Genomic DNA, 57,671 nt, shown 5'->3' with positions numbered 1-57,671 from the left:
GGAACGCCTATAGAAAAGCTGAAACAGATGTTCGGCAATGAAATGTGGGAGTATTGCCAGAGAATGGCTGCGCCTTATCTGAAAAATGGGAAACTGGAAGAACACGATGGAGCCTTACGCTTGACTCGTGAAGGTATTTTCATCTCCGACAGTATAATGAGTGATTTACTTTGGGTAGATTAACAAAACAAACAGCAAGCCGATGACCGAATCAGAAGTAAGAAAGTTATTGCGGCAAATGAAAGAACTGGATTCGCAAACTGCTTTCCGGGACTTTTACAACATGACTTACGATCGCCTCTTCCGCATAGCCTACTACTACGTGAAGCAGGAAGAATGGTCGCAGGAAATCGTTCTCGACGTATTTCTGAAACTATGGAAACAACGTAGCAATTTACTTGATGTGAGAAACATTGAAGATTATTGTTTCATTCTCGTCAAGAATGCTTCGCTCAATTATCTGGAAAAAGAATCAAAACACACTTACATTCATCCTGATTCTCTGCCTGAGCCACAGGAACAGAACTATTCACCGGAAGAATCACTCATTAGTGAAGAATTATTTGCTCTTTACGTAAAGGCACTCGACCGGCTTCCGGAACGTTGCAGAGAAGTATTCATTCGCATCCGCGAAGAAAAACAAAGTTATGCACAAGTAGCGGAAGAATTAGGTATCAGCATGAATACAGTGGATGCACAACTTCAGAAAGCAATCACACGACTCAAAGAAATGATTAGCCGGGCAGAAATAGATTAACAATTATTTAGAAAAAGAGCGTAGGGAGTTTCTGTCACCCTCCGGTCTTTATCAACAAATAAATCAATCACTAAAAAAGACAGAAAAATGAAAAAGCTAAATGACGCAAACATTGGAATCCTTGTTCTTCTATCAACTTGCCTGTGCCTGTTCTCATGCAACAATGACAACGACAATTTGCCCAAAGACTATGCAGGATTCGAACATTCGAAGGAAACAGTAGAATGTGAAGGAAACAAATCAGAGTGTGAATTGGAAATTAAAATTGTGGCGATGGAGAAAGCGAAAGAAGACCGGACGGTAGTACTTGCCGCACCTCCTCCGGTAACAGGGCAAGCAGCAGTCATACAACTGACGGAAAAGAAAGTAATCATCAAAGCGGGTAAGAAGTCGGCTACGACTATCATTAAAATCTATCCCAAACAGATGGTATTGAATAAACAGAATGTCACTTTATCCTGCACTCCCCAATGGAAAGAAGGAGGAATCAGCAAACTGACCATTCTGTTGAAACGAAAATAATGGATCAAGAGTAATACAGAAAAAATATGAAACACACCGATACGGAATTAGAAGAAATACTGAATCAGCTCATTGCTTCCACGCGTTCACCGCGAGGGCGTTTTTCAGCAGCAGCCAGTTACCCGGAACTAGAAAAAAGACTGAAGTCGCATACCCGGCATCTGACTTTGATACGCACCTTCTCGGCAGCAGCGGCAGTAGCTCTACTTTGCCTATCGGTATGGACAGCTTATTTATATATGCAACCTGCTGCAATACAAACGATTTCCACTCTGGCAGAGACACGTACTGTCCGCCTCCCTGATGGTAGTTCCGTCATGCTCAACCATTATTCTTCGCTTTCTTATCCGGAAAAGTTCCAATCGGACAAACGGGAAGTGGAGCTAAATGGAGAAGCCTATTTTGAAGTAAGCAAGGACCCAAAACATCCGTTTATCGTGCAGACTGAAACGATTGACGTTCAGGTGCTGGGAACCCATTTCAATGTAGATGCATATCATGACAATCTGGATGTAAAGACAACGTTATTGTCCGGCTCGGTAGCAGTCAGCAATAAAAGTAAATCTGTTCGTATGGTTTTGAAGCCTAACGAGATTGCTATATATAATAAGGTAGAAGAAAAACTCACCCGCAAGGTTTTAGAGAATGCAGAAGATGAAATTTCCTGGCGACAAGGAGAGTTTATATTCGACGACCTGCCTTTACAGGAGATTGCCCGCGAACTGTCCAACTCATTCGGAGCGACGATCCAAATAGCCGATACAACTTTGCAAAATTACCGGATCACAGCACGATTCCGCGATGGAGAAGATCTGGCAACTATTTTATCTGTATTACATAATGCCGGTTATTTCAACTACTCACAAAACAATAAACAGATTATTATCACTGCTAAACCAGACTAAGATGAATATAATATTCCAAGGTCGCTTCCCTGTCAGAACCATTGTTCTGATAGGGGTGGCACTCCTTATCACTACTCAAATATATGCACAAAATGCGGAAGCCCGGCTTTCGCTGACACTACGAAACGCCACACTAAAAGAATTCGTCAAGCGGATTGAAAACTCAACCGGATATTCTTTTATCTATGGCGAGGAAATTATCATCAAACATAAAATCAATTTGCAGGTAAAGAATAAGCCATTGCGTGAAATACTTGACCTCGTATTCAAGAATGAGCAGATCAGTTATCAGTTCACCGGCCGCCATATTCTACTGCAAAAGAAAAAAGAATCAAAAACCGTAGGCCGTAAGTTCACTATCAGCGGATATGTCACGGATGGAACGTCTTCCGAGACGTTGATTGGAACCAATATCATTGAGAGTCATCAGAATCAAGGAACAACCACCAATCCTTACGGTTTTTACAGCATCACTTTGCCCGAAGGAGAAACCGAACTGCGTTTCTCCTATCTGGGTTATGCCACAGAAGCGCATCATTTTACGCTCTCACAAGATACATTGCTGAATATCCGTATGCAGGGAAACACGCAGTTGCAAGAGGTAGTGATCGTTTCCGATAAAACTGAAACGGGCACCGTAGCTACCCAGATGGGCTCTATCGAAATTCCGATGACACAGATTAAAAATACGCCGAGCATACTGGGAGAAGCAGATGTCATGAAAGCCATCCAGCTGATGCCTGGCGTACAGGCAGGAGTAGACGGTTCAGCCGGACTGTATATACGCGGCGGCAGTCCGGACCAGAATCTTATTCTACTGGATGGAACTCCTGTATACAACGTAGACCACATGTTCGGATTCTTTTCGGTTTTTACTCCGGAGGCCGTCAAAAAGGTAACACTATTCAAAAGCTCCTTTCCGGCACGTTTCGGCGGACGTCTTTCTTCCGTCATTGATGTCCGCACCAATGACGGAGACATGCAGAAATACCACGGTACGCTTAGTATCGGATTACTAACCAGCAAAATCAATCTGGAAGGCCCGATTGTGAAAGGAAAAACCTCTTTCAACATTTCCGCCAGACGTTCGTATGTCGATCTCATCGCCAAGCCATTTATGCCGAATGATGAAGAATATGGTTATTACTTTTATGACATCAATGCCAAAATCAATCATAAATTCTCCGACCGGAGCCGTATCTATCTAAGCGTTTACAATGGAAAAGATCATTTTGCCGCCAATTATGATGGAGATACCGACTCCAAGGATGGAAGCACAATGAATTGGGGAAATACCATTGTTTCCGCCAGATGGAACTATATATTCAACAACCGTCTGTTCAGCAACACAACCGTCTCTTACAACAACTATTTATTCGACGTCAACTCATACAACAACAATAAATATGCCAACAGCATGGGAGCTTCGATAATCAACCGATATTCAGCCGATTATCGTTCGGGAATCAATGACTGGAGCTATCAGATCGATTTCGATTATAACCCGTCTCCCGCACACCACATTAAATTTGGTACAGGATATATCTATCATCGGTTCCGTCCGGAGGTCATGACATCCAAAATCTCCGAAAAAACAGGAGACAAAGTAGATCGCGACACCACTTACCACAGCATCGCCAACAGCCGGATTTACGGACATGAGCTATCGGCTTACCTGGAAGACAACATCAAGGTGAATGACCGTCTACGTCTGAATCTCGGATTACACTTCTCCTTGTTTCAGGTACAGAAGCAGAGTTATTCTTCTTTGCAGCCACGAGTTTCCGCCCGTTATCAACTAGGGAAAGACGTAACTCTGAAAGCCTCTTATACACAAATGAGCCAATACGTACATCTGTTATCATCCATGCCAATCGCAATGCCTACGGACTTATGGGTTCCCGTGACTAAAAAAATCAAACCGATGCGCTCTCACCAATATTCATTAGGCGGATACTATACGGGAATCGAGGGATGGGAATTCTCGGTAGAAGGCTATTATAAAGATATGTATAATGTATTGGAGTATAAGGAAGGAGTCAGCTTCTTCGGTTCTTCTGCCGGTTGGGAAAATAAAGTGGAAATGGGCAAGGGACGTTCGGCAGGTATTGAGTTTATGGCACAGAAGACACTTGGAAGAACGACGGGATGGCTGTCCTACACTTTGTCCAAAAGTGATCGTCAGTTTGCCAAAGGCGGTATCAACAACGGTGAACGGTTTCCATATAAATATGACCGAAGACACAATATCAACCTGACAATCAACCATAAGTTCAGCGAACGTATCGACATCGGTGCTTCCTGGGTGTTTTATACAGGTGGAACAAGTACAATCCCTGAAGAGAAAACCGCTGTCATCCGTCCTAGCGATGGCACAAACAACGGATTTGGAGGAGGATATGGATATGGAGATTATTTTGATTCAGGCATAACTTCACCCACCATCGGAGAAGCTTCGTATGTGGAGCATCGTAATAATTACCGGTTACCAGCCAGTCACCGGTTGAATGTGGGAGTCAATTTCAACAAAAAGACCAAACATGGTATGCGTACCTGGAATATCAGTCTGTATAATGCATATAATGCGATGAATCCTACCTTCGTATATCGCAGCACCAGCAAAAACGATCCCTACAAACCGATTATCAAGAAGTATACTATACTTCCATTAATTCCATCATTCACTTACACTTATAAATTCTAAACCCATTATGAGAACTCGTATATATTATCCATTTATCCTGTTAATAGCATTACTGACAACAGTATCTTGCGAAAACGAACTCCCGTTTAGTGTAAAGGACAATCCCCCCAAACTAGTGATGAACGCACTAATCAACGCAGATAGTCTGACCAATGTTCTTTACCTCAATTTCACGGGAAGAGGATATGCCACTCATGCAGAAAAAGCCACCGTGGAAGTACGTGTTAACGGACAGTTGTCAGAAAGTTTACGTCCGCTCCCACCCCAGGCGGAAGGAGATATGCAATGCCGCTTCAACATTTCCGGCAAGTTCTCTCCCGGAGATGTAGTACGTATCGACGCTCTCACTGACGACGGGCAGTATCACGCATGGGCTGAAGTTACCGTTCCACAGCGTCCCAACGAAATAACTGATATCGATACGGTCACTGTTCCACTGACACAGTATTATTATACACAGAATTATCTCCGATATAAAATCAACATCAAAGATCGCCCCAACGAAAATAACTTCTATCGACTTATCATGGATAAGCAAATGACAGTGAAAGACTATAATAATGAAATAGGCGAATATGTCACTCAAACCACACACCGTTATCATTTTATATCTCGCGAAGATGTTGTGTTGACGGACGGACAGCCTACCAACAGCGATGACGAAGATAATGGCATGTTCGACACTGTAAAGAATATATATGGGGTGTTTGACGACTCACGATTCAAAAATACATCTTATACCATGACAGTTTACAACCAGACAAATGTTGAGGGGCTTTCCAAATATGGAACGAATGTAAAGATGGATATTATTGTGCGTCTGTTAAGCATTACAGAAACCGAATATTACTATCTGAAAGCACTCAACCTGGCAGATTCCGACGCTTATGATGAGACAATAAACGAACCAATCAAATATCCCGGCAATGTGCACGGAGGGGTCGGGATTGTCGGGATCAGTACGGAGACAAGCAAAATCATTCATATAGAAAAGCCATGGATATGAAAACTCATCACCTACTATTTATACTCATCGCATTACCGCTGTTCTGTTCCTGCCGAAGCAGCCGGAGTATGCTAAGGGAGATACAAGCCTTAAAATCCAGCTTGTATTACGAGCTCACTTCTCCTATCTATCAGGAGAAAGCAGATCAAACCGTATATCTGGACTTCATCGACTACTCCAACATGGATTATTACACCAGTGTGAAACGAAAAAAGTCTGCATATATTCCGCTACTGCTATATAACTATGAGGGTGAGCTTTTCCATCTTCGGTTAGGAGAGTCTTCTCTCACCCAACTCTATCGGGAATTTCTGACGGAGGCACTGCTTACCGAATGTAACAGTAGCACCTGCTGTCATCTGATAGATAATCAGAAAGGAAAAATGATTCCCGATTCCGCCTATCGGCTGGAAGTAAAAATCAGAAAGAATGAGACGTGTGCCAGAATCAAACTCAACCAGTCAAGTATCCCTTGGTTTGAGGGAGAAATGTTGGAGGTTGTCAATAACAAAATTCGCCCGGCAGCTTCCAGTCTTGCCATTTCTATCCGCCTCACTCAAAAGGAAGATTGCCTGCTTGATAAAACCTACTCTACAGAATATCAGCAAACTACCAAAGCGCAAAGATTCGAAGATTCACCGTCCGCCAATGCCGCTTGCCTGGATGATATGACCGAATGTTTGTCAATGGCTACGAAAGAAATCGTGGAGGAGATTAGTCGGGATATACATTTAATACTATCTTTGCAGCCAAAAAGCAGACACTAACTATGTTTATCATTATTGGAATTATGCTGACAGGCATGCTTCTTGGCTACTTGTTACGCAGTAAAAGACTATCATGGATACACAAGATAATAACTCTTCTTATATGGATTCTCCTCTTTCTTCTCGGAATAGATGTAGGAGGTAACGAATCTATTATCAAAGGTTTGCATACTCTCGGACTGGAAGCTATTATCATCACTGTAGCTGCCGTTGCAGGAAGTACGTTATGTGCCTGGGGATTATGGTACCTATTATATAGATGGAATAGAGGAAAGGAGACAAAAGCATGAAAGGTAGTTTGATTATCGTCTCTTTCTTCATTATCGGTACTCTTTGTGGAGTTTATCATCTTATTCCATACGACTTCACCGACAGCAAGCTCAGTTACTATGCCCTCTGCGGACTCATGTTCTGCGTAGGCATCAGTATCGGCAACGATCCGAATACTTTGAAGAGTTTTCGCTCCCTGAATCCGCGGCTTGTATTCCTCCCCATCATGACGATCATTGGCACATTAGCAGGCTGCGCCGTAGCAGGAGCCTTTATGAGCCAACGAGGTCCTTTAGACTGTATGGCAGTCGGAGCCGGATTTGGCTATTATTCACTTTCCAGCATTTTCATTACCGAATACAAAGGTCCCGAATTGGGAACTATTGCGTTACTTTCCAATATCATGCGTGAAATCATTGCTTTGCTGTGTGCGCCATTATTAGTGAAGTATTTCGGAAAGCTAGCCCCTATTTCTGTTGGTGGAGCCACTACAATGGATACCACTCTTCCTATTATTACCCGATATTCGGGAAAAGAATTTGTAATCATTTCCATTTTCCATGGTTTTGTTGTTGATTTCAGTGTTCCTTTCCTAGTCACGTTCCTTTGCTCAATATCATTTTAACAGGAATAAATCCTAAAAAGCAGATTATTTTCACCATCGTTTTCGCACACATATTACAAATATGTTTCATAAAGAACCGTTTTTGTATCAAAAAGCACATCATCTCTTGACTTACATCAAGAAATGAGGCTAAATAGAATCTTTTCCTTTTCTTTATTTTTATGCTATAAAACATATTCTTATATTTGCATAGGTAAAAAGAAAAAACTAAGCGCTTAGACTAATTTTCAATAGGTATTAGATTTGTTTTTAGGAATAGTTTTTAGGTATAACAATTAAAAAAGTAGGTATTATGAAACGTTTAGGATTAACATTAGTGGCAGCGCTCTGCCTTGCTGCTACAACATTTGCAGCCGGAAATCAACCTACAACTGCAAAATGGGAAGGTAACATCAATGTTAGTAAATTAGGTAAATATTTGAACTTGAATTCAGTTCAGAGTGAAGAGGTTGCAAACATCTGCGATTATTTCTCCGAACAGATGTCAAGAGCCACAACAGCAAAGAAAGATAAAGAAGCTAAATTGCGTAACGCTGTTTATGGTAACTTGAAGCTGATGAGAAAGACTCTTAGTGCTGAACAGTATGCCAAGTATGCCGCATTGATGAACATCACTTTACAGAATAAAGGTATTGAACTGAATAAGTAAAATGAGTAATATGCAAAAGAGAGAGAGGGTGGAAGCCAGTTTGGGCTTCCACTTTTTTTATCCCATTATTTAATAGTCACCATCGTAGCTCCAAATCCATATTCCTGGAAAGAAGCATCCTGATAACGGCAATTACTATATTTCCGTTTCAATTCATCAACGATAGCTTTCCGAAGCACACCATCTCCTTTGCCGTGAATAAAGACAATCTTCTGCTCACGTTTGTTCTTATAGACTTCCATCACTTCGCGAAACTTATCCAATTGATAGTTCAGTATTTCAGCATTACCCATTCCTTGAGTATCATCCAGTAGAGAGTCGATATGAAGATCTATTTCAACAATCTCACTCTTTCCACCATGAGCATGATTCGGTTTCACAATAGGTTGTGATCTGGGCTTATCTACAGATTTCTTCTGCAGCAAAGCCTCTTGAAGTTCTTCTGCCGAAACATATACTTGCTTGGTAGGCATATCATCTTTCACAATGTCATAAATCAACGCCGGTTCTTCGAAGAAATCAGAATCGCTAAAGGTATGAAGTTTATAGAACTTCACGGTATCAATCCGTATTTCCACACTGACAGCCGGTTTGATAGCCGCAGGCTTACCATCTTTGAAAGCAATCAACTGAACGGCCACCCGCTCCATATCATTCAGTACATCTTTTGTAAACTCCTCTAACAGCAATTTCGTATTAGGTTCCACCAACCCGTGCGAACGGTTCTTCCAGGCTTTTCCTTCTGCACTCAAATAAGTGTAATACAAATAATAATTGCTATCATTTACCAAATAAGTCTCGAAAGGAGTAGTCATCATAGCCTTTGCATCTTCAGGCACATAAGCCAGAAATACATTCAGCGTATCTCCCCCCTTCACTTCCGGCTGGCGTTGAATGACGGGCATCTCCGGTTTTACCGGTTTAGCAGGTCCCTCTTGTTTCGGAGCAGAAGAAGTCGGTTTACGCTTCAAATTATAGTCATCCGTTTCAATCACTACACACTCACGTATCGGCATCGGAATATCAAATCCATCTGCATCTTCTACCAACACAAAATCCTTTCCCTGGAATCCAGTTACGATTCCACCGCCTACCTCACTAAGAAAGCGTACTTTATCTCCTATTTTCATTATTGTATATCCAATTAAAATTCAAACTCAAAAAAACGAGTAACAAAGATAGAGATTTCTATGAAATTAAATGGAGATTCGGTTCTAAAAACAAACCGTCTGCCTTTATTCCTCTTTTTATTGTAACTTTGCATACGAAATACCAAACAGATGATCTAAAATTCACCATTAACGACGAAAACCAATGAAAGAACTTATTAAAATCATTGCTTTTGATGCAGACGATACCTTGTGGAGCAATGAACCTTTTTTCCAGGAAATAGAGAAACAATATACAGACCTATTAAAGCCTTATGGCACTTCTGAAGATATTTCAGCCGCTTTATTTCAAACAGAAATGAATAATCTGAAATATCTCGGCTATGGAGCCAAAGCCTTCACCATTTCTATGGTAGAGACAGCTTTGCATGTGAGTGGACAAAAGATTTCAGGTACAGACATCCAACATATTATTGAATTAGGCAAATCATTACTGAAAATGCCAATTGAACTATTGCCGGGAGTAAAAGAAACGCTTAAAGTATTGAAAGAGAAAGGTAAATACAAATTAGTAGTTGCCACTAAAGGAGACTTACTCGATCAGGAGAATAAGCTGGAACGTTCCGGATTAGCCTCTTATTTCGATCACATTGAAGTGATGTCCGATAAAACAGAGAAAGAATATCAACGAATGTTGAATATCTTACAGATTGCTCCTTCCGAATTTGTCATGATTGGCAATTCTCTGAAATCGGACATTCAACCTGTTCTATCGCTGGGAGGATATGGTATACATATTCCTTTTGAAGTGATATGGAAACACGAAGTAGTAGACACATTCACACATGACCATCTGAAACAGGTGAAAAGATTTGATGAGTTGCTGCTTTTGTTTTAAATAAGTTCTGTTCTTTCTTCAGATAAGCTTTAAATCTGAAGAAAGAAATCAGTGAACAATGCCATCTTATTGGATTACAAATCCAACAGTTTCATCAATTCAGCAGCCCGACACGCTTCTATCGAATTACCGACAGAGAGTTTCTCCAAAATATTCTGCCGGTGTCGATTGACTGTATTCACACTAATATAAAGGGCAGCTGCAATTTCTTTACTAGATAGTCCTTTACGTATACAGCGAAGTATTTCTTTTTCGCGCTCGGATAAGATATTGCGATGTTCTTCCGAAAAAAAGAGCGTTTCGACCTCTCCACGTTCCATATGGGTAATAGTGGGATATATCCCCTGCTCCGTTCGTTGATCTGCAGACAAGGTATAAAGACAAAAAATCAACCATACACTTCCGGAAGGAGTATTTTCCATAATCTGCACTAAATTATCAATATACTGATAGACTCCTTTCTCATTCATCATACGTATTCTGCATCTTCCCCGGTACTTCAACCGTTCTTCGGAAGACATCGAAAAGGTCTTCTGAAAAAACTGATACTCCAATAACCGCTTTTCTACCAAGTCTTCAGGATGAATACGCCGATAAATACAATCTTCATCCATAGAATCAATCACACTCAAAGCAGCTTCTTCGGGAGTTAAGCCTAGAAAATGCGCCCAAGGATGAACGGCAATGTAACTTTTCCTATTCGAAAGATCTGAAATAACAGCACATCCACCATTAATCTCCGTCAATGAATGAATAAAGCGTTGATGTTGCTCTACAACTCCATTGTCCAATATTTCATCGGCTATCAGTTGTGTCGCATAAACTTCATCTATTTCCTTTTGTAATACATCCATCTTATAAAATGGTTATTATTCAGTATTGTTGCACACGGAGGTATGAGCTATCTTTGCACCACAAAGATAATCAAATAAGAAATGATCATGAAACATTTAAAAATCAAAATCATGTCAATAGCCTTTATGGCAGTAGCAACTTCTTCTATGGCACAAAGTTTGAATAAGATGAACTGGCTGAACGAGCCTCAACAGTGGGAAATAAAAGATGGCAAAACCTTAGTGATGGATGTTCCTGCAAAAACAGACTTTTGGAGGATTTCTCATTATGGATTCACAGTGGACGACGGACCTTTCTATTATGCGACTTATGGTGGAGAATTTGAAGCCAAAGTAAAGATAACCGGCAACTATGTCACCACCTTTGACCAAATGGGATTAATGCTGCGCATCGACCATGAGAACTGGATAAAAGCAGGTGTGGAATACGTTGATGGCAAACAGAATGTAAGTGCCGTGGTTACGCATCGGACTAGTGACTGGAGTGTAGTACAATTGCCGGATGCTCCCCGCTCTATATGGATAAAAGCAGTCCGTCGCCTGGATGCAGTAGAAATATTTTTCTCACGTGATGATAAAGAATATATTATGATGCGCACTTGTTGGTTACAAGATAATTGTCCTGTCATGGTAGGATTAATGGGAGCTTGTCCGGACGGGAAAGGGTTCACCGCTACATTCGAAGAATTTAAAGTGACTCCATTAGCCGATCAACGAAGACTGGAATGGGCAAAAAGGCAAATAAACAAATAAAAATCAGTCCTGATGCTATTTATTTAAATAGAGAGAAAGCTCTTTATAATATAAATATGGTAGTATATCTTACTTTAAATGTTCTATTTTTAATATGATGAGTATAAATAGCATCACACGGATTTCCTCTTCCAGCAGTTCTGTTGTATAAAATAATGCAAGAATATACAGTTTCAGAGGAGTTTTTTACATAAAAACAGTCAAAAGATACACTATAAATAAACTTATTGACAATCGTTTCTTTAAAAGGAATAACCAGTTCCTTTTAAAGGAACGACTCATTGATCGGTGAGAAACACTTTATTCCTTTAAAAGGAGCATATAAAACTTTATTTTAAGTGCTATCCCAGAGCTAACCTACACCTGAAACAGCCAACACTCCACATATCAATTTGAGACAAAACAAAGGTAAGTTCTATACATCTATTCCATAAAAGACACAGACTAAAACAAATTATTCCAAAACGCAATCGATTTATTTCTTTTCTAAATTCGAAAACAGCAAATCCTTCTCATTTTCAACTCATACCTAAATATATCCTGCATATATGGAATTATGCAACGATAAAATATATGTTTTCTCATATTATCGCCAAAACCGTATATACTTATCTTTCTCACGATCCAACGCACCTTCATCGACACAATCATCCAACCGGAACCATGAATGTTCTATCAATGAGCCTCTCTTTTTAACAGACTTATCCCAGTTTCCTATCACTTGTCCTTCATGAAGAACAATCGGATAAAACAGACCATTATTGGTAAATGCTTTCGAGTAATGCTCTTTAGGCAAAACGTCTGTCCGGTCTTTATAACCAAGCAAATATTCATCATAAGAAGGAAGAAGATGTAAACTGCCGGTAACTTTTCCACGAGTCCGGCAATCTTCATGAATATACCATGTTTGTCCATTCCATTCTTCTGCCGTTAATTCCGAATCAATCAAATAAATAGCTTGACGTGCATCTGTAATAGGCAGCCCCGACCACCAGACAAAATCTTGCAAAACAGCAGGAGCATGACTACGAAAATAGCTTCTAGCCAAACGAGCCAAAGATTCATCTTTGGTCAATTCCGGCATCGGCGGAACACTTTCTTCCAAAAGCGCATACGTACATTTACTTTCTTTATCTTCCCCACTACATACAATCCCCACCTGCTCCGCACGAGCCATAAAGCGGGTCATACGATGATTATCCGCTACAATCCCCGAACGGTTAAAATGCTCGGCAATCTCCTGCCTCGTCAAGCTTTTCTTCCCACAAAGAATTTTCTCCAACAGATTATGACTTTTCGTATAGAGTTCTTCAGAAATTTCCAAGTCATGCCCTTTCGCATAAGACTCATTAGCAGATATAATACGCCCGGCGGAAAGTTTCAACATCCACCGGATATCTTCTGCTGCTACGAGATGCCATGTCGGACGCATTACATGAGTCCGCAGGATTTCACCATCACGCAGTGCTTTTTCCACAGTTTGAATCGTTGCTGACTTCAAACGCATTCCTACTGCCCATTTCACCATGGAATAATTCTGTGCCTGCATAGCTCCCATCCAGGACACAAGTTCCTTGGGTTGAGAGAAAAGAGGACTTAATAACTGTTGGTTGAGTAAACGTATATTCGGTATTTTCATTTTAATTTATTGCCATTTTTATCAATATAAAACCAATCATCACTTTGCCAGGTCCAATGCTCCCCATAATCATCCAATGCCTTTTTTTCCCCAGTATAGGTCACTTCGGCCTTACCATCCTTGAAAGGGCAAACGAAAGCAAACTGTGGTTTGATGACAACATTCCCCAGTGTATCGGCAAACCCCATCAGCATCTCATCATTTATGATACGAAAAAGCCCTTCCTCTACATAATCCGGTCCATTATCAAAACTAAAGGCATAAAAAAGTTTTTCTCCTTTGTTATTAATAGTTGTCCATCCGGGTTTATGAGGTTCCATTACAAAACCGATATGCCGTATTGTATCACTTCCTCCATAATGATATTTACCAAAGGGAACAATCGTATCACCTTGCTCATTCAAATAACAGACAGAAGATCCTAATTCCGGATATTCAGTTGACATATAAGCAATAAGGATTGAATGATCCGACTGTTTTTGACCGTCCAAACAACCAGTCATAAAAATGCAAAACAATAAGGCATACAAAGATTTTAGTTTCATGAGCTTATTATTAGTATATTGCAAATATAAAATTTCTTTCCATACAAATCATTGTTAATGATAAAAAGAATAAATAAGAAGATACAGATATTGCCTCAACTCCTTAGCCAAGAGTCAAAACCAGTTGGAAGTCTCCGAATAAATCTCTACTTTTGTACTCCATAACAAAGAATAGATCAAGAAATGATGCTCTATAAACTCATCCCTCCTTCAGTAGTAACAGCAACTATCCAGTTGCCGGCTTCTAAAAGTATCAGTAATCGTGCATTAATCATCAATGCGCTGGGCAAAGGTATTTATCCTCCTGAAAACCTGTCCGATTGCGACGATACACAGGTGATGATAAAAGCTCTCACCGAAGGGAAAGAGACGATTGACATTATGGCTGCGGGCACTGCTATGCGTTTCCTTACCGCCTATTTAAGTGTGACTCCGGGGGAACGGACAATCACAGGAACAGCCCGTATGCAGCAACGCCCGATACAGATATTAGTCAATGCGCTCCGGGAATTAGGAGCTGAAATAGAGTATGTCCACCATGAAGGATATCCTCCCTTATGTATCAAAGGGGCAGAGTTGAAAGGAAATGAAATAACCTTGAAAGGAAATGTAAGTTCCCAATATATATCTGCTCTATTGATGATAGGTCCGGCACTCAAAGACGGTTTGACTTTGCATTTAAGCGGAGAGATTATTTCCCGCCCTTATATCAATCTTACATTGCAACTGATGCAGGACTTTGGAGCCAAAGCCGCATGGACTTCTCCCAATAGCATATCCGTTGCTCCACAACTTTATCAGAGCATTCCTTTCAAAGTGGAAAGTGACTGGAGCGCAGCTTCCTATTGGTATCAGATTGCTGCCTTATCTCCCAAAGCAGAAATTGAATTATTGGGGTTGTTTCATAACAGTTATCAGGGAGATAGCCGGGGAGCAGAAGTTTTCTCACGCTTAGGTATAACTACCGAATTTACATCGCAAGGTGTGAAACTGAAAAAAACAGGCAAAGCGCCGGAAAGGCTGGAAGAGGACTTTGTCGATATTCCGGACTTGGCACAGACGTTTGTCGTTACTTGTGCCTTGCTGAATATCCCTTTCCGTTTCACCGGATTACAAAGCCTGAAAATAAAAGAGACTGACCGTATTGCCGCTCTGCGAGCCGAGCTTAAAAAGCTGGGATATGTGATCGAGGAAGAAAATGACAGTATATTAATGTGGAATGGCGAACGATGTGAACCGGAAGAAACTCCGGTGATTGAAACCTATGAAGACCATCGGATGGCAATGGCATTTGCACCGGCAATTATCCGCCATCCCAATTTACTTATTGCCGATCCGCAAGTCGTTACCAAATCATATCCCGGATATTGGGAAGATTTGAAACAGGCCGGATTTCAGGTTATAAACGAAGGCTAATTTTCATACGCTGTGGAAGATTTCAACAAATATACTTCCCACATCAACTACTCCCCTATTGTAGATTTTGTATTGCAACAGGGGAAGCAGACCTATTATAAGAAAGGAGACTACTTTTCCCGCCAAGGAGAAGTATGCAAAACAATGGGATTCGTCAGTTCCGGTTCTTTCCGGTACTGTTGCACCAACAGTGTAGGCGAGAGCAGCATTGTAGGCTATACTTTCGATCATTCTTTTGTTGGCAACTATCCGGCTTTTCAGTTACAGGATAAATCAAATGTAGATATACAAGCCTTGTGTGACTGCTCGGTATACGTAATCAATTATCAGCAAATGGCAGACTTCTACGATACCAACGACGCTCACCAAAAGTTAGGACGTCGCATCGCAGAAACGTTATTGTGGGAAGTCTACGACCGGATGATTTCAATGTACAGCCTGACACCGGAAGAACGCTATCTTGAAATTATCAACCGTTGTCCCGACTTACTGAAACTGATAACTTTAAAAGAACTGGCTTCCTATCTTCTGATTCGTCCCGAAACATTAAGTCGTATCCGAAGAAAAGTCGTACAAAAATAAATTCTTGATTTCAATCAAGAGTTTATTTATTCTCTACCCTTACTTTTGCGGGCAAACAAAGTATATTGTATTTCATGAAAAAAATTATAATTATAGGTGCAACTTCCGGCATCGGTCGCGGATTGGCAGAAGTCTATTCTCAAGAAGATTATCTTATCGGCATTACCGGTCGCAGGGAAAATCTATTAGAAGAGGTATGCGCCCGGGACAAAGACAAACTATTCTATCAAGTGTGCGACATCACCGATACACAAGCTACCATTTCATCCCTCGAAACTCTCACTCAAAAAATGGGTGGAATGGATATATTGATTATCTGTGCCGGGACCGGAGAACTAAACCCCGAACTCTCCTACCAATTGGAAGAACCTACCTTACTAACGAACGTGATAGGATTCACCAACATCGCAGACTGGGGTTTCCGATATTTCGAACAGCAAAAAAGCGGGCATCTGGTTACTATTTCCTCTGTTGGAGGTACACGCGGCAGTGGCATCGCTCCCGCCTACAATGCGTCGAAAGCCTATCAAATCAACTATATGGAAGGATTACGACAAAAAGCAACTAAATCTCCTTATTCTATTTACACTACCGATATTCGTCCCGGATTTGTAGACACCGCTATGGCAAAAGGAGAAGGATTGTTTTGGGTTACTCCCGTTGATAAAGCTGTGAAACAAATTAAAAAGGCTATTTCTAAAAAGAAAAAAGTAGCTTTCATTTCCCAAAGATGGAGATATGTAACTATCCTGTTTCGTCTGTTGCCATCTGCTATTTATTGCCGGATGTAATGATAGATACTCCATAGCCAACACATATTTGTCTAAGTAAATCTAATAAAAAAACACCTGCCCCAACTGTTTATACAGATATTGGTATCTACCAAATTCTAGTTATGTATATAAGTCTGTACGGGAATCATATTAATGATAATAGCTAACTCACAAATAAACAGCTCTCTTACAATTGGAGGACACTTTTAGGGTTCAGTAATCAATGATGAAAAAATAAGTTCTTTCAGAACTAGGATGGTTTATAAAATTAGAATTAACGGCACAAATATATAATATATTTTAATACATAGCATGTATTTTCAAAAATAATATCAAATTCTCATTCATTTTTTCTTTTTAAGAATACCCAAAGCCGTATTTTATCTTCATATTGAAATGAAACGACTTGTTTATTTCATCATCCTTGTTATTTCATCTAACACAAACAGGTACGAAATAGATATAAAATGGGTATAAAACAAGTAGAAAAGATCGCTTAAAAGATGACTCTTTTTTTGAATTTAAGGCTTTGAATCCAACGTTTTACGCACGGAATAAGTTCTGAAAGAACTTATTAAAAGTAATTCCGGATTCTAGGAAAAACTCTAAATTCAATGCTATGTTAAAACAACTAAAGTCAGTTAGTATGTTGTTGTTCCTACTGACAATGTCAGTAGAAGCAGCTTATCCGGAAATAGGTGAAAGCACTCTAAAAGTTTCCGTTGTACAACAGGGTACTACTTGTAAGGGTGTAGTAAAAGATGCAGCAGGTGAAACCATCATCGGTGCATCCGTCGTAGCCAAAGGTACGACGAACGGTACAATCACCGGAATCAACGGTGACTTCTCTTTAAACAATGTAAAAACCGGAGATATTATTGTAGTCTCTTTTGTTGGTTATCAGACTCAAGAAATCAAATTCACAGGACAATCATTGAATATCATCCTTAAAGACAATACACAAACATTGGATGAAGTTGTTGTGGTTGCTTTTGGTACACAAAAGAAAGTGAATGTAACAGGATCTGTATCTACGGTAGGAGCAAAAGAAATTTCGGCACGTCCCGTTAACTCTACCATAGAAGCTTTGCAAGGTATGGTTCCGGGGATGAATATCTCTACTGGTGATGGTGGTGGCTCCTTAGGTTCAGACAAAAAATTCAATATTCGTGGTGTTGGAACAATTGGAGCTGGTTCAAAGGTAGAACCATTGGTGCTCATTGACGGTATGGAGGGAGACATGAACGCTATCAATCCACAGGACATTGAGAATATTTCTGTACTGAAAGATGCAGCCGCTTCCTCCATTTATGGCTCGCGGGCACCAGGTGGAGTCATCCTGATTACAACAAAGAAAGGTAAGTCGGGAAAAACGGTAGTTAACTATAATAACAACTTCCGTTTTGTATCTCCCTTGAATATGCCTGAAATGGCAGATTCATACAATTTTGCTCTGGCAGTCAATGACCAGTTAACTAATGGTGGACAGACTCCCATGTATAGCGCCACCAAACTTCAACAAATTCTGGATTTTCAAGCAGGAAAAAGCACACAATATATGTGGCCGACCGATGCGGGAAGATGGAATTCATTCGATGATCCCCAACGGCAAGACGTGATGCCTACCGGCAATACCGACTGGTTAAAAACGTTATTTGGTAATAGCTTTACCCACGAGCATTCATTGAGCGTAAATGGTGGAACGGATAAAATACAATATTATCTTTCTGCGAATTATCTGGACCAAGGAGGTCTCTTGAAGTTTGGAGATGATAACAAACAACGCTACTCCTTTACTGCAAAAATCAATGCGGACTTAACCAAATGGTTGAAAATAAGTTATAGTATGCGTTTTAACCGGACGGATTATGAAGCTCCTTCATTTGCCGGAGGCGATATCAAAAGTAATGTATTCTATTTCGATGTATGTCGCTACTGGCCTGTCATTCCGGTAGTAGACCCAAACGGATTCTATACTGTCGAATCCAAGATTTACCAATTAACAGAAGGAGGCCGATATAAATCACAAAAAGACGTGATGGCACACCAGCTTGCTTTCATCGTGGAACCCATCAAAGACTGGAAAATTAACGTAGAATTGAACTACCGTTCCAACTATAATTTCGACCATACCGATTATCAAACCGTTTATGGTTATGATGTGAGTAAAAATCCCTACATTATTGCCAATCAAACTTCCAGCGTTACAGAATATGCTTATAAGAGTAATTTCTTCAATCCGAACATCTTTACCGAATACGGCAAATCATTAGAAAGCGGGCACAACTTTAAAGTGATGCTGGGTTTTCAGAGCGAACTATTCAAACAACGTGATATTACCGCTTCCCAAGACGGTATCATGTCGGAAGTGGCTACCTTGAACACCACGCAGACAAATGCACAAAACAGAGGAGGGTACTCCGAATGGGCTACAGCCGGCTTCTTCGGACGTGTTAATTACGACTACAAAGGACGTTATCTGGCTGAAGTAAATATGAGATATGACGGCACTTCACGTTTCCTTCGAGATAACCGCTGGAATCTATTCCCATCATTCTCCTTAGGATGGAACATGGCCCGTGAAGCATTTTTTGAAGATCTGACCGATTTAATCAGCACATTCAAGATACGTGGTTCATGGGGTGAATTGGGCAACCAAAACACAGATAACTGGTATCCATTCTATCGAACTATTGATATTAACAAAGACCAATGGGGCAATTACGCACTAGGCAGTTGGCTGGTAAATGGCGTAAAACCAAATATTTCCAAAGAATCTGCGCTGGTATCTTCCTTACTGACATGGGAAAAGACGCAAACACTGGATTTAGGTTTCGACTTATCTATGCTCAACAATCGTTTGAATGTAACATTCGACTATTTCCAGCGTAAATCTAAAAACATGGTAGGCCCCGCCCCCGAACTACCCAACCTCTTAGGCATTGCCGTTCCCAAAGTAAACAACCTCGATATGACTTCCAAAGGTTGGGAAATACAGGTGAACTGGCGCGACCAGATACGCGACTTTAAGTATGGAGTTACCTTATCTTTGTCAGACAATCAAGTGGTTATTGATAAATACCCCAATCCGTCAAACACAATTTTAGATAAAGACAATAATAATACGTATTATGCAGGTGCTCACGTAGGTGATATATGGGGATTCCAAACAATCGGCATCGCAAAGACCGATCAAGAGATGAAAGATCATTTGGCCGGTATGCCCAATGGCGCACAGGATGTACTCGGTTCCGGCTGGGGAGCAGGTGACATCATGTATGCGGATTTGAACGGTGACGGCCAGATCAGCAGAGGTAACAAAACACTGGCTGATCATGGTGATTTGAAGAAAATAGGCAACAGTACACCACGCTACAACTTTGGTTTGAATCTGGATGCCGCCTGGAAAGGGTTCGACCTTAAATTATTTTTCCAAGGAACGATGAAACGTGATTATATGCCGGGGAGTGGTTCTACAATGTTCTGGGGAGCAGTAGGCTACTGGCAAACCAACTTTTTCAAACCTCATCTGGACTATTTCCGCGGAGAAGATACGACTAATCCGCTAGGAGCTAACCTGGGTGGTTATTATCCGCGTCCTCTCGAGAATGATAGAAACCGTAATCCACAGACCCGATATTTGCAAAATGCGGCTTACTGCCGTCTGAAAAACGTTACTTTAGGTTATACATTACCTAAATCTTTGACAGAGAAATTCTGCGTAAACAATCTGCGATTCTTTGTTTCAGCAGAGAATTTATTTACTATTACCAGTCTGGCCGATACGTTTGACCCCGAAACTGTTGGCATCGGCAACTGGGACGGATGTACCTATCCGCTATCCAAGACTGTATCATTCGGTTTAAGTGCAACATTTTAAATGATAAACGATTATGAAAAAACATATTAAACTTTTGACAATAGGAACATTGCTATTGGGCGGACTGACCGGTTGCAATGATTTTCTCGACAGGGAACCACTGGATAAAGTAATTCCCGAAAAATATTTTGCATCCGAAAGTGATCTGGCTGCATACACAATCAATGCTTACCCATTTGAAACAGTGACCGATGCGTATGGCATCAATTTCTTCGGCAAAGATAATGATACTGATAACCAAGCCAGTGGTGACTCACCGGCCTTCTGGATACCCGGGCAAAAGAAGGTGCCGTCAGGTGAAGGCGAATGGGACTGGAGTAAAATACGAACCTGCAACTATTTCTTTGATAATACTTTACCGAAATTCGAAGCCGGCACTATTACCGGCAATCAGGATAATGTGAAGCATTATATCGGAGAAATGTACGTGATCCGGGCATACAATTATTATAAATTACTGGTTTCTTTAGGAGATCTGCCTATTATCACTACTGCATTGCCCGACATAGAAGAGACCTTGGTGGAATCCAGCAAGCGCCAGCCGCGTAATAAGGTGGCACGCTTCATTCTGGACGATTTGCAAAAAGCAACAGAATTGTTGCTTGATAAAAGTCCCGGTGGCAAGAATCGCATCAGCAAAAACGTAGCTCACTTGCTACGTGCACGCGTTGCCCTCTTCGAAGCAACTTGGGAAAAGTATCACAAAGGAACAGCTTTTGTACCCGGTGGAAAAGGATGGCCGGGTAATCCCGCAGATGTAAGCGGTTTTAATAGTGATGCAGAAGTGGCTTATTTTCTTGATGAAGCAATGAAGTCATCAAAAGTGGTAGGCGACTATATCGTCGGAAAACTGGCAGACAATACCGATACCCCCGAAGGTATGAACGCCAGTCTGGTTTCCATCAATCCTTACTACACCATGTTCTGCGATGAAAACATGGAAGGATATGATGAAATACTGATGTGGAAACAGTTCAAGGAAGGATTGGTAACCAGCAACTTGCAAATGGAGTTGGCACGCAATGGCGGTGGTTCCGGATGGACTCGTGGCATGGTCAATTCATTCCTGATGCGCAATGGGCTTCCCATCTATGCAGCCGGTTCCGATTATAATCCCGATTGGGAGAAAGAAGGAGTAAATTCCACTTTACAGAATCGTGATTCACGCATTGTTATCTTTACCAAAAAGCCGGGTGATGCCAACACTGAAAATAAAGGTGATGTGAATTATTACGGTGATGACGGAACTCCCAGTTATTGCTCAATCCGTTTCATTTATGGCGATAAAGGAAGTTTGGCAACAACCGGATTCATCATCAAAAAAGGCAAACACTACTCCAGTCACATGGCAAATGACCATAGTGCGGGAACATCAGGTGGTATTGTTTTCCGTGCGGCAGAAGCCATGTTGATTTACATGGAAGCTTCGTATGAAAAAAATGGTAGAATCGACGGAACAGCCGACGGATATTGGAAAGCTTTACGCCGACGCGCCAAAGTGGACGAAGACTATAATAAGACAATCGCTGCAACACAGATGAGCGAAGAGGCTAAAGGCGATTTCGGTGCTTATTCTCATGGCCAATTGATAGACGCGACGTTATATAATATCCGCCGTGAACGCCGTAACGAACTTTGTGCAGAAGCTTTGCGCTGGGAAGACTTGAAACGCTGGCGTGCATGCGACCAGTTGATATCCAAACCTTACCGTGTAGAAGGTATGCTATACTGGGGAAGCAACTATGAAACGCAACTGGCAGATTTATGTAAAGTAGATCCGGCAGAAGGTAATATGTCCTCACCTGATTTAAGTAAATATATTCTTCCATACGAAAAAATCACGAAGAATAATCTGATTGCCGGGCAGAAGGGATTCCTCTTTACACCTGCTCATTATCTGAATCCGATAGGTATGGCTGTATTTCGTCAGACAGCCTCGGATAAGAATGATTTTACAAGTTCAGTCGTTTATCAGAACCCGGGATGGAAGATTGAAGGCGACACCGGCGCACAACCTGTAGAATAATAAAAAGATAAAAGAACAACTCTTTGAGCTTACAAATATATCGACCTTAATATTATATATCTGTTATCTTTTTATTTTTATAAACTTCATTGTCTCGCTTCAGATTAGGTAGAACTGCGGTCAATCTAATCCTAAGTTAGGCAATGAAGTTTTACATTCGCATGAGTTCTCGTTCAACATCCTCTGCAGATGTATAAAAAGTCTTTGTGATTTCCATAGTCACCCAACAGAGATTATCCGCAAAATTCACTACATTTGTATTTGCTTATCTGTCAACCGGGCTAATCAAGTATTACAATTACTACACTATCCGATTGATAATATCTAACTTGAAACAAAGGTGTATATGAATACTGACTTTACAAACTTAACAACAGAAAATCTTTCTAATGAGCATTTATGCTGCATTATCCGCAGCAAAAAGTCTCATCCTGGTATTGAAGCAAAACGGCAATGGCTTTCCGACCGGCTGAATGAAGGCCATGTCTTTAGAAAGTTAAACGCCAAAGCTACTGTTTTTATTGAATATGCCCCTCTTGAAACAGCTTGGGTTCCCGTCATCGGCGACAACTATTATTATCTGTATTGTTTATGGGTGCTAGGTAGCCCCCGAGGAAACGGATATGGGAAAGCATTAATAGAGTACTGTATAGCTGATGCCAAAGAAAAAGGTAGATCCGGCATTTGTATGCTTGGGGCAAAAAAACAGAAGAGCTGGCTTTCCGACCAATCATTTGCAAAGAAATTTGGTTTTGAGGTGGTTGACACTACTGATAACGGATATGAATTGCTTGCTCTTTCTTTCGACGGAACAGTACCGCAATTTGCGCCAAATGCCAAAAATCTGAAAATAGAAAGTGAGGAACTGACGATTTATTATGATATGCAATGCCCCTACATCTATAAATACATTGAAATGATCAAACAATATTGTGAAACAAATGATGTCCCTGTTTCTTTTATTCAAGTAGATACGCTACAGAAAGCAAAAGAGTTACCGTGTGTTTTTAATAATTTTGCAGTATTTTATAAAGGAAGTTTTGAGACTGTGAATTTGCCACCTATCGACTATTTAAAAAGAATACTCAAAAAATAAGAAATACAATCCTGACTTTTCCCATTAATTATCAGGATTGTATTTTATCTGCTTCATTAAAAAGACTTCTCATTTGCCATCTTCCACATATTGAGAAAAGAGGCTTTAGTGATTTCTACGACCTTATCCCAATTCAATCGGTCAGCATGATCGGAAGGCTGGTGATAATCAGGATGCCCGTCCGTATGATACCAGATGATCGGAATACCTACTTTGGCAAACGAACCATTATCACTTCCTCCTATCGGATTTTCCCAGGCGCGGTAATCCGGTTCCAATTGCAAACCGTATTTTCTGATATCCTCTTTCAACCAATCCTCAAAGACCGGATGGGCGGCTGTATAAAAATAAACGACCTGTTTAGGCTGTTGAGGTTTGTTATTACGGCCAATCATGTCAAAGTTCAGATAGCCTTTGATTTGAGATAGGAAAGGACAAGTTTGTACAAAATATTTAGAGCCAAGCAGTCCTTTTTCTTCTCCATCCCAAAAAGCAAAGATTACATTTCTTTCGGGTTGCTGTCCACTGGCTAAAAAGGCTCTTGCTATTTGCAGCACTGCCGATACACCGGAAGCATTATCGTCAGCACCATTGTATATTTGGTCGCCATCGAGTGCAGGATCAATACCTAAATGGTCGAAATGCGCCCCCACAATCACATATTCTTTGGTATTTTTACCAGGAATCATTCCCAATACATTCCTCATGGAAAGCTTCTGATGAACTTCCTGTTTCAGTTTAACTATGGAATCAGGATGCACTTCCAGACGTCCTTTTTTCTGACGTTCTTTACGGTAAGCATCAAAAGGCTGGAAATAGCAGTCAGCCAAAGGTGATACTCCCATCCATTGAAGTAAGGAAACAATATACTCCGAGGTCACACGTGAACCATGAAAACCTGCCTCACGCCCTTGCAATTCATCACTAGCCAAAAAGTTGATAGTAGCTTCGGCAGAGGAACGGTTGATACTCTGCAACCCTTTTTCTACGTTAGTTTGGGCAGATAACAACAATGAAAAATTACACAAAAAAGAGAGAAGCAGAATGTTTTTCTTCATGATGTATATAAGATTTAAGAAACAATCGTCCATACTTTACTTATTTTCAACTATCCAGTTTTTATCATTCAAGATATTTCTATTACAATCATCTGCTCCCGGATTATCATTAAAAGAAATCCGATATTGCCGGGGAGGAGTCGGATAATAAATAGCAGGTTCCAGCACTTGCCCCAAGGAATCAAACAGTGTATTCAAGGCATCCTCATCCAATTGATTCGAGTGACAATAAAGATGTTCTAACAGACTTCCTTGCGGTACCATTAAACGAGTTAGCTGATTATGTTCACAACGCAATTCACTAATATTAGAGTTATCGGACAGATCAAGTTCGGTCAATTTGTTGTATGAGCAACTTAATTCCCTTAAAGAAGGGCAACATTTCAATATATCAGTAATTGATTGGAAAGCACATCCTTGTATCAATATCGCAGAAATTGAAGTCTTCTCGTTCAATTCCAGATGTGACAATACTTCATTAGAACTCAAATCAATATCGCGCAATGCCGGCAAGCTTTTAAGGGAAAGGGAAGAAAAACCATTATAAGAACAATATAAACTTTCCGCTTCCGGATGACTACCAAACTCTATTGAAGTCAATTTGGGATTAGAATAAACTTGTATAGATCGCAATCGGAAACAATCCTCAATCTCCAAATGCTCCAAATCAGCGAAACTACCGATATTAATACTTTCCACATTAGGACAGAAGGTATTCAAGTCCAATTCGCGAGTATCAGAAATGCTATTCAAAGCCAGTGATTTCATTCGCGGCATATTTCCCAAATAAAGATGACTCAAAGGAAGAAGCAAACCACTTATATCGATAAGCTGCAGCTCTTCAGCCCAAATCCTCACTTCATATAATCCTTTATTTCCATATCTATATACCACTCCGCCACTCATTGAAGAAGGATCTTCTATTTTCTGTATACGACCGTTTCCCCAATCTATCACCATTCGTCCCCCACTTGCTACAATGTCCAACTGCCGCCAGTCTCCTACAACATTCACTGTAAAGCGAATCGTGTTTTCATCTGTCAATGCCGGAAATTCAAAATCATCTCCAAACACTCTGTTATCCGTATCTTTACAGGCAGCAAGGGTAGTGAATAAGATAACCACCCACATACTCCGAACGAATAATATACTCTGTCTTTTCATCTTATATTTGAGTTAGTAACATACAAAAGTACGAAAGAAATAGATAGCATACACGATAGAATACAAATTTATAAGTAACTTTGCACAAATTTGATTCGTAACTGTTATATTGTCATGTGGATACTTATTATAAGTCTGGTGTTGCTGGGTGTCATTGCGCTGATAGCCGGAATTATCCGCAACAAAAGACTGCAAAAGAAAATAGAAAAGGGCGAACTGGACCGTATGCCGGAAGTGAAGGAAGTAGATGTGGAATGCTGCGGACAACACGAAGTATGCGAACGGGATAGCCTGCTGGCAGCTGTCAGCAAAAAGATAGAATATTACGATGACGAAGAACTGGACCAGTTCATTGGCAAGGCAGGAGATGCGTATACAGAAGAAGAAACAGAAATGTTTCGGGATGTATTGTATACGACACTGGATGTAGAAGTGGCCGGATGGGTACGTAGCCTTCAGCTCCGTGGCATTGAACTACCGGATGATCTCAAAGACGAAGTTTTTCTGATTATCGGAGAAAGAAGAAACATAGAAGTAAAAAAGGCAGATGACAGGTGATGTGATGGATTTACTACAATATACATTCTTTCAACACGCCCTATTGGGAAGTCTGCTGGCAAGCATTGCCTGTGGGATTATCGGTACATATATTGTAACCCGCCGCCTGGTATTTATCAGCGGAGGAATCACTCATGCTTCTTTCGGAGGGATCGGGTTAGGATTGTTTGCCGGAATTTCTCCGATACTCTCGGCAGCCGTATTCTCGGTATTATCTGCTTTTGGCGTCGAATGGCTTAGCAGACGGAAAGATATGCGCGAAGATTCTGCCATTGCAGTATTCTGGACGTTAGGGATGGCACTCGGAATTATGTTCAGCTTCCTGTCACCGGGATTTGCGCCCGACCTGTCGGCTTACCTCTTCGGCAATATACTGACCATCAACCAAATCGACTTATGGATGCTCGGCATATTGGCACTCATACTGACCGGATTCTTTTATCTGTTTATCCGCCCTATCGTATATATTGCCTTTGACCGTGAGTTTGCACGTTCGCAAAAGATTCCGGTAGAGATTTTTGAATATGTACTGATGATGTTCATCGCACTGACCATTGTAGCCTGCCTGCGAATGGTAGGCATCGTATTGGCCATTTCTCTTCTCACCATTCCACAGATGACAGCCAACTTGTTCACCTATAGTTTCAAGAAGATTATCTGGTTATCAATTGGCATCGGTTTCTTGGGCTGCCTGGGTGGATTATTTATTTCTTATCACTGGAAAGTCCCTTCGGGAGCTTCCATCATATTCTTCTCTATCTTGATTTACGCCGTTTGTAAAATCGGAAAGAGTTGTTGCAGGAAAAAGTCATAATAATAGATAGTATATGGAAATCAAAATTCAATCACTGGAAAGTATCCATGAAGCAGCCCGTGAATTTATCGCTGCTATGGGCGACAACACTGTATTTGCTTTATACGGAAAGATGGGTGCCGGCAAAACGACATTCGTCAAAGCACTTTGCGAAGCATTGGGCGTAACGGATGTTATCACTTCTCCTACTTTTGCTATTGTCAACGAATACCGTTCGGACGAAACCGGAGAGTTAATCTATCACTTTGATTTTTACCGCATCAAGAAGCTAAGCGAAGTGTACGACATGGGTTACGAAGACTATTTCTACAGTGGCGCTCTCTGCTTTATCGAATGGCCGGAACTGGTAGAAGAACTACTTCCGGGAAATGCCGTAAAAGTAACGATTGAAGAACTGGAAAACGGAAATAGAGTAATCAGACTATGACCGGACAATATATCGTACAAGGAATCTTTGCGCTGGCAGGAATCGTCTCCCTGCTGGCGTCATTGCTGAACTGGGACTGGTTCTTTACAACGCGCAACGCACAAACCATTGTCCGGAATGTAGGACGCAACCGGGCAAGGCTCTTCTATGGAATACTGGGAATTATCATCATTGGAATGGCTGTATTCTTCTTTGTGGAAACACGGAAAGCCATAGGAGGATAATATGTTTTTAAGAGAATCCTTTTGTTTTCTTCCCATTTTTTACTATTTTTGTATGAAAGGAGGATAGAAAAGTGAAAACAACCAATGAATATCTTACAAAAATTCGCCAATTCAAACAACAGTTTGCCGAGAAATATGGAATTATTTCTATTGGTATTTTTGGTTCTGTTGCCCGTGGAGAGCAACATGAAGAGAGTGATTTGGATGTTTTTGTTGAACTAAAGGATCCGGACCCTTTTATTATGTTTGATATTAAAGAAGAACTGGAACGTATATGTAACTGCAAAATAGACCTCCTTCGTTTGCGTAAAAACCTCCGTTCACTTATTTCCCAAAGAATAGCAAGAGATGGAATATACGCTTAAAGAAGAAATCCAAGACAAGTTTCTCCAAATATCAGAATCAATATCTATCATTGAAGAAAGGTGTAAGAACATTCAGAACGTAGATGATTTTTTGTTATCACCTTGGGGAATGACCATCTTAGACGCATGCATCATGCGAATCCAAGTAATAGGAGAAACGATTAAGGCTGTTGACGACAAAACACAAAAGAACTTTCTTAAAGATTATCCCCAAATTCCATGGGCAAAGGTTATTGGATTAAGAAATATCATTTCTCATGAATATGCTAACATTGACTACGAGATTATCTGGGTAGTCATACAAAAACATCTTCCTCCTTTAAAAGAGACAGTTGAACAAATTATAAAAGACTTATCATAGTAGTTGTCGTGACTTCATCTCCAGATACTTATTAATCACATCAATTGAAAGATTCTCCGGTGTAGTTAATAAAGAATAGATGCCATGTTGTTTCAAAGTAGATACAATCAGCCGCTTCTCGTAAGCGAACTTTTCTGCAATCACGTGCCGATAATACCCTTCCGTATCTTTTGCCGGTTGGGCGATATATTCCTTCAAATCGACATCTTCAAAAAAGACTACGAGCAAACGGTGCTGGCGGTTTAGTTGTTTCAGGTAAGATAATTGACGGTTCATTCCTCCTATGCTCGAGAAGTTAGTATATAGTACCAGCAGGCTACGTTTACTGACATGTTTGTTCAAATGAACGCAAAGAGCCGAGAAGTCTGTCTCCCCAAAAGTGGTCTGCTGGCTATAAAGACTTTCCAGCAATGTCTGCATATATCCCGATTGCTTGGAAGCAGGCACAAAAGTATCGAAGTGTTCATCGAAAGTCACTAATCCGGCTTTATCTTCTTTCCGCATGGCAACATACGAAAGCACCAGCGAAGCATTAATTGCATAATCCAGCAAGGTCATTCCACAGAAAGCTTGCTGCATCACTCTACCTTTATCGATCACATTATAAATCTGCTGTGAGCGTTCGTCCTGATACACATTCACCATAAGTTCATGCCGACGGGCACTTGCTTTCCAGTTAATCGTACGGTAATCATCCCCCTTTACATACTCTTTAATCTGCTCAAACTCCGTATGATGCCCAACCCGGCGAATACGTTTTATTCCCAGTTCTGTCAGATTATCACTTATTGCCAACAATTCATATTGATGGAGCATCAGATATGACGGGTACACTTTGATATCCAAAGGTTCTGCACAAGTATAGCGCCGGGATATAAAGCCGATTTTTCCGGTCACAAAAACTCTAATATGACCGAAAGAGTAAACACCACGATGAGTAGGTCGAAGACGATAGGTAACTGTTTTTCCCTCGTTTGCTCCAAGCTTCACCTGAAAGTCGACATCACGTTTCTGAAAGATAAAAGGGATCTCATCTATGATTTCTAAAGATACAGGATGCGGATAACTACTTTCTACCCGAATACTTACTTCATTTTCGTCGCCATTAGAGAAACGGTCGGCACACTGGCGGAAAGCATGGATTCCACGAATACGATAAAGAGAATATACGTCTGCCAGTACCACCAAAAGCAAGACAAAGAGTGCCCACTGCCCGATAACAAAGAACGGAGCAAAAACATATCCGCTACCCAACAACAGGATAACTACGACAAGGGCAATATGGAAACGACGAGTTAGAAACAAATGATTTATGATTTATGATTTATAATTTCTTGGGTTTACGATTTCTTCAACTTACAATTTACGTACAGTTTATAATTTACGATTTATGATTTCTTCGATTTATGTTATGAATAGAGTCAGACATCCAACGCGCAGCCCAAATCATAAATCAGAATTCATAAATCATAAATCTTTTCATTTTGGTACTTCCACTTTATCAATTAAGCGTTGCGTCACTTTCACTGGAGAATAGCCTTCCATTTCAGCTTCGGCAGTCAGGATCAGACGGTGCTGAAGTACATAAGGAGCTACAAACTTGATATCTTCCGGTGTCACAAAATCACGTCCCTGCAAAAGAGCATACGCTTTCGACGATTGCAGCATGGCTACAGATGCACGTGGAGAAGCTCCCAAATATACAGCTTTGCTGGTACGGGTCTGCTGTACAATCAATGCGATATATTGAAGTAACGTGCGGTCTACAAATACCTGATTCATAAAAGCACGAAGCGACAGCAGTTCTTCTTTGGTAATAGCGGGAACGATGTCGTCCAACTTCACCAATGCGGCATTGGTATGATGACGTTCCAAGATATTCACTTCCTCTTCCAATGAAGGATAATCCATCGTTATCTTCATCAGAAAACGGTCGAGCTGTGCTTCGGGAAGTTTGTATGTTCCCTCCTGCTCTACCGGATTCTGGGTAGCCAAAATCGTATAAAGATCTCCCATCCGGTGAGTCGTTCCATCAATACTGATCTGGCGCTCTTCCATTACCTCAAACAAGGCAGCCTGTGTCTTGGCAGGAGCACGGTTGATTTCATCGACCAATACAATATCTGCAAAAATCGGTCCCTGATGAAAATCAAAACCATTGGTTTTCATATTAAACACAGTCGTACCTAATACGTCACTCGGCATTAAGTCCGGAGTGAACTGGACACGACTGAAGTCTGCATCAATCAGACGAGCTGTCAAACGGGCCAACAGTGTCTTCGCAACTCCCGGAACACCTTCTATCAATACGTGTCCATTAGCCAAAATCGCTGTCAGTACCAAATCGACTGTCTGCTCCTGCCCAACTATGACGGAAGCAATCCGGTCTTTCAACTCTTGTATCTTCTCGGAAAAGAGAGTTAAATCTACTCGCTGTTCTGTATTCTCTTCCATAAATTTCTTCTTTAGATATGATTGATTATTTCATTCATTTTATCGATATATACCTTCATCTGCTCCGCATCAATAACACGTCCTCCGTAAATCACGGGTCTGACTTCGCGGATAAATTTAGCAATCTCTCCGGCATCCATTCCGGTTTTCCGGGCAATCCGGTGAAAAGAGCGTTCATCGTCGGCCACTTCTTCAATATCCACCTGAATCTCTCTCCGAAGTTCTTCGGCCAAATAGGAAAACTTCTTGCGAACTAAATCCGCATGGTCTTTCTTCTGAAAGTAAAGCGTGCCTATCAGTTCGGTAAATTCAAGAGATTTATTCGCCGGCTCGTGAATAACAGGGATCACCCGTTGCCGCCTCTTCGCTGTGAATATCATAAAGAGTATGATGGTAATCATCGTCAGATACAAAGCCCAACGAAGCGGCTGATGTGCCAACAGATAACGGAAAGGTGATTGCTGCACCTGTGCAGTTTCTTTCATGTACCCCTCCGTGCGAACGATGGGAAGCTTCCCCATCTGCGACAACAAACGGAAGATATAGGTTGCATTTTTGCCGTCCAACATTCCGTAATTGGTAAAAATCAAAGGAGTGGAAACTAAAATAACTTCTCCTTTCCCCCACCGACGGGACATCGCTACAGGCATATAAACAAGACTATCCGTTGTCAACGAGTCCGCCTCGGTTTCATACCGGAACTCATTCGACTCAAAAACTCTTTGTGCCAACACCCTTTCCGGAAGTGAATCTCCCCAAAAATAAGAGGAGCACAACTGGGGATAAAAATAGAAAGTCTGACGGGGATAAACCGTCGAATCTCCTATCCAATGCAAGCTATCCTTTTTCATAAATGAAGTTGCATATTTCTTCAAAGCCATCGGACTGAAGTAAGAATAGTAAGACCTGCACTGCAAGGTATCTTCCAAATATCTGCCGAACAAGGTACTCACCAACATAATCTTATCTCCGCGTTCCGCCATTTTCAACAGAGCGTTTACATCAACGTCCGACAATCGCAAATTATCAGAGATAACCAATATACCTCTGCGTTGCGTCGTATCTTCCTGCTCCAATTGATAAAGACTTTTCCTCGAAAAAGTGTAGCCCTGTGGCAAAGAAGAAGACAATACGCTATCGAATACTGCACATCCGAAAGGTTGCTCGTCATGATGTCCGAAAGTGGGCTTCCACACAAAATTCTTCGGCAAATGATATTCTATTGCAAACATGATGAATAGAAAAGCGACAATAAAGACAATGAACCAGCGACTTCCTTTCATGAGACGCCTCCTTTCCCTATTTCTTCCTGCAAGGTCTGCATTGTGCGGAAGAGTTCTTCCGTCGCCTCAAAGTTGCCATAACGTACCCGCAGGAAATGATTGGTCAGTTGCCTGAAAGCCGGTAGCCGGACTTCATTGATATACTGGGTAGGCGTTTTATAAAGTTGCCAGTCAATACGTTCAGCGTCACTAAGTTGTTTCAAAGTTTGCAGATAGAGCAAACGTACTGCTTCCCGGTAATTCTGACGGGAAAGCGCTTCCGCAATCCCTCCCGGAAAATCTACTCCGTAAATGGTGTCTTCTTCAACTGTATAAGGCAACGCATTTTTATGCGAGACCATAAACAATTCCGGGCGTTTCCGATAGACAAACCAAACAATCAGCAACAAAAGAAGAATGGCAATACATACCAGGATAAGCCCTGAATACTCTTCAGCAAAATGACTGCCGAATATTTTACGCAACAACTCCCCAAACTGCCGACTGATCCACTCAAAGACATTCATTTCCGGAGTAATCAGTTCACGGTTATAGTTGTATGCCGGTTCAGACTGCCAGAGGGCAATCTGCGCCGTATCACAGACTAGTGTATCAGCCGGGGAAGTGAGATTCATCTAGTGGAGGTTTGGTTTAGAGTTTATCAAAATTGTCAATATCACTTTCTACCGTTATGCTGTCCACCACTTCCGATGCATGACCATACTGATAAACCAGACCGACGATACCGAATATAGCCGATAAGTAAGAACCATACAACATCAGGATAGAGAACAAATATTGCGCAAAGTTCAGTCCGACTGATGAAGAGGTTGCACCTCCGTCACTCATCGTAAAGATCATTTTTACAATATAGATCACATACCAGGGTATAGAAACGATACCTTGTAACACACTGGCAATAATCCCCATCACAATTAAAATTAGAAAGACGCCTCCCCAGGTAGCAAATCCCAACCGGAATGTTTTTGCAAATGCCTCACCCAACGAAATGTCTTCAAATAAGTAGATGGGAGCCATTAATGCCAAAGGAACCATAAAGGCGAATAAAAGCGGGATGGTCAGAATGAGTGTGAAAGGTGTCAATACAGCCAATAAGACAATAAAGACCACCGCAAAGATGAATAAAAAGCTGCAGGCGATCCCCATCAAAAACAGTCTTTTAATATTACGGAGCAACAACGATTTTATATCGCCGAATACAATCCCGTTCAGGCGTTCTTCCCGTTCATTATACAATCGTACCATCGCATAAATCAAGGAAGTCATCAACAAAGCCCCCAAACATGAAAAAAAGATAACTCCTGCATAATTCAGTGCAAATGAAGGTCCCAGAGCAGCTAAAGGATTATCACTTATTCCTCCGGACGCCTGCATAGCAGTAATATCTGTCATACTTCCCATTAAACCGCTAAAGTTTGCAGCTTGAATTAAGCATATAGGGAGTATCAGATAAGTTGAATACTTAAACAATTGTTTCCAATTCTCTTTTATAAAATCAAAAGAAGCGTTCAACTTCTCACCGAAAGGACGTTTCACATACATCGCAATCTTAGGTTTCTGTGATTCCATGTTTTTTTCTATTTGGTAAATAAATATAGTAGAATATAATAAATGCCAGAGAAGTGAATATCACGCCAAGCCTCAACACATCAGGAAGCTCTGTGTGCCGGGTAAGAAAACCTTCTATAAAGCCTGCCATAATGAACACCGGAACAGTGCCGATCACTATTTTCAAGCCTCGCTTCGCTCCTCTCCTAAAAGATTCCAGTCGGGAATAAGTGCCGGGAAACAGCCAGCCGTTGCCCAAAGCCAATCCGGCGGCGCCGGCTACGATAATCGCCCAGATTTCAAGCGTTCCGTGCAACCAGATGGCAAGACTGGATTCCCACAACAAATCGTGTTGATAAAAGAATGTTTGAAAAGCTCCTACCATGATACCATTGGAGAGAAGCATATACCCTGTTCCAAAACTAGTCAGCAATCCCATTGCAAAGCAGTTGAAAGAGACCATCACGTTATTAAGTGTAATGCCCAAGAACATCGGTACTTCGGAAGAACCATTATATACGGCCATCGGCTCCCCATTGGCAATATTGTCGAGTGTCATATCCACATAACCGTTTCCCAATATCAGCCGGACAAAATCTGGGTCATTCGCTGCTGATAATACACCGATTAATGCGCTGGCAACAAAAATCAAAAAGGAGGTCAGTAATTCGCGCCGTGCATCGTGCATGGTTCGTGGCACTTCCTGTGTCCAGAAGGTAATAATCCGTGTCCACTTCTCGCGTTTATTGCGGTAGATTTCGTTGTGCAACGCTGAAGCCAGATTATTCAGATAAATAGTAATACGGGAAGTTGGGAAATGTGTTTGGGCAAATGCCAAGTCAGCTGTCAAGTCCGTATACGCATCGGCTAGTTGGTCGGGGGACAGACTTGCCGCCCGCTCCACAACTTTCTCTGTCTCCTTCCATTTTTCAATGTTCCGACGAATAAACGTTACTTCTTTCATGCTTTTCAATAGATTTCGGATAAGTTTTGTCCGAAACCGGAAGCAAAAATAAGAGAATTATGATATATTTGCAACGGAATCCTAAAAATGTTTAACCTGAAATGGCAGAATCTACGATAATAACCGGACAATTCGTTCGTATCAGTCAAACGCCCGCCAGTATCGGCGAACGATTGATGGCTTTAATCATTGATTATTTTCTGATCGGGCTTTACATTTTGTCCACTATTACGCTCTTGTCCAAATTAAATTTACCGTCAGGATTCAGTTTGTTCTTTTTTCTATGCGTCGTTTATTTACCGATTCTCGGTTATTCTTTTCTTTGCGAGATGTTCAATCACGGACAGAGCTTTGGCAAAAAACTCATCAATATCCGTGTCGTAAAAGTAGACGGTTCTACTCCAAGCATCGGCTCTTATCTGTTACGATGGCTTCTTTTCCCAATTGATGGTCCCATCACAAGTGGCCTTGGACTTCTGGTCGTTTTATTGAATAAGAACAATCAACGATTAGGGGATCTAGCTGCCGGTACTATGGTGATTAAAGAGAAAAACTATCGTAAGATACATGTCAGCCTGGATGAATTCGACTATCTGACCCAAAATTATCATCCGGTATATCCCCAGTCGGCTGATTTATCTCTCGAACAAGTGAATGTAATTACCCGGACTTTGGAATCCAGCGAAAAAGACCGGGCAAGACGTATCACGGCACTTGCCAAAAAAGTACAGGAATTACTTTCCGTTACTCCCCGTGAGGGTAATCAGGAGAAATTTCTTCAGACGATACTTCGCGATTATCAGTATTATGCGTTGGAAGAAATATAACCAGAATACGCTGTTTCAGACTATTCAGGCAAGGGATTATTCTCACCGTAGTGATAATTAATTCTCATCGCAATGAGTATTTTTTCTCATTGTAGTGAGAACTTTTTCTCATAGGCATAAGAATGTTTGAGAAAAAGCACCGCACAAAAAAGGGGTATACTCACAGAGCACACCCCTTATCTTAATTTTATCTGCAATGAGACCGGACGTCGTTTAGTCCACCTGTCCCAGAGAGTTTCCGTATTCCATTTCTCCCTGAACCACAAAGAGGACTTCTTCAGGATCGTATTCCCCTATTTCATCCTTTTTGGCTTCTTTTACAATGTAAGCCACAACCTCTTCCAAATCGATGTTGACATAGCCGTCTTCATCGGGTTGAGCGTCGAGAATGCCACTTTCAGAGTAATACTCGTCGATTAAATCGAGAAAATAATACAATTCATCGTCCGAGAACTTCTCTTTCAGTTCTTGAGGCAGATAGTTTTTGATAAACTCGATGGTCTTTTCGTCATCGGCATCTGCTAATAAAAAATCGTCTTCCAGTCCCATTTTTTTAAGTATTAAGTGATAAGTATTAAGTATTATCGACTATAAAAGCTTCTTCACCTTTTCTGCGAATACCGGTTTGCCAACTGCACCTACCTGTTTGTCTACTATTTCACCGTTCTTGAAAAACAATACAGTAGGAATATTACGGATACCATATTCAGCAGCCATATCACCATTTTCGTCTACATCGCACTTACCGATGATTACTTGTCCTTCAAACTCCGCAGCCAATTCTTCAATGATAGGAGCCACCATCTTACAAGGGCCACACCAAGGAGCCCAAAAATCTACAACAACCGGTTTTCCTTCTGCAAGAACCTCTTTATAGTTGCTGTCTGTAATTTCTAAAGCCATTTTTTTAAGTATTAATTATTAAATGTTATTTCGTTAGCTTATTCTCGCCACAAATATAATCAATTTATCCTATTGTGATAGACTTTAATTGGAAGTTTTATAATAATCATTGAGAATCATCCATTTACTGGAAAAGTCTAATTTCGCCCCTAAAAATGAACCTTAAATAATTAACTATTATGGTAAATATGAAGCAATGACAAGCATATCATTCAGATATCAGTCAACTATCACTGAAATAATAAATCAATCCTTTCTACAACAACTCCCTTATTCTTCTGATTTCCGATATTGTACAATTCCTCTCGAAGTGAAACTTGAACAAAGTCGATAATCTTCCAATCCAACGCAATACCATTATTCTCTTGTGCAGAAGCCGGATACCAATAAGGATTCACTCCCGGCCAATCCTGCGGTAACATAGCCGCCTTAGTCGGTACAAGGTCGGATACCGGAATCAGGATATCCGATGCGTCAGCTTTCAAATTAAACGCAGCACCATATCCTCTTCCCTCTTTATCTACAAAATTGCAAATGGCTTTATTAGTATTGTTCAATCCATAAGCGCGAATACGAATATATGCAGGAGCCGTCTTACTTTTACTCCGACAAGTTATCCGATCACCTATATAATGGGAAAAAGTCACATCACAAGGAGCTATATAATCTTCCTTTTTCTCCAAATCAGGAACAGAAAGCTGAAAGGCAGGCAGCAATTCCGGTCCTGATACTACCGAGCTGAATTGTGATTCGGGGCTCCTGAACGTGCGTGTACGACGGATATGCTTCCAATTGTCCTGTGGTCCTAAAAGAGACAAAGGAGTTGTTTCGTTTATCAGACGCATGGCGTAAGTAGCTTGTTCATAATAGTCCCACCGTTCGGGAGTGCAATACGTCTTTTCCGGAAACAAGATTGTATCATCTCCCGTATCTATGCCGAAATGATACTCATAATCCCCCTTAGCAAGCCAGCTTATATCGGCTTTCGCCGTATAGAAGAAGCCGTCTTCCGCCGTCATCGGTATGCGCTTGCATCCCCAAGGTTTCAGCATCAGATAAACATCTACCTGTTGAGGACGTTTGGGGCCGAACACCTCACACCGGAATGTCACCTCTTTATCAGCAGTAAACTCCGGCCATGTATGATTGGCTATTTTCCACTCTTTCATCGGAGTCTGATAGAAATCTTTGGCAGGAAGTTCTTCCCTGCTAACTATCTTTCCATCTGATAGCAGATATTTTCCGGGCAATACAACCATTTCAGTTTCCAGACCGGGAAGCTGTATTTGAATGTTCCGTTCATTGTACGCTGATTTTCTTGACACTCTGTGTTTATTCAGTATTTTATAAGGATCATCTATATCCATTATATCAGGGTAGATTTCCAGTTGCCAAGTATTATCATCCTGTTTGTCAAGAAAATAAATACCTGTTCCCGAATAACGGACTACCGGAGAAGAACCAACCCCAGCAATATGCTTCAATGCTGCCAGATTTTTGGGACGGGTAAACGTAGTATTTGAATAATAGAACATATCTCCGGAGTTCAATTCACTCAACTGTTCATCGTAACTCACCCGGAAATCGTCGAAAGTTCTGTTATCCGGATAATACCCGAAGTGTTTGCCACGCGGGATACGACGCATCACTTCAGCGGCAATCATACTGCTTACTGCCTTTGAAGGAGTAAAGACCATATTGAAAAAATGAGTCTGCCAACCTAAATTCATCGGGGCTGTACGCAGCATATCATAAGAAAAGATGGCAGCAAACTGGATACCGCCCCTACGGAACTCACGCGCCATAGCCGGGAACATAAAACCGGAAGCCATATCCGTTGCGTCAAATTCATAAACGATTTTTGCTTTTCCGCGTAAATCAGGATGAAGCATCTGCTCGTAACGGTCTACGAACAACAAGCCGTTTCCTTCAATGGAATAATTGTTATTCAACGCACTCGGATACCAAGCATGAGTAGAACCTTGTATATCCGATTTCCGAATAGCAGGAGCCACACGGAAGTCTTGGCTGACATTATAGAAAGTCAACTTCTTACAACCGATACTCCGGATTGCCTTGCACATCCGGTTGATATAACGCACCATACCTGGAATGTCTTCCGGAAATTGGGTAGGTTCGTTGATTAGCTCGACAAACAATATGTTCGGCTCATCCTTCAAGCAGCGACCAGTGTAAGGATTACGATGATTGAGCAGTTGCTTCATGTAATTTTCCTGTGCACGAATAGCTTCCTCGTCGTGTATAAGTGTATTTTTAGGATAACATTTGGCCAGACCGGTATTTGTTGTATCACTCATTTCCGGCCATTGTGAATTATAGGTCACGATAGGGCTAAGCAACATATAAATATCCCGTTTATCCGCTTCGGCAATCAGATAGTCCAACAGATGCAAATGTTCATTCTCCAGCAAATTTCCCTCACGATCCGTATTCTGATAGTCTCCCCAAAAGCAGAGACGTAATCCGTCCCAGTTCATTCGCTTAAAATGTTCCAGGTCTTCCACAATCATTTGCTTTCGATCGCCGCCCACATAATCTGCTGCACGAAAATCGCAAGCAGAAGGCAGGCAATAATTGGCACCGAACAAAGCTACTTCCTTACGGTTTTCCGTCCAACGTATCACGCCTTGTTTGTCCATATAGACCTTCTCGGCACAATATCCCATTGTGCCGAGAAGAGTTATTAATAATGTAAATAAGCTTTTCCTCATGATATTTATGATTATGATACTAATTTCAGGGCTACAAACCCATTACAAATTGTTCTCCCCAATGCATTAACAGATTATGACCAGCGTTATTAAGATGAGCATTGTCATCTTTCCCTTGAAAATAGCGTGACCGGAAAACCAGGTCATTAGGATTGATACCACTAGTATATGCGGCATTTAAAACTTTGACGTCATTTTTACGGCACATTTCCTCTATGATGTTTATTGTCGCCGGAAATCCTTCATACGCTACATTCCAGGGAGTGACCCAACCAATTTTGGCACCGGAATACTTCCTTTTCAACCCTTTCAGCAGTTCATCCAAACGTTGGCGCAACACTTTTTGCCGGTCAATATCTCCGTTTACCAAATATGCATCATTATGACCGGCAATGATGAGTATATAGTCAGCGTTTTCCGGAATAATACTATATCGCTTATATAATGGTGCGCCATATATACTTTCACGCTCGAATGCGATACTGTTGCCGTTTTGTCCGAGATTCTGATACTTCATGCCATGCTTCGTTGCCAGTTTATAATGCCAAGTCTCTGAAACCGGACAACCATGGTTATACACATAACTATCTCCAATAACACACATCGTTTTTCCTTCAAGCGTTTTTTCCTTCATATAACTCACTGCAACCGGTGATCCATAAGGATTGATGTCAATAGTAAGATAATCCCCCCGATATGATACTTGAAGGTTTTTGCCGTCCTGAACAGCTTTCATGCATCGATTCTTTTCCATTCCGGCAATCTTCAAGGTAAGTGGCATACGGAATATTTTGCTGTCAAGACTCAAGGCGGGAGTAATTATAAGGGTATTATTACACCAACGGGTTGTCAGAGTGACGGCATTCCGTTCTTTCACATAAGCTTGTATGTTCGAGAAAGTATCAACCCATACCGAGTCTTTCTTGAAAGCAAGTTCACGGAAGAAATTCCATAGAACCCACGGTTCATCCCACTGGTCCCATGCTGTATAAATCCCGTGAGTCATGGTCACACCCCACCGCCTGTCATTAATAAGTTGACGTAACCAAGTATCTATTGATGCCGCAGTACAACCTGAATTCCGTTGTCCGAGTCCGAACTGTTCAAGGCGTGCCCCTACTTTTCCTTCCTCGCATACAGCTCTCACCTGAGGTGTCGTTGCATTGAAAGGGTAAAGAATGCTTGTGGGTTTTACTCCCGTCTCGGCCTTAATAATGGAATCATTCTTTCTAATTTCCACTAAAAGAGTACGCCTGTCTATAGCTGTCAAGTTTGGATGACTCCAAGAATGGTTACATATCTCGTGACCGTCAGCCACCATGCGCCTACATTCTTCCCAAGTGAGTCGAGGGGCAAAATGGTCATCAATATCCCCCATAAATTTGCCATTTATCCCGAACGTGCCCCGAAGTGCATACCGATTCAAATGGGGAGCTACTAAAGTATAATGCTCTTGGATACCATCGTCAAAAGTAAGGCTCACTGCGGCTTGACGATCACCCAAAAAATCAGCAACACTTACTGTTTGTGATTTGACAGAAAGAGACAAAAAAAGAAAAAAGATTGTCATGCAGAAAAACTGCTTATTTCTTGTTACCAAGTACTCCGTTCTACAATCTGGCATATCGCTGCACATTTTTTTGATTTTCATGATTAGATACGAATCAGTAGTTGAAAGTTCGGTTTCGATTTACATTCAACTACTGATTCACGTGAACTATTTATTTATCTCCACTTGATATTGAGGAATAATCTCCACGTTCTTAATTTCAAGCACTTGGTTATTTCCCTTAAAATCAGGAATAGCAGACTGGGGCAAATCTTGCAGACAGGTAGCATCCGAACGTAAAGGACGGAAGTAGAACGACATAGCTTCTTTGTTCATCATCTCTTTATGGCGGTTAAGACCAATCATCCATGGTTGGGCATGCCAGAATTCATCCTGTACCATTTTTCCACCGAGGAAGGCCATTGCCACATCACCCGTGTAATCTATCTTCATGAAGTATTCATTCACTTGCGGGGTATGAACGGTATCACTGAAAGCTACGGTAATACGACGAGTGGTTATCTTCTCTACACGACATTCGGGGCTGACAGGCTGAACCTGCACTGTTTGTGATTGCCATCCTTTTGCCGAAGGGTACAAGATATAATCAAAGGCGTTATTTCCAAGTTGTTGCAGGGTGATACCTTCTGCCGTCGGTAATACGGTAGCTGTCGTTATCAATAGTTGCCCATCCACCTTGATGGCATTGAGTGCCTGTTCATGATTCAGTGTCGTAATTTTTATTTTCTTACCGTTGCGGGGTGTGACAGTAATAGTACTTTTCAGACCGCTTGTGACGGCGTATTTAGCCTTACCTTTGACGGTGCGGGCATCAAAACAATACTCCGGTTTCATACCTTCCGGGGCGAAGAAAATATAATGGTCGATACCGTTATCATTGATTTTCATCAGAGGTTGTGCTGTAGCATAACGGAGTCTGGCACTTCCGAGCATCAAGTTGAATGGCAGAATCATGCTTTCATCTTTCGGCAATGTAAAAGTTCCCTGTTCAGGTATGCACAGTGTTTCATTCCGAAGATTCAATTGCAGTTGCAGACCGTCCATATCATGCCGCAATGTATCATGGTCCTGAAAGTTTATCATGAAAATGAATCCGCTGTCATCTTTCATCCGGGCAGCATAACGCAGATCATCACGATTTTCGGGTGTCATCTTTTCCCAACCTTCCGGTAATACGGTTTCCATGAGAGCAAGATTACTGCCGAAATCGGCAAGAAACGAATGGATGGTGCGCAGGTAACGATAAGACGGATGTTCCAGTCCGAATTCGCCAAGAGGAGCCTGGAAATCATAGGAGATTTTGGGCATCCCCATCGGTTCGTCCTGATAACTTCCTATATTATCCTGACGTAGTGGAGTGCTTCCTCCGTGATACATATAATATCCGATGCCGTTGCTTCCGCTACCGAGCGTACGAATCATCAACGCCTGTGCTGCACGTGCCGTAACGATAGGTCTGCGTCGATAAATCATCTGTATTCCTGCACCCATTTCCGCACAGAACGAGGGGAATCGTTCCGCATCATAACGCACCGGAGCATAATCAGGCACACGGTGTATATCTTTGAACATACAGAAAGGCGACATTCTCGGTTCTTCCCAAAAAGGATAGGTGTAGGCGGATGTCACAGGAATTGCTTCATTGTCAATAACAGCTGCGTTTCCCCAGCCGGTGGCTGTATAGAACGGAGTGATAATACCTTCTTCCTGTGCCATTCTTTTAAGGGTACGCATGTGTTCCTCCCCAAGTTCGGCCGTAGTGACTTTCTTATCCATTACACTTACGCCAATCATAGCATAGTCAATGTCATAACTTGCCACAGTAAAATCCAACGGTTCACCGGGATAATTCACTCCCCAAGGAGATGCAGAATGCTGCATCTCATTTTCCAACTGGCAACCGATGATCGGACCGCCATCCTTATAATACAATCCTTGCAGTTGCCGGCCTATCTCTCCATAAAGTCTTTTTACATAAGAGAGGTATAGAGGCTGATTGCTGCGTACATCCACCGGACGGGCGAAAAGCCAGTCGGGTATGGAGCCGTTACGTATTTCACCGTGACAGAAAGGGCCGATACGTACGATGACCGGCATGTCATGTTTCTTGCAAAGTTCTATAAAATGGCGTAAGTCTTTATTGCCGCTCCAGCAGAACTTGCCTTCCTCTTCCTCATGTAATCCCCAGAAAATATAGGTTGGCAATACATTCACCCCACCGGCTTTCATCTTTACAATCTCCTGTTCCCACTGTGCACGGGGATAACGGGTAAAGTGGAACTCTCCCATAACAGGTATCACAGGCTTTCCGTCGATAGACATATAATAGCTGTTTACGGAAATATTTCCACCCGACGGGTTACTGCCCCCCATCTTGAGGTGTCCCGTATATATAGTCTTCTCTTTCGCCGGAGCGGAAAGCTCATAAATCTGCTGTGCATGAAAAGTGGTTGCATATAGAGCAAACGCTAAAGCTGCATAAATTTTCTTCTTCATAATATGTGTTTTTAATGATGTAATTCTTATTTAATCAGAGTCAATACTTGATTCGCAATTGTTTCCATTCCTTTTACAGTAGGATGCCCGCTTTCTTTCTCGATTCCTTGCAGTTGTACGTATTTTATTCCGTAATGTTCGCAAACAACCTTGGTCGATTCCACAATCTCCGTTTTCAAGTCATCACTGATGATAAAGTAAAGCGTCACATTGGGATAATGCTCTTGAGCCAACTCTATCAATTTAGCCAATGCAGGACGATAGGTATACAGATCGGCACGCTTGAAATCTCCATATTTGTACTCACCGATAGGAGTGTTTGCCCAATTGTCATTGATTCCACCGAAGATGAGGATGATATCAGGATTCCCCAAACGGGGAACCCTTGTAATAAATGAACGGTCGGCATAGTCCTCGTCATTATATCCCGAATAGGATACAGTAGCCCCGCTATAGGAGTCGTTTGCTCCCAACTTGAAACCGGCTTTCTTGATGACCTGCCACCACCACGTCTGTTTCACATTCACTACCCCTGTCTTAGACCAATCGGTAGTTGTGTAATATGTTTTATTGGTGTCCGGAATATACTTTTCAAAGGTAGAATATGAATCGCCCAAGACCGCAACAGTCGGTTTGATACTTTGCGCTACCGCATTTACCGTAAACAGGCAGGCAAGGATATATAAGAATATATATTTCATGGTTTATCTACTTACTACTATTTACTATCTATCATAATCATTTTGCTTGATAGCCCCTTTGGACTCATCAATGAAACTCTGCGGAATCCAGAAACGGTTGTGTCCTTCGTGTACATTGAAGTAGCCGCGTCCTTCGGATTTATTAATGGCATCAATGCGGTTATTGGCATATTCCACATACTTTCCAAAGCGAATCAAATCTTGACGGCGAAGCCCTTCGAGATAGCACTCATGACCGCGTTCCAGAAGGATGGTTTCATTGAAGGCTTCACCGGAAGCTGTTTGAGCGTCATCCAGTTCCGACAATCCGGCACGCTTGCGTACACGGTTTACCAAACCAATGGCTTCCGTTGTAGGACTGCCCTCATTACGGTTGATACACTCGGCAAGTGTCAACAGCACATCAGCGTAGCGATAGATAACCACGTCAATGCCGCTTTGTCCGTCTTTCATATCCGGATCCATACCGTATTTCAAGGGTAGCGCACCCTTTGCCAACTGACTGCTATTTGAGCGGTCTATCTTTTCTCCATTTTTATTCGTATAAGCAGTAACTACGTTCTTCAGACGCAAGTCTCCTTCTTCAAATGTGCCATAAAAATCCCAAGGCATTACATAGCCACCCCAACCGGTAGCCTTTTCAGCCCAAGGATAATCGGCGGGAAGCACTTCGGCAGTCATGTAGTTGGAGTACCAACTGGCAGTATTATTGCAAGCCAGTTGCAGAATCACCTCATTGTTGCCTATTCCCTCTTTGGAGAAGATATAGTTATAATCAGGTTGCAGGCTGTACACACGTCCTTCCATCTCCAACAATTCACGGGCTAAAATTTCCGCTTTATCGAAGTAGCCTTTTATCATGTAATATTTCAACAGAATCATACGTGCCGCCCCTTTCGTCATACGTCCGCGTGCCTCCGCCACTTCGGGTAAATCACGAATTGCATCCCGCAAGTCCGCTTCCATCATTGCGTCATATTCTTCTTCCGTCAGACGGGGAAGATAGACAAAAGTCTGCGGGTCGTCCAACACCTCATCCGAAGCCACCGGCACAGGACCGAACATATCATAAAGGTAAAGCCCCATCCATCCGCGCAAAGCCTTCGCTTCACCCGAATAAAGCGCTTTTGCGTCTTCACTCACCGGAGAGTTTTCAATACGACGAATGGTATTACGTGCTTTCGAAAGAAAATTATAACGCTCGAAATTTGAGTAAGCATGATTCTGAATACTGCCTCCCACAGTAGCATACCACTGTTGGAAATAAAGTTCATCTGACTCCCACGCCCAGCAACACCAAAGCACATCAGTCGTCATATCACCTATTACTTGATATCCCATATAATCCGCTGAATAAACAGCTTTGAAATCACCGGGGTTAAAATCATAGTAGAGCGAATTTACCGCCAGTTTCAAGTCAGTCTCCGTCTTAAAGAAGTTTTCCGGAGAGATTTCGGTATAGTCCAAACGTTCCAGTTCACAGGAAGTCATCGATAACAGCATCAAGGCTGTTGCTATATATTTCATTGTTTTCATACCCAGTATATATTAGAATTTCACATCCAGACCAATAGCAAATGAAGACTGATTCGGATAAGCTCCGATACCGTTTCCGGTTTCAGGATCCATTCCCTTATATGGAGTAAATACGGCCAGATTGCGCCCTGCGGCATACAGTCTGACTGAACGAATCTTATTCTTGAACCATTGGGCAGGGAAAGTATAACCGATTGACACATTATCCAAACGCAGATACCAAGCCTTTTCGAGGAAAAAGTCACTCTTCTTGGGGTCAACGCCCGAAGAAGCCTCCGCCACACCCGGTAATGTACCCATAGGATTGGCAGGCGACCAGCGGTTCTTTACCTCATCCAAGACATTGACGCCATACGTAATGTCTTCAATTCCATAAATGGACTGCAACTTGATGTCGTTCACCTTCCATCCGTTCAGAGAACCGTACAGGTAAATGTTGGCATCCCAGTTTTTCCAGCGGAAAGTATTGTTGATACTGAAAGGAATCGGAGTACTATTTGCCAATACCACCATGTCGGCTTCATCAAGCACGCCATCCCCTCCCGTTGTCCGGATATAACGTCCTTCACTATCCCGCATCTTTTCGCCCTTCTCATCCAGTTGGTAACCGTTCAAATCCTGATACAGAATAGCTCCGGCACCAGATTTCTGGAGATGGTTGTAAATCCGATCCATCTGAATCAGGCCATTCGTCCTGTATCCGTAGATGTTGTCCCATCTTTCCACATAGTCCTGATAGACAGCAGGAATGAAGTCCGGATCACGTTTCGTTGTGTGATTGCGGTAATAGGAGAAATTGATGTCAGTAGTCCAGCCAAAGTTCTTATTGTCGAAATTTACACTGTGGATACCGATATCTATACCACGGGCACGGTAAACTGTCGCCGAATTGTAATCTATCGTCTTCACTTCCTGATAGGACATCAAATTTTTCTCCAGAATGACATCCTTACGCAGACGTTGGTAGAGGTCGACAGACCCGGACAAACGGTTGTTGAAGAAACCGAAATCAATACCGAAGTTATAGTCGGTCAGTGTCTCCCATTTCAATTTATCATTGCCCAGTTTGGAGATAGCCATACCGTTTACCAAGCTTCCGTTAGGTGCAAATGCGCCTTGTGAAACTTTATAATAGGTATTGATACCGGTGAGGTTGCCCGCATTACCGGTTTGCCCCACACCTGCGCGGAGTTTCAGGTTGCTCAACCAACCGATATTCTTCAGCCAGTTTTCTTCATTCATACGCCAGGCTGCCGATACTCCCGGGAAAGCGCCCCATTGATGCTCCTTTGAGAAGTTGGACGAACCGTCTACGCGGAGATTCACAGTCAAGATATATTTGGATGCCAGCGAATAATTCAAACGTGCAAGGAATGAAGCCATTTCACTAGCTCCCTTATATGAGCTGATAGTCGGTTTTTCCTGCTCACTTGTCCCGATATTGTTCATCAAAGAGCCGTCGTATGGGAATTGTGAAGCGACGATACCCATCCCTTCCCAAGACGACTTCTTATATTCAAAACCAGCCATCAGGTTCACGTCATGTATTTCATTGAACACTTTCGTGTAATTGGCAATCACATTGAACAGGTTCATTTGCGATTTCGCATTTTGCTTGGAAGCCTGACCGTCCACACTATATCCCTTTTTGGTCGTGGTGGGAATGTATTGGTCGGCCTGCACATCTTTCATATCGAAACCGACAGTAGCTTTTATCAGCAAATCTTTGATTGGTCGGAATTCCAGATAACCACTGACAAAAAGGTCGCGGCTCACTGTCTGGTCGGTAATATCCAATAACGAAACCGGATTCGGGTAGACATCACGAATCGGATTTACGGAATATTTACCCTCTTCATCACGCACCGGTACGGTAGGAATAAATGTCATAGCCGAGTATATCAACGCTGAATTATCATTTCGGGCATCACCCAACGGTACATCGTGATACTTTATCTGTGAGAAAGTGGAATTAATACCGGCTTTCAACATACGGTTGATAGTCTGGTCAACATTCAAACGTCCGGTAATACGGTTCATCGAATTATTTTTGGCAATTCCCTGGTGGTCATAATAACTCAATGAGAACAAGTATTTAGTGGCGTCCGTACCGGCAGAAACCGAAAGATTATGTTCATTAACGACGCCTACACGGGTTACTTCATCCATCCAGTCTGTTCCGTCGCCTACGAAATTAGCAATCTGCCCATCAGTATATTTCTTTTCATCCCCACGTCCCAGTTCATCAAACACTTTATTCTGTTCAATCATAAAATCACGCGCATTCAGGAAATCCGGCGCATCCTTAATATACTGGAAAGCAACCGAACCGGAATAAGAGATGTCGGGCTTACCTGTTTTTCCTCGTTTGGTAGTAATCAGAATCACACCGCCCGAAGCATCCGAACCGTAAATAGCCGCCGCGGAAGCATCTTTCAGAATATCAATTGTCTCGATATCATTAGGATTGAGATTAATCAGAGCATTGTCTTTCTCGCCACCACTATATGCTGTTCCTGCTGTCACTGTTTTTGTTGACAACTGCGGCACACCGTCAATTACAATCAACGGACTTTGTCCCGAAAGCCCACCACGAATAGAGATATTCATCGAACCGCCCGGATTGGCACTGTTTTGTGTGATATTCATTCCTGACGAACGTCCACGCAACATGGAACCTACTGAAGCTGATGCAGCCGTTGGCAATTCATCGGCTTTTACGGAAGCCACCGCACCGGAGATACTGCTCTTTTTAGTCGTACCATAGCCGACTACTACAATCTCATCCAATGTTTTAGTGTCTTCTTTCAGTATAAACTCCATCGGTGTAGCGGACGCTTTCTTCTCTTGAGAAATGTAACCGATATACGAAACGGTAATCGTTGCTCCCGAGGGTACGTCAGACAGGCTGAACTTACCGTCCAAATCGGTAATGGAGCCATTGGTAGTACCTTTCACGACTACACTCGCACCAATAATAGCTTCACCAGCCGGGTCTTTCACCAGTCCCTTCACTTGGATATTTTGTGCCATCAGTGAAGTAGCCAACAACAGGAAGGTAAAAAAGAATCCTGTCCTCGCACATATTGAATATATTGTTTTCATAGTTGTTCTCTTTTTATTCTGTTACTTTCTTGATTGTAGCCCAAAGAATAGCTGTATCGAAGGTGATTTGCACTGCACCGTCATAGTCGCTTGCATAGCTTGCCACACTGCCACCTGCGCTTGTAGTATCTTCCCACCAGCCGCATCCGGTCGCATCGCCCCAATAGCGGAGAACATATCCCCAGTCGGACACACGGGCTGCATAGTATTGGCGCGTACTTGAATAACTGCCGATTTGGTGCAAGGTAGAGGTATAACGATATCCATTGCGCGCCATCTCTGTAGCAGGCGTACCCCAATCGGCAAAATCACTGAAGCCACAGCCGGACACGGTGAGCGATCCTGTATAGGTTGTCGCTGAAGGTTCCAGTTTCCACATGCTATAAGTATGTGCCTGCAAATCAATCCAAACACCATAATAGCCTGACTCAGCCACCGTAACAGGTACCACATAACCATTATTATTCATCAGTTTTGAATTAACGTAAGGACTTACACCGAAAAGGTCACCGTCCATCGTTTTCTCAGCCGTAAAATAGATTTGGAAGTTCGCCTTGTCAGCATAAATTTTTCCTTCATATTGGTATTCTCCTTTGCGGGTCATCGGTGCATAGTAGCCGTCAAGGTAGTCGTCAGCTTTCTCCGAAGCATTAACCACCCACATTACAGGGTAATCTTCAAATGGTTCTTCCTTCTCTGCCAACATAACAACAACCGTAGTAATGACAACAGTTTCATTGCCTCCGGCATCCGTTATAGTCAAAGTGACAGGAAATTCTCCCGTAGTAAAATCAATAGTACGTTTCAATTCTCCATTACGCCCGGTTACTTTTACCGTCTCATCTATTTGCATACTGGGGATTTGAAGACGAATATCTTTCAACTCGCGATCATCGGTGAACTTCACATTCAGACTCCAACTTCCTTTATTTGCGGCTGCATCGAAATCTACTGCTATCCGCGACGGAAGTTGGGTTTGCATAATCGGACTCTCCATATCAGCGACATAAGTCAGCAGCACATTTTTCTTGCTTTCCCGACCGTCTACGTCACGGATAGTAATCAATAAATATTCTTCAAAACTAGCGTTTTTCGGTACAATGAGTTGATAATCATAATTAAAGACTTTAGGCTTCTGCCCGCCCTGTTCATATACTTTATGAATCCCCCATTGTTCACAACTTAATGTGACGCTTTCCAATCCTACATAATTAGATGCGGTTCCTGATACCAAAACGGTGTCACCGGGAAACGTCTCTATCTCATCACTCATTACATAAAGACCGGGAGCCACATCTTCCTTATCATCATCGCAACCGACAACAAAATACATAAGTGCCAGCAACAAACTGATTTTTCCGAATCTACTTAAAATATTCTTCATGGTATCTTCCTTTTAGTTGTTATATTTGAATGCATCCAATACTTCCAATCTATTTCCTTCATAACCAAACAAGGTGGTATTGCTCACATAATTCTTGGCACCCAGTTCCCATCCCATGCCTTCCACTTCGATAAAGATAGGATCCCAATAAAGAAAACCAAGTATGCGACCGTCTTTCGCTTGTTTTATTTCTTTGATTTGCTCAAGTATGAAGTTTTTCTGTCCAAGCGGGGAAAAATCCAAATACGGCCCGTTGTCCGACAGTTGCCCCTGAGTTCCGTCAGGCAAAGTCTTGTCCCAACTATATCCAGTTTCCATAATTAAAATATCCTTATCAAATTTAGTTGTGATATAATCCGCCCATTCACGCATTTGTGCTGCCGTATTTTTCGTCCAGAAAGGATAATAAGAAGTACCGATTATATCATATTTCGTATTTCTTTTTTTCAGTTCACCATAATACCAGTTATACAAGTCTTTATCTCCGGCACCTGCCGAGTGAATAATGACCTTTGAATCCGGTGATACAGCTTTCACCGCATCATAACCTGTATTGAATAGTTCGGAAAGCTGCGCAAAATTGTCACAACTTCCATCCGGATATAACATGCCGGCTTGTACTTCATTACCCAACGAGACAAATTCAGGAGTCGTCCCCTGTGCTTTCATCTTATTCATGAAATCAAAGGTAAAATCGTAGAGTGCTTTTTTCAGTCCATCAAAGTCGAGCGCTTCCCATTCGTGCGGTTTGTTCTGCTCTTCTCCATTTGTCCAGTAATCACTATAATGGAAAGTCAACTGTATCTGCATACCGGCTTGTTTAGCTCTTTTTGCCAGCCGCAAAACATCTTCCGGTCCTGAAATACCTGCGGGCAAACGGTTGGAAGGAGAATAGTCCGGATTTCCCGGGTCATTGTACAGACGGAGACGGACAATGTTGAAACCATTATTCTTCAATATTTCGATGCAGTCTTTTTCTTCACCGTTTTCATAGAATTTGCCACCCATCTGCTCCACGTAAGTCAGTTGTGAGATATCACCGCCTTTCAACAGATTATACTCCTTCTCGGTTTTCTTCAAACGCAGCCCGTCAAAGCGGCTCCAGTTTGCTTCAGCCGATTCGCTATGGATTTCAATATCACATTTACCGCCTTCCACTTTTATCCCGCGCACATAGGAGCGAATCCAGGTAGAAGGAGATGCTTGTAATGAAGTCATTTTCTTAGTATCGGTGCCGGCTGCCACATAACAAGAGGCTTGTCCTCCGGTACTCTTATAATAAAATTCAAGGTCATAAATACCATCTTCCAAACCGTTGACAGTTTGACAGGTGGATACCGTATATGACGAAGTTGCTCCATAATGTAAAGCATAGTTGCCTTCACATCCCCCTTGCACCACTTTTGCGGCAGAATAGTCCCCGCTTACTGTCCAGCCTTTAGGAGAAGCTGTTTCGGCAGCGTCTTCTTCAAAACTTCCGTTAGGTACTTTCACCACTGTAACAGCAGGGTCGGGGTTAGCGACTGCTGCCGGATCATCCGAACATGCAGCCGTACTGCACATAACGGAAAAGCCAATTGCAATAAAGCCTGTAATTTTCATGATTAAACTGTTTTTAATATTTCTCATGTCATTGTTATTTAAGGTTTATGTAAAAAGGAGCTTGTGACGATGCTTAAAATTAAACATCGCCACTAAGTTGTCCTACCCTATCAGGCTTCTAAAAGCCTGAATCCCCTGATGATTAATATCCAATCTTTCTACCTCACTTAATAACCGGACGGATTTCTCCTTCTGGTTCAGTCCCCAATATCCTAATGCCATCATATATTTGCAGTGAATTACGTTCCTTATCGTCAAGTCATCCTCCCAAATCAACAAGTCGGGTAGCGACACTGCAAAATAATCCATTTTAATCTTGTCAAACAAGTGTTTTTCTCCATAAGAAGTCAATTTATGAAAGCGGCCGTTAGCCTCATCCATACGCCCGAGCTTCAATAATGCCAGACCTTGATAGAATATCTTATCGGGTTTCGCATCGTTGTAGTACATGGCGGCAGCCGGCTCGGTAGGTCCGATGATTGCCTGTTCCCAACATTCCGTAGCCTTGTCATGTTGTCCCAATCCTTCGTAAGCACAACCCAGGAAGTAATAAAAATCATTCTCCTGTGCACCATACAATTTGCCTTCACCAAGATGATGCGGATATTCCAGACATTCTTCCAATAATGATATTGCTTCTTTATTCTCACCGGCAGTTAATGCTTTCTTTGCCAATTCCACACGAGCCAGTTGATATTGGGCAGGCACTTTTCCTTCGCCACCCTCCCAGGGATGGAAGTTATGTGCATCCAATACCGTTTTCGCCTTTTCGTACTCTCCTGTCTGATTCAACAAGGTGATTTCTTCCAGTATCAGGTCATCACGCTGCTTAATAAGTTCAGGATATTGTTGCAGGAAAGCTAGGCGCTCTTTGTGCGAACGACGGACACGCTTGTAAAGTTGATCGAGTTCCATCAAGATACGTGCATCGGTTGTGTCAAGGCGGAAAGCACGTTCCATACATTCGATGGCTTTCGCTTCCTCATTTTTCTTGTTGAAGAATGCCAAAGCCAGGTTACGCCATACGGTCGGAAAGCTACCGTCCAGTCTTGCGGAAGTTTCCCATGCTTCCATAGCCAGGTCGTACTGGCGCTTGTCGTAATACAGATTACCCAAATAGTAAGGAGCTCTTGCATCGTCCGGATTCTGTACCATGGCACATTGCAAAGCAAGAATTGCTTCCAAACGGTTGGGAAAACAGTAATCGGGGCAAGCTTTGACTGCATCGGCAAATGCCTGTTTCACTCCGGAAAGTCCCCCCTGGTGCAGACACCAGCCCAGATAATAGTAAGTCATTGGTGTAACAATACCTTCGGCAATGGCTATATTCCATAAGGAAGCAGCTTCCTGCCAACAACCTGCGGCACAATAGTCAAGAGCTATTTCATCATAGTTGTGAGGTTCTCCACGCATCATCTCTTTCATGACAGACAATTCGTCGACTACGTTCGTTATCAGATACTTCTCATAACGACAGCCAAAGTTGAATTTATCAATAGCCAATGAGTCTTCAATCAGTTGCAGGGCTTCTTCGGTTCTGCCCATCCGGCGGAGAATAGCAGTTTTCAGAGCGCGGGCTTTATGATTATGCCAGTTGCGGATAAGCGAACGGTCTATTTCATCTAAGGCATCTTCCAAACGACTTTGCATGGTAGAAATCTGCGCGCAGGCAAAGTATCCCGCATCCTGCCAGGCGGCATTCCAACAAGATTTATAGAAACGGTCGTAAGCCTCATTGTATCGTCTCTGGTATTTCAAGGCAAGACCGAGATTATAGATCGGTTCTCCGTCGTATGGATTCGGATTACGTTTCTGTAAGGTCTTTACGGCTGTAAGCAAGTATTGCTCCGCTTTATGGAAACGGCCTTTACGGATATACCATAGACCAAGCGCATTGTTATTACGCACATCAATCGGATCACGGCGCAATGCTTCTTCGTAGTATTCTACGGGATTGTATGTGGCGTGTCTGTACTGTTCCAAGTGTAAGCCGGTCAGATAAAGCTGTTCAGTAGTCTTTATTTCTTCCGGGAGCAGGGCTGCTTCAGCAGCGTCGGGAATAGGTTTCACTTCTTCCGGTTCTGCATGCCAATAAAGTAATTCCCTTCCGTTTGCCGTGATTTCAAGAATCAGTTTGTCGAGCTTCTCACCATTCACATTTACCGTTTCATCCAGCAATTCTTCCGGAGTGATAGTCACTTCCTTGCTATAATATATTTTCCCGTCTTCACCTTTCAAGACAACATTTACCGTTTGGCGCGAAGTAGCAAATATCTTGAAGCGAACGCTGTCCTCCCCTTCCGGTTCAATATTCATCAGCAAATCCCTGCTGGCATTCTTCACCACTCCCAATTCCCGGTAAGGCAGGAAATATTGAACGAAGCTCTTTTCTTCGTAAGGTTGGAGCCAGGTAAAGTCCGGTTGATTTTCGGTATAGACACCTGCCATCAGTTCAATGTACGGCCCGTCTTCGTCCGTCAGGTTGCGGTCCCATGCGCGGCCAAAGTCGCCGTTTCCCCACGTCCACTGTTTCTTGCCCGGAGAAATGTGGTGGTTCGCTACATGAAGCATGCCGGCACGAGTATCATTCTCATATCCACCCTCAAAGTTAAAGCGGGAGTTGACAGCCATATAGGAAGTAGGAACCTTGATATTCTTATAGTTCGAGATATCTACTCCGGCAGAATAATCCATCTTGTAGTAAGTACCCGTTGCGATGGGGAAACTGGATACGGCACGCTTTCCATGGTCGAAAACGGCATTGATATCGGGCGGGAATACGCTCTGATAGTAGTCGTTCACCGCTACGGCAGGGTTTGCCCACCACAGGAAGGTCTGCGGTACTTCAGTACGATTGTAAAGTACTCCCTTGATTTCAAGAAAAGCATGTCCCGGACGAAGCGTAAAACCTGCCATTCCTTTCTGATGAAACATACGTTCCATTTCATTCACCCATACCGTGACACTTCCGTCAGCATTTTCCTCAATAGTCGTATCTACAGGCATGTAGGTGCTGGGGCGGTGATGTTGAGGCCAGTTAAACTCAATGCCACCTGAAATCCACGGTCCGGCAAGCCCTACCAAAGCAGGCTTTATCACATGATTATAATAAATGAAATGACGTTCTCTAATTTTATCATAAGCCATCTGTACACGTCCGCCTAATTCGGGCAGAATCATGACCTTAATGTATTCATTTTCGATAAAAATAGCATTGTATTCCTTATCCACTTTCTCATTGGACATCGATTCAATCACAGGATAAGGATAAACTACCCCGCTGCTGCCTTGATACACACGCTTCTCCAAGAAGATCGGATTCTTCTCCGGTTTGCCTACTTCATAAGTAGGGATAACCACCTTTTCTTTCCATGCTTTTACCATCGTATTATTGATTATAAATTTGTTTTTTTATTCGTTGACAAAGAGATCAAGAGACAAAGAGGGGTCAGGGACAGGGAGATTTTACATTCTCCCTGCCTGATTGATGATGTTATCCAATACCTATTTACTTACTTGCTAATTTGCCAAACTGTTATTTTTTTATTTGATTAAATCCTTTTCCAATGCTTCCAGTGATTTGCCTTTCGTTTCGGGCAACGCACGGAAGAAGAACAAATAGCCGACAGCACAAATGACTGCATAAATCCAGAATGTACCACTGCTTCCCAAGAAATTATTCAGTAACGGGAAAGTGTATGTCAGCGTGAAACTACCTACCCACAAAGCAAATGTACAGGTTGCCATTGCAACGGCACGCACCCGGTTCGGGAAGATTTCGGCAAGCAGCACCCAAGTGATAGGCCCCAGGGACATTGCATAGCAAGCGATAGCCAGCACAACAAGTACCACCATAAAGAATCCGCTTACCTCGAAGAAATAGCAAGTGCCGAGAATGAGATAAATGCCAGCCAGCCCTCCGGCACCAAAAAGCATCAGAGCGCGACGTCCCAAGCGTTCGACTGTATAGATAGCCACAAAAGTAAAAACTACATTCGCCACACCTGTCACCACAATATTAAAGAGAACATCTCCCAACGAATACCCTGCAGACTGGAATATCTCCTGCGCATAATTGAAGATTACATTCGTACCGCACCATTGCTGGAATACAGCCACAATAATGCCTAAAACAAGTACCTTGCGGAACGGACGGCTAAACAATAACCGCAATCCTCCTTCCGACTTCGAAGAACCGGTTTCTTCCACCAAGCGAAGTTCCTGATCGGCATAATCATCACCACCTATTTTACTAAGCACATTCCATGCTTTCTCTTCTTTTCCTTTCATCGCCAGCCAGCGGGGACTTTCGGGGATGAAACATGCCAACAACAAGAATATCGCAGCAGGGAAGGCAGCCGCCCAAAACATCCATCGCCATCCCATCTGCCCGTTCCATGAAGCACAAATATCCACAGGAGAAAAGTCTGCAGGAATAGGTTCTGCAATCAGCCAGTTAGTGATTTGAGCGCCCAGGATACCGAGTACAATCGTCAATTGATTCAGCGAAACGAGTTTTCCCCTAATTGACGTAGGAGCTACTTCGGCAATATACATGGGAGAAAGTCCCGAAGCAATTCCGATTCCGATGCCACCTAAAAAACGGGCTGCCAAAAACCAACTAAATGCGGAAAACGCTCCGGTAGCATAAGCTGAAGACAAGAATATGAAAGCAGAAATTATCAGGAGAGGCTTACGTCCATAACGGTCTGCCATCATGCCTGCCACCATAGCGCCAATCAAACAACCGAGCAAAGCCACGCTCATGGCAAGTCCCTGCATGGCGGGTACATCGGCAATATCGAAATAGAGTTCATAGAAAGGCTTCGCTCCCCCTATCACCACCCAGTCGTAGCCAAAGAGAAGTCCGCCCATCGCAGAGACTAAACATATAAAATAGACAAACTTTTTATTATAACTTTTCATACCATTAGAAGATTGATTAATTGATACTGCAAAGATAGAGCATGTCAAGAGCATAAAAAATAGAATTTCATTCGATAAAGATGGACAATCTTATTTTTTGCAGTTTATTTGATAGATAAGATACATTGTTATATATTTGCGCAGAACAGTCGAATCATATACTATGAGATTATGGTAAAGTTGAAAGATGGATTTACCGGAGAAAGAGCTTTAGTGCTTCCCCGCATTATCGTTGACAAAATGGAAGAAGACCCTCTTACCTCCATGCTACACATTACTGACATCGGATATTATCCGAAAGCCAAGCATCACTTCCGGGAACGGAAAGAGCCTATCAACCAGTATGTATTCATCTATTGCATAGACGGGGCCGGATGGTATCGCATCGGCAATCAGGAATATACCGTATCCGCCAACCAGTATTTTATCCTCCCTGCGGGAGTTCCCCATGCCTATGCTTCCGACAAATCGTATCCATGGACTATTTACTGGATACACTTTAAAGGTATTCTCGCTCCCTTTTACGCTCAAGAGGCAAGCCGCCCAATGGATATCCAACCTGAATCGCATTCACGCATCAGTACACGAATCAATTTATTTGAAGAGATATTCAATACTTTGAAGAATGGTTATAGTAATGAGAACCTGCGTTATGCATTCTCTATGTTTCATTTTTATTTGGGAACATTGCGATATATACAACAATTTCGCAATGCAACTGCAAATAATGATGCAGCAGAAGATGAAAATGTAAGCGAACTGGCTATTCATTATATGAAAGAGAATATGGAAAAGCATCTTAGCCTACAAGATATAGCCGATCAGATCGGATATTCTCCTTCCCACTTCTCCCTGTTGTTCAAAAAGAAAACAGGCCATAGTCCTTTGACCTA

General features: G+C 42.1%; 50 protein-coding genes (2 of these 50 cut by a window edge). 26 read left to right on the top strand and 24 right to left on the bottom strand.

Features of this window, described 5'->3' with window-relative positions:
• From hemW to AB5217_RS12615, 10 genes are all read left to right on the top strand, one after another.
• Positions 1-183, top strand: the final stretch of a protein-coding gene (gene hemW, locus AB5217_RS12660; protein ID WP_032844016.1) for a radical SAM family heme chaperone HemW. The gene continues 948 nt to the left of window position 1, outside the view; only the last 183 of its 1,131 coding nucleotides appear in the window; its start codon lies off the left edge, out of view; its stop codon occupies positions 181-183.
• Between the two features lie 19 nt (positions 184-202).
• A complete protein-coding gene (locus tag AB5217_RS12655; protein ID WP_032844018.1) occupies positions 203-757 on the top strand; it encodes an RNA polymerase sigma-70 factor in 555 nt (184 codons plus the stop codon).
• An 87-nt stretch (positions 758-844) separates the two neighbouring features.
• Positions 845-1,279 carry a hypothetical protein gene (locus AB5217_RS12650; protein ID WP_004299320.1) on the top strand — a complete coding sequence of 145 codons (435 nt, stop codon included), beginning with the start codon at positions 845-847 and terminating at the stop codon, positions 1,277-1,279.
• Positions 1,280-1,305: 26 nt separating this feature from the next.
• On the top strand, positions 1,306-2,184 hold the full coding sequence (locus AB5217_RS12645) for a FecR family protein (RefSeq protein ID WP_004326220.1): 879 nt from the start codon (positions 1,306-1,308) through the stop codon (positions 2,182-2,184).
• A gap of 1 nt (position 2,185) precedes the next feature.
• The gene (locus AB5217_RS12640) at positions 2,186-4,888 is read left to right on the top strand and encodes a TonB-dependent receptor (protein ID WP_008998908.1); all 2,703 of its coding nucleotides are present in this window, start codon (positions 2,186-2,188) and stop codon (positions 4,886-4,888) included.
• A 7-nt stretch (positions 4,889-4,895) separates the two neighbouring features.
• Positions 4,896-5,894: a DUF4249 domain-containing protein gene (locus AB5217_RS12635; protein ID WP_032844020.1), complete on the top strand. Its 999-nt coding sequence runs from the start codon at positions 4,896-4,898 to the stop codon at positions 5,892-5,894.
• Entirely contained in the window at positions 5,891-6,661 is a 771-nt protein-coding gene (locus tag AB5217_RS12630; RefSeq protein WP_008025024.1) for a hypothetical protein, read from the top strand. The genes AB5217_RS12635 and AB5217_RS12630 overlap by 4 nt, the downstream gene beginning before the upstream one ends.
• Positions 6,662-6,663: 2 nt before the next feature.
• Positions 6,664-6,951 (top strand): LysO family transporter, encoded by a 288-nt coding sequence (locus AB5217_RS12625; RefSeq protein ID WP_008650120.1) that lies wholly within the window; start codon positions 6,664-6,666, stop codon positions 6,949-6,951.
• Positions 6,948-7,556 carry a lysine exporter LysO family protein gene (locus tag AB5217_RS12620; RefSeq protein ID WP_004326224.1) on the top strand — a complete coding sequence of 203 codons (609 nt, stop codon included), beginning with the start codon at positions 6,948-6,950 and terminating at the stop codon, positions 7,554-7,556. The genes AB5217_RS12625 and AB5217_RS12620 overlap by 4 nt, the downstream gene beginning before the upstream one ends.
• Before the next feature lie 292 nt (positions 7,557-7,848).
• The gene (locus AB5217_RS12615) at positions 7,849-8,205 is read left to right on the top strand and encodes a hypothetical protein (RefSeq protein WP_004299310.1); all 357 of its coding nucleotides are present in this window, start codon (positions 7,849-7,851) and stop codon (positions 8,203-8,205) included.
• A 65-nt stretch (positions 8,206-8,270) separates the two neighbouring features.
• Here AB5217_RS12615 and AB5217_RS12610 read toward each other — a convergent pair whose 3' ends face one another.
• Positions 8,271-9,335, bottom strand: a complete 1,065-nt coding sequence (locus AB5217_RS12610) for a DUF2027 domain-containing protein (RefSeq protein ID WP_004306598.1) — start codon at positions 9,333-9,335, stop codon at positions 8,271-8,273.
• Positions 9,336-9,519: 184 nt separating this feature from the next.
• Here AB5217_RS12610 and AB5217_RS12605 point away from each other — a divergent pair, with 184 nt between their 5' ends.
• A complete protein-coding gene (locus AB5217_RS12605) occupies positions 9,520-10,212 on the top strand; it encodes an HAD family hydrolase (protein ID WP_032847507.1) in 693 nt (230 codons plus the stop codon).
• Positions 10,213-10,286: 74 nt separating this feature from the next.
• On the opposite strand, the gene AB5217_RS12600 is transcribed toward AB5217_RS12605, so the two are convergent.
• Complete coding sequence (locus AB5217_RS12600) at positions 10,287-11,066, bottom strand: response regulator transcription factor (RefSeq protein ID WP_032847505.1); 780 nt, start codon at positions 11,064-11,066, stop codon at positions 10,287-10,289.
• 81 nt (positions 11,067-11,147) lie between these two features.
• Here AB5217_RS12600 and AB5217_RS12595 point away from each other — a divergent pair, with 81 nt between their 5' ends.
• Positions 11,148-11,819 carry a DUF1349 domain-containing protein gene (locus AB5217_RS12595; protein WP_004299298.1) on the top strand — a complete coding sequence of 224 codons (672 nt, stop codon included), beginning with the start codon at positions 11,148-11,150 and terminating at the stop codon, positions 11,817-11,819.
• Positions 11,820-12,405: 586 nt separating this feature from the next.
• On the opposite strand, the gene AB5217_RS12590 is transcribed toward AB5217_RS12595, so the two are convergent.
• Both AB5217_RS12590 and AB5217_RS12585 read right to left on the bottom strand, forming a co-directional pair.
• Positions 12,406-13,458 carry a winged helix DNA-binding domain-containing protein gene (locus tag AB5217_RS12590; RefSeq protein ID WP_042994436.1) on the bottom strand — a complete coding sequence of 351 codons (1,053 nt, stop codon included), beginning with the start codon at positions 13,456-13,458 and terminating at the stop codon, positions 12,406-12,408.
• A complete protein-coding gene (locus AB5217_RS12585; protein WP_004326232.1) occupies positions 13,455-14,003 on the bottom strand; it encodes a WG repeat-containing protein in 549 nt (182 codons plus the stop codon). Before AB5217_RS12585 ends, AB5217_RS12590 begins: the two co-directional genes overlap by 4 nt.
• A 186-nt stretch (positions 14,004-14,189) precedes the next feature.
• Here AB5217_RS12585 and AB5217_RS12580 point away from each other — a divergent pair, with 186 nt between their 5' ends.
• From AB5217_RS12580 to AB5217_RS12555, 6 genes are all read left to right on the top strand, one after another.
• On the top strand, positions 14,190-15,419 hold the full coding sequence (locus AB5217_RS12580; RefSeq protein ID WP_032846805.1) for a 3-phosphoshikimate 1-carboxyvinyltransferase: 1,230 nt from the start codon (positions 14,190-14,192) through the stop codon (positions 15,417-15,419).
• Positions 15,420-15,431: 12 nt separating this feature from the next.
• Positions 15,432-16,001: a Crp/Fnr family transcriptional regulator gene (locus AB5217_RS12575; RefSeq protein WP_004299287.1), complete on the top strand. Its 570-nt coding sequence runs from the start codon at positions 15,432-15,434 to the stop codon at positions 15,999-16,001.
• A 74-nt stretch (positions 16,002-16,075) separates the two neighbouring features.
• A complete protein-coding gene (locus tag AB5217_RS12570) occupies positions 16,076-16,792 on the top strand; it encodes an SDR family NAD(P)-dependent oxidoreductase (RefSeq protein ID WP_004299285.1) in 717 nt (238 codons plus the stop codon).
• A 628-nt stretch (positions 16,793-17,420) separates the two neighbouring features.
• Positions 17,421-20,654, top strand: a complete 3,234-nt coding sequence (locus AB5217_RS12565) for a SusC/RagA family TonB-linked outer membrane protein (RefSeq protein ID WP_042994438.1) — start codon at positions 17,421-17,423, stop codon at positions 20,652-20,654.
• A gap of 13 nt (positions 20,655-20,667) precedes the next feature.
• Positions 20,668-22,680, top strand: coding sequence for a RagB/SusD family nutrient uptake outer membrane protein (locus AB5217_RS12560; RefSeq protein ID WP_008018909.1), 2,013 nt, complete (start codon positions 20,668-20,670; stop codon positions 22,678-22,680).
• 346 nt (positions 22,681-23,026) lie between these two features.
• Positions 23,027-23,776 carry an N-acetyltransferase gene (locus tag AB5217_RS12555; protein WP_004299279.1) on the top strand — a complete coding sequence of 250 codons (750 nt, stop codon included), beginning with the start codon at positions 23,027-23,029 and terminating at the stop codon, positions 23,774-23,776.
• Positions 23,777-23,832: 56 nt separating this feature from the next.
• Here the strand turns inward: AB5217_RS12555 and AB5217_RS12550 are convergent, their stop codons facing one another.
• Both AB5217_RS12550 and AB5217_RS12545 read right to left on the bottom strand, forming a co-directional pair.
• Positions 23,833-24,834 (bottom strand): M28 family metallopeptidase, encoded by a 1,002-nt coding sequence (locus tag AB5217_RS12550; RefSeq protein ID WP_032846537.1) that lies wholly within the window; start codon positions 24,832-24,834, stop codon positions 23,833-23,835.
• A gap of 36 nt (positions 24,835-24,870) precedes the next feature.
• Positions 24,871-25,998: a leucine-rich repeat domain-containing protein gene (locus AB5217_RS12545; RefSeq protein ID WP_004323465.1), complete on the bottom strand. Its 1,128-nt coding sequence runs from the start codon at positions 25,996-25,998 to the stop codon at positions 24,871-24,873.
• A gap of 114 nt (positions 25,999-26,112) precedes the next feature.
• Here AB5217_RS12545 and AB5217_RS12540 point away from each other — a divergent pair, with 114 nt between their 5' ends.
• The 6 genes from AB5217_RS12540 (at position 26,113) to AB5217_RS12515 (ending at position 28,747) form a co-directional block, all read left to right on the top strand.
• Positions 26,113-26,556, top strand: coding sequence for a hypothetical protein (locus tag AB5217_RS12540; RefSeq protein WP_004299271.1), 444 nt, complete (start codon positions 26,113-26,115; stop codon positions 26,554-26,556).
• Between the two features lie 4 nt (positions 26,557-26,560).
• Complete coding sequence (locus tag AB5217_RS12535; protein WP_004307944.1) at positions 26,561-27,370, top strand: metal ABC transporter permease; 810 nt, start codon at positions 26,561-26,563, stop codon at positions 27,368-27,370.
• Positions 27,371-27,383: 13 nt separating this feature from the next.
• A complete protein-coding gene (gene tsaE, locus AB5217_RS12530) occupies positions 27,384-27,797 on the top strand; it encodes a tRNA (adenosine(37)-N6)-threonylcarbamoyltransferase complex ATPase subunit type 1 TsaE (protein WP_004323470.1) in 414 nt (137 codons plus the stop codon).
• Entirely contained in the window at positions 27,794-28,021 is a 228-nt protein-coding gene (locus AB5217_RS12525) for an immunity 17 family protein (RefSeq protein WP_004299265.1), read from the top strand. Before tsaE ends, AB5217_RS12525 begins: the two co-directional genes overlap by 4 nt.
• Positions 28,022-28,092: 71 nt before the next feature.
• Positions 28,093-28,386 (top strand): nucleotidyltransferase family protein, encoded by a 294-nt coding sequence (locus tag AB5217_RS12520; RefSeq protein WP_004299263.1) that lies wholly within the window; start codon positions 28,093-28,095, stop codon positions 28,384-28,386.
• Positions 28,370-28,747: a DUF86 domain-containing protein gene (locus tag AB5217_RS12515; protein ID WP_004299262.1), complete on the top strand. Its 378-nt coding sequence runs from the start codon at positions 28,370-28,372 to the stop codon at positions 28,745-28,747. Before AB5217_RS12520 ends, AB5217_RS12515 begins: the two co-directional genes overlap by 17 nt.
• Here AB5217_RS12515 and AB5217_RS12510 read toward each other — a convergent pair.
• From AB5217_RS12510 to AB5217_RS12485, 6 genes are all read right to left on the bottom strand, one after another.
• Positions 28,742-30,052: a DUF58 domain-containing protein gene (locus AB5217_RS12510; RefSeq protein ID WP_004323474.1), complete on the bottom strand. Its 1,311-nt coding sequence runs from the start codon at positions 30,050-30,052 to the stop codon at positions 28,742-28,744. The genes AB5217_RS12515 and AB5217_RS12510 overlap by 6 nt on opposite strands.
• A 174-nt stretch (positions 30,053-30,226) precedes the next feature.
• The gene (locus tag AB5217_RS12505) at positions 30,227-31,201 is read right to left on the bottom strand and encodes an AAA family ATPase (protein ID WP_015531362.1); all 975 of its coding nucleotides are present in this window, start codon (positions 31,199-31,201) and stop codon (positions 30,227-30,229) included.
• A gap of 11 nt (positions 31,202-31,212) precedes the next feature.
• Positions 31,213-32,484, bottom strand: a complete 1,272-nt coding sequence (locus tag AB5217_RS12500) for a DUF4350 domain-containing protein (RefSeq protein WP_004323476.1) — start codon at positions 32,482-32,484, stop codon at positions 31,213-31,215.
• Entirely contained in the window at positions 32,481-33,098 is a 618-nt protein-coding gene (locus tag AB5217_RS12495) for a DUF4129 domain-containing protein (protein ID WP_004323477.1), read from the bottom strand. The genes AB5217_RS12500 and AB5217_RS12495 overlap by 4 nt, the downstream gene beginning before the upstream one ends.
• 16 nt (positions 33,099-33,114) lie before the next feature.
• On the bottom strand, positions 33,115-34,053 hold the full coding sequence (locus tag AB5217_RS12490) for a hypothetical protein (protein WP_004323478.1): 939 nt from the start codon (positions 34,051-34,053) through the stop codon (positions 33,115-33,117).
• A complete protein-coding gene (locus tag AB5217_RS12485) occupies positions 34,034-34,996 on the bottom strand; it encodes a stage II sporulation protein M (protein ID WP_004306579.1) in 963 nt (320 codons plus the stop codon). Before AB5217_RS12485 ends, AB5217_RS12490 begins: the two co-directional genes overlap by 20 nt.
• A 101-nt stretch (positions 34,997-35,097) precedes the next feature.
• On the opposite strand from AB5217_RS12485, the gene AB5217_RS12480 reads away from it, so the two are divergent.
• A complete protein-coding gene (locus tag AB5217_RS12480) occupies positions 35,098-35,823 on the top strand; it encodes an RDD family protein (RefSeq protein WP_004323479.1) in 726 nt (241 codons plus the stop codon).
• Between the two features lie 213 nt (positions 35,824-36,036).
• Here the strand turns inward: AB5217_RS12480 and AB5217_RS12475 are convergent, their stop codons facing one another.
• The 12 genes from AB5217_RS12475 to AB5217_RS12420 form a co-directional block, all read right to left on the bottom strand.
• Positions 36,037-36,372, bottom strand: coding sequence for a hypothetical protein (locus AB5217_RS12475; RefSeq protein ID WP_004306577.1), 336 nt, complete (start codon positions 36,370-36,372; stop codon positions 36,037-36,039).
• 39 nt (positions 36,373-36,411) lie between these two features.
• Positions 36,412-36,726, bottom strand: coding sequence for a thioredoxin (gene trxA / locus AB5217_RS12470; RefSeq protein WP_004306576.1), 315 nt, complete (start codon positions 36,724-36,726; stop codon positions 36,412-36,414).
• A gap of 230 nt (positions 36,727-36,956) precedes the next feature.
• Complete coding sequence (locus AB5217_RS12465; protein ID WP_211480833.1) at positions 36,957-39,458, bottom strand: hypothetical protein; 2,502 nt, start codon at positions 39,456-39,458, stop codon at positions 36,957-36,959.
• Between the two features lie 31 nt (positions 39,459-39,489).
• Positions 39,490-41,028 carry a polysaccharide deacetylase family protein gene (locus tag AB5217_RS12460; RefSeq protein ID WP_032845806.1) on the bottom strand — a complete coding sequence of 513 codons (1,539 nt, stop codon included), beginning with the start codon at positions 41,026-41,028 and terminating at the stop codon, positions 39,490-39,492.
• Between the two features lie 147 nt (positions 41,029-41,175).
• Positions 41,176-43,524 carry a beta-galactosidase gene (locus tag AB5217_RS12455; protein ID WP_032845804.1) on the bottom strand — a complete coding sequence of 783 codons (2,349 nt, stop codon included), beginning with the start codon at positions 43,522-43,524 and terminating at the stop codon, positions 41,176-41,178.
• Positions 43,525-43,550: 26 nt separating this feature from the next.
• Entirely contained in the window at positions 43,551-44,225 is a 675-nt protein-coding gene (locus AB5217_RS12450; RefSeq protein WP_050486495.1) for an SGNH/GDSL hydrolase family protein, read from the bottom strand.
• Positions 44,226-44,249: 24 nt separating this feature from the next.
• Positions 44,250-45,761, bottom strand: coding sequence for a RagB/SusD family nutrient uptake outer membrane protein (locus AB5217_RS12445; protein WP_368112620.1), 1,512 nt, complete (start codon positions 45,759-45,761; stop codon positions 44,250-44,252).
• A 12-nt stretch (positions 45,762-45,773) separates the two neighbouring features.
• Positions 45,774-48,866, bottom strand: a complete 3,093-nt coding sequence (locus AB5217_RS12440; RefSeq protein WP_032845800.1) for a SusC/RagA family TonB-linked outer membrane protein — start codon at positions 48,864-48,866, stop codon at positions 45,774-45,776.
• A gap of 13 nt (positions 48,867-48,879) precedes the next feature.
• Positions 48,880-50,250: a hypothetical protein gene (locus tag AB5217_RS12435; protein ID WP_032845798.1), complete on the bottom strand. Its 1,371-nt coding sequence runs from the start codon at positions 50,248-50,250 to the stop codon at positions 48,880-48,882.
• 12 nt (positions 50,251-50,262) lie between these two features.
• Positions 50,263-51,879 (bottom strand): arabinogalactan endo-beta-1,4-galactanase, encoded by a 1,617-nt coding sequence (locus AB5217_RS12430; protein ID WP_117512086.1) that lies wholly within the window; start codon positions 51,877-51,879, stop codon positions 50,263-50,265.
• A 75-nt stretch (positions 51,880-51,954) separates the two neighbouring features.
• The gene (locus tag AB5217_RS12425) at positions 51,955-55,236 is read right to left on the bottom strand and encodes a DUF5107 domain-containing protein (protein ID WP_032845794.1); all 3,282 of its coding nucleotides are present in this window, start codon (positions 55,234-55,236) and stop codon (positions 51,955-51,957) included.
• Positions 55,237-55,395: 159 nt separating this feature from the next.
• Positions 55,396-56,778 carry a sugar porter family MFS transporter gene (locus AB5217_RS12420; RefSeq protein ID WP_032845792.1) on the bottom strand — a complete coding sequence of 461 codons (1,383 nt, stop codon included), beginning with the start codon at positions 56,776-56,778 and terminating at the stop codon, positions 55,396-55,398.
• Positions 56,779-56,949: 171 nt separating this feature from the next.
• Between AB5217_RS12420 and AB5217_RS12415 the strand changes: the two genes are divergently transcribed.
• Positions 56,950-57,671, top strand: partial view of an AraC family transcriptional regulator gene (locus tag AB5217_RS12415; protein ID WP_004306566.1) — the 5' portion only. The gene runs 172 nt beyond the window's last position; the window shows 722 of its 894 coding nt (coding positions 1-722); it begins with the start codon at positions 56,950-56,952; its stop codon lies off the right edge, out of view.

This window comes from Bacteroides sp. MSSM.1001136sp1_RTP21357st2_D2_RTP21359_211015 (genome assembly GCF_040913205.1).
GTDB classification, from domain to species: domain Bacteria; phylum Bacteroidota; class Bacteroidia; order Bacteroidales; family Bacteroidaceae; genus Bacteroides; species Bacteroides ovatus.
The sequence above is the reverse complement of the archived record's forward strand: the minus strand, read 5'-3'. Positions and strand labels throughout refer to the sequence as shown.

Coding starts and splice junctions, on each gene's coding strand:
- AB5217_RS12625 (WP_008650120.1), top strand. CDS start 6,664: ATGTTTATCATTATTGGAATTATGCTGACAGGCATGCTTCTTGGCTAC.
- AB5217_RS12430 (WP_117512086.1), bottom strand. CDS start 51,879: ATGAGAAATATTAAAAACAGTTTAATCATGAAAATTACAGGCTTTATT.
- AB5217_RS12485 (WP_004306579.1), bottom strand. CDS start 34,996: ATGAAAGAAGTAACGTTTATTCGTCGGAACATTGAAAAATGGAAGGAG.
- AB5217_RS12465 (WP_211480833.1), bottom strand. CDS start 39,458: ATGAGGAAAAGCTTATTTACATTATTAATAACTCTTCTCGGCACAATG.
- AB5217_RS12560 (WP_008018909.1), top strand. CDS start 20,668: ATGAAAAAACATATTAAACTTTTGACAATAGGAACATTGCTATTGGGC.
- AB5217_RS12420 (WP_032845792.1), bottom strand. CDS start 56,778: ATGAAAAGTTATAATAAAAAGTTTGTCTATTTTATATGTTTAGTCTCT.
- AB5217_RS12620 (WP_004326224.1), top strand. CDS start 6,948: ATGAAAGGTAGTTTGATTATCGTCTCTTTCTTCATTATCGGTACTCTT.
- trxA (WP_004306576.1), bottom strand. CDS start 36,726: ATGGCTTTAGAAATTACAGACAGCAACTATAAAGAGGTTCTTGCAGAA.
- AB5217_RS12475 (WP_004306577.1), bottom strand. CDS start 36,372: ATGGGACTGGAAGACGATTTTTTATTAGCAGATGCCGATGACGAAAAG.
- AB5217_RS12595 (WP_004299298.1), top strand. CDS start 11,148: ATGATCATGAAACATTTAAAAATCAAAATCATGTCAATAGCCTTTATG.
- AB5217_RS12655 (WP_032844018.1), top strand. CDS start 203: ATGACCGAATCAGAAGTAAGAAAGTTATTGCGGCAAATGAAAGAACTG.
- AB5217_RS12440 (WP_032845800.1), bottom strand. CDS start 48,866: ATGAAAACAATATATTCAATATGTGCGAGGACAGGATTCTTTTTTACC.
- AB5217_RS12540 (WP_004299271.1), top strand. CDS start 26,113: ATGTGGATACTTATTATAAGTCTGGTGTTGCTGGGTGTCATTGCGCTG.
- AB5217_RS12600 (WP_032847505.1), bottom strand. CDS start 11,066: ATGGATGTATTACAAAAGGAAATAGATGAAGTTTATGCGACACAACTG.
- tsaE (WP_004323470.1), top strand. CDS start 27,384: ATGGAAATCAAAATTCAATCACTGGAAAGTATCCATGAAGCAGCCCGT.
- AB5217_RS12645 (WP_004326220.1), top strand. CDS start 1,306: ATGAAACACACCGATACGGAATTAGAAGAAATACTGAATCAGCTCATT.
- AB5217_RS12565 (WP_042994438.1), top strand. CDS start 17,421: ATGTTGTTGTTCCTACTGACAATGTCAGTAGAAGCAGCTTATCCGGAA.
- AB5217_RS12580 (WP_032846805.1), top strand. CDS start 14,190: ATGCTCTATAAACTCATCCCTCCTTCAGTAGTAACAGCAACTATCCAG.
- AB5217_RS12585 (WP_004326232.1), bottom strand. CDS start 14,003: ATGAAACTAAAATCTTTGTATGCCTTATTGTTTTGCATTTTTATGACT.
- AB5217_RS12630 (WP_008025024.1), top strand. CDS start 5,891: ATGAAAACTCATCACCTACTATTTATACTCATCGCATTACCGCTGTTC.
- AB5217_RS12425 (WP_032845794.1), bottom strand. CDS start 55,236: ATGGTAAAAGCATGGAAAGAAAAGGTGGTTATCCCTACTTATGAAGTA.
- AB5217_RS12460 (WP_032845806.1), bottom strand. CDS start 41,028: ATGACAATCTTTTTTCTTTTTTTGTCTCTTTCTGTCAAATCACAAACA.
- AB5217_RS12615 (WP_004299310.1), top strand. CDS start 7,849: ATGAAACGTTTAGGATTAACATTAGTGGCAGCGCTCTGCCTTGCTGCT.
- AB5217_RS12490 (WP_004323478.1), bottom strand. CDS start 34,053: ATGGAATCACAGAAACCTAAGATTGCGATGTATGTGAAACGTCCTTTC.
- AB5217_RS12480 (WP_004323479.1), top strand. CDS start 35,098: ATGGCAGAATCTACGATAATAACCGGACAATTCGTTCGTATCAGTCAA.
- AB5217_RS12515 (WP_004299262.1), top strand. CDS start 28,370: ATGGAATATACGCTTAAAGAAGAAATCCAAGACAAGTTTCTCCAAATA.
- AB5217_RS12555 (WP_004299279.1), top strand. CDS start 23,027: ATGAATACTGACTTTACAAACTTAACAACAGAAAATCTTTCTAATGAG.
- AB5217_RS12535 (WP_004307944.1), top strand. CDS start 26,561: ATGGATTTACTACAATATACATTCTTTCAACACGCCCTATTGGGAAGT.
- AB5217_RS12505 (WP_015531362.1), bottom strand. CDS start 31,201: ATGGAAGAGAATACAGAACAGCGAGTAGATTTAACTCTCTTTTCCGAG.
- AB5217_RS12650 (WP_004299320.1), top strand. CDS start 845: ATGAAAAAGCTAAATGACGCAAACATTGGAATCCTTGTTCTTCTATCA.
- AB5217_RS12570 (WP_004299285.1), top strand. CDS start 16,076: ATGAAAAAAATTATAATTATAGGTGCAACTTCCGGCATCGGTCGCGGA.
- AB5217_RS12590 (WP_042994436.1), bottom strand. CDS start 13,458: ATGAAAATACCGAATATACGTTTACTCAACCAACAGTTATTAAGTCCT.
- AB5217_RS12450 (WP_050486495.1), bottom strand. CDS start 44,225: ATGAAATATATATTCTTATATATCCTTGCCTGCCTGTTTACGGTAAAT.
- AB5217_RS12495 (WP_004323477.1), bottom strand. CDS start 33,098: ATGAATCTCACTTCCCCGGCTGATACACTAGTCTGTGATACGGCGCAG.
- AB5217_RS12445 (WP_368112620.1), bottom strand. CDS start 45,761: ATGAAAACAATGAAATATATAGCAACAGCCTTGATGCTGTTATCGATG.
- AB5217_RS12435 (WP_032845798.1), bottom strand. CDS start 50,250: ATGAAGAATATTTTAAGTAGATTCGGAAAAATCAGTTTGTTGCTGGCA.
- AB5217_RS12640 (WP_008998908.1), top strand. CDS start 2,186: ATGAATATAATATTCCAAGGTCGCTTCCCTGTCAGAACCATTGTTCTG.
- AB5217_RS12635 (WP_032844020.1), top strand. CDS start 4,896: ATGAGAACTCGTATATATTATCCATTTATCCTGTTAATAGCATTACTG.
- AB5217_RS12525 (WP_004299265.1), top strand. CDS start 27,794: ATGACCGGACAATATATCGTACAAGGAATCTTTGCGCTGGCAGGAATC.
- AB5217_RS12500 (WP_004323476.1), bottom strand. CDS start 32,484: ATGAAAGGAAGTCGCTGGTTCATTGTCTTTATTGTCGCTTTTCTATTC.
- AB5217_RS12455 (WP_032845804.1), bottom strand. CDS start 43,524: ATGAAGAAGAAAATTTATGCAGCTTTAGCGTTTGCTCTATATGCAACC.
- AB5217_RS12605 (WP_032847507.1), top strand. CDS start 9,520: ATGAAAGAACTTATTAAAATCATTGCTTTTGATGCAGACGATACCTTG.
- AB5217_RS12550 (WP_032846537.1), bottom strand. CDS start 24,834: ATGAAGAAAAACATTCTGCTTCTCTCTTTTTTGTGTAATTTTTCATTG.
- AB5217_RS12545 (WP_004323465.1), bottom strand. CDS start 25,998: ATGAAAAGACAGAGTATATTATTCGTTCGGAGTATGTGGGTGGTTATC.
- AB5217_RS12610 (WP_004306598.1), bottom strand. CDS start 9,335: ATGAAAATAGGAGATAAAGTACGCTTTCTTAGTGAGGTAGGCGGTGGA.